Origin of the sequence: Streptomyces sp. SID11385 (genome assembly GCF_010548245.1) — a bacterium.
Lineage (GTDB): Bacteria > Actinomycetota > Actinomycetes > Streptomycetales > Streptomycetaceae > Streptomyces.
In genome coordinates, this window is the sequence record NZ_JAAGLR010000845.1 from 1 (window position 1) to 52,023 (window position 52,023).

At 67.8% G+C, this 52,023-nt stretch carries 36 protein-coding genes, 1 tRNA gene and 2 pseudogenes; 28 read left to right on the forward strand and 11 right to left on the reverse strand.

Features of this window, described 5'->3' with window-relative positions; genetic code table 11:
- The 4 genes and pseudogenes from tmk to G3I42_RS25415 form a co-directional block, all read left to right on the forward strand.
- The coding region (gene tmk / locus G3I42_RS25400; RefSeq protein WP_164289650.1) for a dTMP kinase at positions 1 to 2,508 on the forward strand (2,508 nt) is incomplete at its 5' end.
- 174 nt (positions 2,509 to 2,682) lie between these two features.
- On the forward strand, positions 2,683 to 3,888 hold the full coding sequence (locus G3I42_RS25405; protein ID WP_164289652.1) for a DNA polymerase III subunit delta': 1,206 nt from the start codon (positions 2,683 to 2,685) through the stop codon (positions 3,886 to 3,888).
- Between the two features lie 107 nt (positions 3,889 to 3,995).
- A pseudogene (locus G3I42_RS25410) lies at positions 3,996 to 5,610 on the forward strand (alpha/beta hydrolase).
- 85 nt (positions 5,611 to 5,695) lie between these two features.
- A tRNA-Thr gene (locus G3I42_RS25415) sits at positions 5,696 to 5,769 on the forward strand.
- A 122-nt stretch (positions 5,770 to 5,891) separates the two neighbouring features.
- On the opposite strand, the gene G3I42_RS25420 is transcribed toward G3I42_RS25415, so the two are convergent.
- Together G3I42_RS25420 and G3I42_RS25425 are read right to left on the reverse strand one after the other, a co-directional pair.
- Positions 5,892 to 7,502 carry a site-specific integrase gene (locus G3I42_RS25420; RefSeq protein ID WP_164289654.1) on the reverse strand — a complete coding sequence of 537 codons (1,611 nt, stop codon included), beginning with the start codon at positions 7,500 to 7,502 and terminating at the stop codon, positions 5,892 to 5,894.
- A 5-nt stretch (positions 7,503 to 7,507) separates the two neighbouring features.
- A complete protein-coding gene (locus tag G3I42_RS25425; protein ID WP_164289656.1) occupies positions 7,508 to 8,200 on the reverse strand; it encodes a helix-turn-helix transcriptional regulator in 693 nt (230 codons plus the stop codon).
- Positions 8,201 to 8,329: 129 nt separating this feature from the next.
- Here G3I42_RS25425 and G3I42_RS25430 point away from each other — a divergent pair, with 129 nt between their 5' ends.
- The 5 genes from G3I42_RS25430 (at position 8,330) to G3I42_RS25450 (ending at position 13,948) form a co-directional block, all read left to right on the forward strand.
- On the forward strand, positions 8,330 to 8,524 hold the full coding sequence (locus G3I42_RS25430) for a hypothetical protein (RefSeq protein ID WP_164289712.1): 195 nt from the start codon (positions 8,330 to 8,332) through the stop codon (positions 8,522 to 8,524).
- A gap of 233 nt (positions 8,525 to 8,757) precedes the next feature.
- Positions 8,758 to 10,062 carry a DUF3631 domain-containing protein gene (locus G3I42_RS25435; RefSeq protein WP_164289658.1) on the forward strand — a complete coding sequence of 435 codons (1,305 nt, stop codon included), beginning with the start codon at positions 8,758 to 8,760 and terminating at the stop codon, positions 10,060 to 10,062.
- A 409-nt stretch (positions 10,063 to 10,471) separates the two neighbouring features.
- The gene (locus tag G3I42_RS25440) at positions 10,472 to 11,323 is read left to right on the forward strand and encodes a DUF2637 domain-containing protein (RefSeq protein ID WP_164289660.1); all 852 of its coding nucleotides are present in this window, start codon (positions 10,472 to 10,474) and stop codon (positions 11,321 to 11,323) included.
- Positions 11,324 to 11,651: 328 nt separating this feature from the next.
- Positions 11,652 to 12,212 carry a plasmid mobilization relaxosome protein MobC gene (locus tag G3I42_RS38480; protein ID WP_164289662.1) on the forward strand — a complete coding sequence of 187 codons (561 nt, stop codon included), beginning with the start codon at positions 11,652 to 11,654 and terminating at the stop codon, positions 12,210 to 12,212.
- On the forward strand, positions 12,209 to 13,948 hold the full coding sequence (locus tag G3I42_RS25450; RefSeq protein ID WP_164289664.1) for a relaxase/mobilization nuclease domain-containing protein: 1,740 nt from the start codon (positions 12,209 to 12,211) through the stop codon (positions 13,946 to 13,948). The genes G3I42_RS38480 and G3I42_RS25450 overlap by 4 nt, the downstream gene beginning before the upstream one ends.
- On the opposite strand, the pseudogene G3I42_RS25455 reads toward G3I42_RS25450, so the two are convergent.
- The 3 genes and pseudogenes from G3I42_RS25455 to G3I42_RS25465 all read right to left on the reverse strand — a co-directional run bounded on the left by G3I42_RS25455 (position 13,911) and on the right by G3I42_RS25465 (position 16,460).
- Positions 13,911 to 14,735: pseudogene (locus G3I42_RS25455) on the reverse strand (WbqC family protein). The gene G3I42_RS25450 and the pseudogene G3I42_RS25455 overlap by 38 nt on opposite strands.
- On the reverse strand, positions 14,677 to 15,345 hold the full coding sequence (locus G3I42_RS25460) for a YdcF family protein (protein ID WP_164289666.1): 669 nt from the start codon (positions 15,343 to 15,345) through the stop codon (positions 14,677 to 14,679). Before G3I42_RS25460 ends, G3I42_RS25455 begins: the two are co-directional and overlap by 59 nt.
- 14 nt (positions 15,346 to 15,359) lie before the next feature.
- Positions 15,360 to 16,460, reverse strand: a complete 1,101-nt coding sequence (locus G3I42_RS25465) for a helix-turn-helix domain-containing protein (RefSeq protein ID WP_164289668.1) — start codon at positions 16,458 to 16,460, stop codon at positions 15,360 to 15,362.
- 153 nt (positions 16,461 to 16,613) lie between these two features.
- Between G3I42_RS25465 and G3I42_RS25470 the strand changes: the two genes are divergently transcribed.
- From G3I42_RS25470 to G3I42_RS25525, 13 genes are all read left to right on the forward strand, one after another.
- Positions 16,614 to 17,045 (forward strand): hypothetical protein, encoded by a 432-nt coding sequence (locus G3I42_RS25470; RefSeq protein ID WP_164289670.1) that lies wholly within the window; start codon positions 16,614 to 16,616, stop codon positions 17,043 to 17,045.
- Positions 17,046 to 17,056: 11 nt separating this feature from the next.
- Positions 17,057 to 17,458 carry an ATP-binding protein gene (locus tag G3I42_RS25475; RefSeq protein WP_164289672.1) on the forward strand — a complete coding sequence of 134 codons (402 nt, stop codon included), beginning with the start codon at positions 17,057 to 17,059 and terminating at the stop codon, positions 17,456 to 17,458.
- Positions 17,455 to 18,021 (forward strand): hypothetical protein, encoded by a 567-nt coding sequence (locus G3I42_RS25480; protein ID WP_164289674.1) that lies wholly within the window; start codon positions 17,455 to 17,457, stop codon positions 18,019 to 18,021. The genes G3I42_RS25475 and G3I42_RS25480 overlap by 4 nt, the downstream gene beginning before the upstream one ends.
- A 22-nt stretch (positions 18,022 to 18,043) precedes the next feature.
- The gene (locus tag G3I42_RS25485) at positions 18,044 to 19,174 is read left to right on the forward strand and encodes a radical SAM protein (RefSeq protein WP_164289676.1); all 1,131 of its coding nucleotides are present in this window, start codon (positions 18,044 to 18,046) and stop codon (positions 19,172 to 19,174) included.
- On the forward strand, positions 19,171 to 19,338 hold the full coding sequence (locus tag G3I42_RS37120) for a hypothetical protein (RefSeq protein ID WP_009067805.1): 168 nt from the start codon (positions 19,171 to 19,173) through the stop codon (positions 19,336 to 19,338). The genes G3I42_RS25485 and G3I42_RS37120 overlap by 4 nt, the downstream gene beginning before the upstream one ends.
- Positions 19,339 to 19,415: 77 nt before the next feature.
- A complete protein-coding gene (locus G3I42_RS25490) occupies positions 19,416 to 20,282 on the forward strand; it encodes a GNAT family N-acetyltransferase (RefSeq protein ID WP_164289678.1) in 867 nt (288 codons plus the stop codon).
- Between the two features lie 71 nt (positions 20,283 to 20,353).
- Complete coding sequence (locus G3I42_RS25495; RefSeq protein ID WP_164289680.1) at positions 20,354 to 21,874, forward strand: class I SAM-dependent DNA methyltransferase; 1,521 nt, start codon at positions 20,354 to 20,356, stop codon at positions 21,872 to 21,874.
- Complete coding sequence (locus G3I42_RS25500; RefSeq protein WP_164289682.1) at positions 21,871 to 23,019, forward strand: restriction endonuclease subunit S; 1,149 nt, start codon at positions 21,871 to 21,873, stop codon at positions 23,017 to 23,019. The genes G3I42_RS25495 and G3I42_RS25500 overlap by 4 nt, the downstream gene beginning before the upstream one ends.
- 62 nt (positions 23,020 to 23,081) lie before the next feature.
- Entirely contained in the window at positions 23,082 to 26,543 is a 3,462-nt protein-coding gene (locus G3I42_RS25505; protein ID WP_164289684.1) for a DEAD/DEAH box helicase family protein, read from the forward strand.
- A 1,326-nt stretch (positions 26,544 to 27,869) separates the two neighbouring features.
- The gene (locus tag G3I42_RS25510) at positions 27,870 to 29,348 is read left to right on the forward strand and encodes an ATP-binding protein (RefSeq protein ID WP_164289686.1); all 1,479 of its coding nucleotides are present in this window, start codon (positions 27,870 to 27,872) and stop codon (positions 29,346 to 29,348) included.
- Positions 29,349 to 29,395: 47 nt separating this feature from the next.
- Positions 29,396 to 32,185, forward strand: coding sequence for a Z1 domain-containing protein (locus G3I42_RS25515; RefSeq protein ID WP_164289688.1), 2,790 nt, complete (start codon positions 29,396 to 29,398; stop codon positions 32,183 to 32,185).
- Entirely contained in the window at positions 32,182 to 33,189 is a 1,008-nt protein-coding gene (locus tag G3I42_RS25520; RefSeq protein ID WP_164289690.1) for a PD-(D/E)XK motif protein, read from the forward strand. The genes G3I42_RS25515 and G3I42_RS25520 overlap by 4 nt, the downstream gene beginning before the upstream one ends.
- On the forward strand, positions 33,182 to 35,200 hold the full coding sequence (locus G3I42_RS25525; RefSeq protein ID WP_164289692.1) for an AIPR family protein: 2,019 nt from the start codon (positions 33,182 to 33,184) through the stop codon (positions 35,198 to 35,200). Before G3I42_RS25520 ends, G3I42_RS25525 begins: the two co-directional genes overlap by 8 nt.
- 31 nt (positions 35,201 to 35,231) lie before the next feature.
- On the opposite strand, the gene G3I42_RS37845 is transcribed toward G3I42_RS25525, so the two are convergent.
- Positions 35,232 to 35,420 (reverse strand): AbrB/MazE/SpoVT family DNA-binding domain-containing protein, encoded by a 189-nt coding sequence (locus tag G3I42_RS37845; protein WP_164289694.1) that lies wholly within the window; start codon positions 35,418 to 35,420, stop codon positions 35,232 to 35,234.
- Between the two features lie 82 nt (positions 35,421 to 35,502).
- On the opposite strand from G3I42_RS37845, the gene G3I42_RS25535 reads away from it, so the two are divergent.
- Positions 35,503 to 36,003, forward strand: a complete 501-nt coding sequence (locus G3I42_RS25535) for a very short patch repair endonuclease (RefSeq protein WP_343244664.1) — start codon at positions 35,503 to 35,505, stop codon at positions 36,001 to 36,003.
- Here G3I42_RS25535 and G3I42_RS25540 read toward each other — a convergent pair.
- Positions 35,931 to 37,907 carry a DNA cytosine methyltransferase gene (locus G3I42_RS25540; RefSeq protein WP_343244662.1) on the reverse strand — a complete coding sequence of 659 codons (1,977 nt, stop codon included), beginning with the start codon at positions 37,905 to 37,907 and terminating at the stop codon, positions 35,931 to 35,933. The genes G3I42_RS25535 and G3I42_RS25540 overlap by 73 nt on opposite strands.
- A 481-nt stretch (positions 37,908 to 38,388) precedes the next feature.
- On the opposite strand from G3I42_RS25540, the gene G3I42_RS25545 reads away from it, so the two are divergent.
- Together G3I42_RS25545 and G3I42_RS25550 are read left to right on the forward strand one after the other, a co-directional pair.
- A complete protein-coding gene (locus G3I42_RS25545) occupies positions 38,389 to 40,638 on the forward strand; it encodes a sensor histidine kinase (protein ID WP_164289698.1) in 2,250 nt (749 codons plus the stop codon).
- On the forward strand, positions 40,635 to 41,852 hold the full coding sequence (locus G3I42_RS25550; RefSeq protein ID WP_164289700.1) for a response regulator: 1,218 nt from the start codon (positions 40,635 to 40,637) through the stop codon (positions 41,850 to 41,852). Before G3I42_RS25545 ends, G3I42_RS25550 begins: the two co-directional genes overlap by 4 nt.
- A gap of 659 nt (positions 41,853 to 42,511) precedes the next feature.
- Here the strand turns inward: G3I42_RS25550 and G3I42_RS25555 are convergent.
- The 3 genes from G3I42_RS25555 to G3I42_RS25565 form a co-directional block, all read right to left on the reverse strand.
- A complete protein-coding gene (locus G3I42_RS25555) occupies positions 42,512 to 43,978 on the reverse strand; it encodes a hypothetical protein (protein WP_164289702.1) in 1,467 nt (488 codons plus the stop codon).
- A gap of 1,361 nt (positions 43,979 to 45,339) precedes the next feature.
- The gene (locus G3I42_RS25560; RefSeq protein WP_164289704.1) at positions 45,340 to 45,705 is read right to left on the reverse strand and encodes an NIPSNAP family protein; all 366 of its coding nucleotides are present in this window, start codon (positions 45,703 to 45,705) and stop codon (positions 45,340 to 45,342) included.
- Between the two features lie 30 nt (positions 45,706 to 45,735).
- The gene (locus G3I42_RS25565; protein WP_164289715.1) at positions 45,736 to 46,701 is read right to left on the reverse strand and encodes an NADP-dependent oxidoreductase; all 966 of its coding nucleotides are present in this window, start codon (positions 46,699 to 46,701) and stop codon (positions 45,736 to 45,738) included.
- A gap of 129 nt (positions 46,702 to 46,830) precedes the next feature.
- Between G3I42_RS25565 and G3I42_RS25570 the strand changes: the two genes are divergently transcribed.
- Complete coding sequence (locus G3I42_RS25570) at positions 46,831 to 47,811, forward strand: helix-turn-helix domain-containing protein (RefSeq protein WP_164289706.1); 981 nt, start codon at positions 46,831 to 46,833, stop codon at positions 47,809 to 47,811.
- A 150-nt stretch (positions 47,812 to 47,961) separates the two neighbouring features.
- Here G3I42_RS25570 and G3I42_RS37125 read toward each other — a convergent pair whose 3' ends face one another.
- On the reverse strand, positions 47,962 to 48,951 hold the full coding sequence (locus G3I42_RS37125; protein ID WP_343244663.1) for a helix-turn-helix domain-containing protein: 990 nt from the start codon (positions 48,949 to 48,951) through the stop codon (positions 47,962 to 47,964).
- 320 nt (positions 48,952 to 49,271) lie between these two features.
- Here G3I42_RS37125 and G3I42_RS25580 point away from each other — a divergent pair, with 320 nt between their 5' ends.
- Positions 49,272 to 50,159, forward strand: a complete 888-nt coding sequence (locus tag G3I42_RS25580) for an aldo/keto reductase (RefSeq protein WP_164289708.1) — start codon at positions 49,272 to 49,274, stop codon at positions 50,157 to 50,159.
- Between the two features lie 286 nt (positions 50,160 to 50,445).
- Positions 50,446 to 51,267, forward strand: coding sequence for an SDR family NAD(P)-dependent oxidoreductase (locus G3I42_RS25585; protein WP_164289710.1), 822 nt, complete (start codon positions 50,446 to 50,448; stop codon positions 51,265 to 51,267).
- Positions 51,268 to 52,023 lie beyond the last annotated feature (756 nt).

The window sequence follows — 52,023 nt, forward strand, 5'->3', positions numbered from 1 at the left end:
GTGCTGCACGCGAGCGACCTCGGGGGCGGCCCCGTCGCGTACGGCCTCTTCGTGCTCGCGCTCGTCGGCGGCACCGCGCTCGGCATCCGCGGCGCGCGCTCCGTGCTGCCCGCGCTCTCGCGGCGCCGCCTGCTCGCGCTCGCCCTCGCGCTCACCGGGCTCTCGCTGCTGGTCGCCGGGCTCGTCCCCGACATCACCACCGTCCTGCTGCTCCTGCTGCTCGCCGGTCTCGCGGCGGGTGTCTCCGCCAATACGGCGCACGCGCTGCTCGACCAGGAGACCGAGGAGCCACGCAGGGCCCGTACGGCCGAGCACCTCCAGACCGTGGCGCGCCTGACCGCCGCGCTCGCCGCCGTCGCCGCGCCGGTCGTCGCCGCCTTCATCGGCCCGCACCGCGTGGAGAACGGCAAGTTCACCTTCGACCACGCCGGTGCCTCGTACACCCTGATGCTCGTCGGCGCGCTGCTCCTCCCGGTCGCCGCGCTCGTCCTCGCCAAGACCGACGACCGCGCCGGCGTGCCGCTGCGCCGCGATCTGCGGGAGGCCCTGCGTGGCGGGGAACCCGCGCAGGCGGCCTCGACGACCGGTTTCTTCATCGCCCTGGAAGGCGGCGACGGCGCGGGCAAGTCGACGCAGGCCGAGGCGCTCGCCGAGTGGATCAGGGCCAAGGGCCACGAGGTCGTCCTCACCCGCGAGCCGGGCGCCACGCCGGTCGGCAAGCGCCTGCGCTCGATCCTCCTCGACGTCTCCAGCGCCGGTCTCTCGCACCGGGCCGAGGCGCTGCTGTACGCGGCCGACCGGGCCGAGCACGTCGACACCGTCGTACGGCCCGCGCTCGAACGCGGCGCGATCGTCATCAGCGACCGGTACATCGACTCCTCCGTCGCGTACCAGGGCGCGGGCCGCGACCTCTCGCCCGTCGAGATCGCGCGGATCTCCCGCTGGGCGACCGGCGGCCTCGTACCGAATCTGACGGTGCTCCTCGACGTGGCCCCCGAGGCCGCGCGCGAACGCTTCACCGAGGCGCCCGACCGCCTGGAGTCCGAGCCCGCCGAGTTCCACGCGCGGGTGCGGGCCGGGTTCCTCACCCTCGCGGCCGCCGCGCCCGAGCGGTACCTCGTGGTGGACGGGGCGCAGGAGCCCGAGTCCGTCACGCGGACCGTGCGACACCGCCTCGACCAGCTCCTTCCCCTCTCCGAGGCCGAGATCAAGGCCCAGGAGGAGGCGCGCAAGGCGGCCGAGGAGGAGGCCAGGCGCAAGGCCGAGGAAGAGGCCGCGCGCAAGGCGGAGGCGGAGCGCCAGGAGCGGGAGCGGCAGGAACAGCTCGCGAAGCTCCGCGCCGAGCAGGAGGAACGCAAGCGTCGCGAACTGGAGGAGGCCCGGCGGCAGGAGGAACTGCGCCGCGAGGAGGAGGCCCGCCAGCGCGAGGAGGAGGAACGCCGCCGCGCCGAGGAGGAGCAGCGCAAGCGCGAGGCGGAAGCCGCGGCCCGCGAGGCCGAGCAGGAACGGCTCCGCAAGCAGGCCGCCGAGGAGAAGCGGCTGCGCGAGGAGGCCGAGCAGCGCCGTATCGAGAAGCAGCGCAAGGCCGAGGAGGCCCTGCTGCGGGCCGAGCGGGCGCGGAAGCTCGCGGAGGAGCAGGAAGCGGCGGCCCGCGAGGCGGAGGAACGGGAGGCGGCCCGGCAGGCCGAGGAACGGGAGGCCGCGGAACGGGAGGCCGCAGAGCGGGCGGAGCAGGCGGAACGGGAGGCCGGTGGGTCGGCCGGGTCCGCTGGGTCCGTCCCCGACAACGAGACGACCGTGCCGACGCCGGTCGTCAGCTTCCACAAGTCCGAGGCGGTACGGGACGAGCCCGACGCCGTACGGGACGAGGCGCCGCGGTCCGGCGGCGGCTTCGCGGCGGGCGACCAGGACACCACGGTGTCCACCCCGGTCGTACGTCCCGGCGCCGAGGACGAGACGACGGTGCTGCCGCAGTACCGCGAGCCGGCGGATGCGGGGCGCGACGGTGCCGAGGACGAGACGACCGTCCTGCCGCAGTACCGCGAGACGACGGATACCGGGCGCGAGGGCGCCGAGGACGAGACCTCGGTGCTGCCGCGGTACCGGGAGCCCGGAACCGCGGCCCCCGGCGCTGCCTCGCGGGCACCGGCGGACAATCCCGCGGACAGGGTCCCGCCCGGGTTCTTCCGCGACGAGCGCCCCGGCCCGCCCCCCGGCGCACTCGGCCCCGACGACCGTACGCGCGAGCTGCCCCAGGTCGACGAGACCGGTGCCCCGCGCCGCCGCCCCCGCCCCGCCTGGGCCGAGGAGACGCCGCTCGACGACCTGCCGACCCTCGCGGACGAACTCCTCGGAGCGCACTACGAACCCCGCGAGCGGCCAGGGAACGGGACCGGTCCCGACGCGGCGTCCGGCTCGGGTCCGGGCTCCGGTTCCGGCGCGGGCTCCGGCTCCCAGGAGAAGGAGCGGAAGCGCCGAGGCTGGGGCGGGCGCGGGCGGAAGGACTGACGTCACCGGGCGAGCCCGTTCGCTTCCCGCCCGGAAGGGCTGACGTCACCGGGCGAGTCCGTTCGCTCCCCGCCCGGAAGGACTGACGCCGCCGGGCGAGCCCCGTCCGCTCCTCGCTTGTCAGAGCCTTCGCCCACAATGGAGGGCGGGGTACGACGAAAGGTGCGGTGACCGATGGCGGTCTGGGACGACCTGGTGGGCCAGGAGCGGGTGAGCGCTCAGCTCGCCGCGGCGGCGAAGGACGCCGACGCGCTGGTCACGACCGTCGCCGGGGGCGGGCAGGCGGCGGCGGGCTCGCGGATGACCCACGCCTGGCTGTTCACCGGGCCGCCCGGTTCCGGACGGGCCGAGGCGGCGCGGGCCTTCGCCGCCGCGCTCCAGTGCGTCAGCCCGGACCGGGCCCTCGGCGGGGAGCCCGGCTGCGGCTTCTGCGAGGGCTGCCACACGGCGCTCATCGGCACACACGCCGATGTCGAGTTCGTCCGTACCGACCTCCTGTCGATCGGTGTGAAGGAGACGCGCGACCTGGTGCGGCGCGCGCAGCTCTCGCCGGCCACCGGGCGGTGGCAGGTCATCGTCCTGGAGGACGCCGACCGCCTCACCGAAGGCGCGGGGAACGTGCTGCTCAAGGCCGTGGAGGAGCCCGCGCCCCGTACGGTCTGGCTGCTCTGCGCCCCCTCGCTGGAGGACGTGCTGCCCACCATCCGCTCCCGTTGCCGCCACCTGAGCCTGCGGACGCCCCCCGTCGACGCCGTCGCCGACCTCCTCGTCCGCAGGGACGGCGTCGATCCGGCGCTCGCCGCGTCCGTCGCGCGCGCCACCCAGGGGCACATCGACCGCGCGCGCCGGCTCGCGACCGACGAGCGGGCCCGCGCCCGCCGGGCGGCGGTGCTGAAGCTCCCGGTGCGGCTCGGGGACGTCGGTGCCGGGCTGCGCGCGGCGCAGGAGTTGATCGACGCGGCCGGGGACGACGCCAAGGAGGTCGCGGAGGTGACGGACGAGAAGGAGACGGAGGAACTGCGGGCCGCGCTCGGCGCCCAGGCCGGCGGCCGGCTCCCACGCGGCACCGCCGGGGCGATGAAGGAACTCCAGGACCGGCAGAAACGCCGCTCGACCCGTACCCAGCGCGACAGCCTCGACCTCGCGCTCCTCGATCTCACCGGCTTCTACCGCGACGTGCTCGCGCTCCAGTTCGGCGCGGGCGCGGAGATCGCCAACGAGGACGTACGGGACTCCGTCGAGCGCATCGCGCGGGAGAGCCGCCCGGAATCGACCCTGCGCCGCATGGAGGCGATCGGTGCGTGCCGCGAGGCACTCGCGAGGAACGTGGCGCCCCTGCTGGCGGTGGAGTCGATGGCGATGGCGCTCAGGGCGGGGTGAGTCCGTCGTGGGCCAGACCATGGTGTGTCCGCTTGTGGTGACGGGGGAACAGGAGCACGACACGCGCGGATAGTAATCACTGCTTCGCACACCGTTAAGCTCGCCGCATGAGCCGACCGCCCCGCCGCCCGTCCCTCCCTTCCCGCGCGCGGTGGAGCGCCGGGCTCGCCACCGTCCTCGCGCTCGCCCTCGCCGGCGCCGCTCCGGCCGCAGGCGCGCCGGCCACGGACGGGAAGGCGCGGGCGGCGGAGCCCTCGTACGAAGCCCGCCTCGTCCCGTACTACGGCCAGCACCCCGACTGGCACCCATGCGGCAAGCCCGCCCCGCACCCCACCACCGCGCACCCCGCCCCCCGCTCGCGAGCGCGGCTTCGCCTGTGCCACCGTCCGCGTCCCGCTCGACTACGCGGACTCCGGCGGCGCCGAGGTGCGGCTCTCCGTCGCGCGCAAGCCCGCGAGCGGGCCCGGCGAGCGCCTCGGCTCCCTCCTGCTCAACCCGGGCGGCCCCGGTGGCTCGGCGGTGGACTTCCTGACGGGGTACGCGGGCGAGCACTACCCCGAAGCGGTACGGGCGCGGTACGACCTGGTGGGCGTGGACCCGCGCGGCGTCGGCCACAGCGCCCCCGTGCACTGCCTCGACGGACCGGCCATGGACCGCTGGGCCGCCACCGACCTCACCCCCGACGACGCGGCCGAAACGGCGGCGCTGCGCCGCTCGTTCCACGGCTTCGCCGACGCCTGCCGCAGCGGTACGGGCAAGCTCCTCGGCCACGTCTCGACGGCCGAGGCGGCACGTGACCTGGACATCGTGCGCGCGGTGCTCGGCGAACGGAAGCTCGACTACGTCGGCGCCTCGTACGGCACGTTCCTCGGCGCCACGTACGCGGAACTCTTCCCGCACCACGTCGGCCGCATGGTCCTCGACGGCGCCATGGACCCCTCGATCGACTCCCGCCGCCTGAACCTCGATCAGACGGCCGGCTTCGAGACGGCCTTCCGCGCCTTCCTGCGCGACTGCGCGCGGCGCGAGGACTGTCCTCTTCCCACCACCGAACCCGCCGCGAACCGCGCGCTCGCCACCTTCCTCGCCGCGCTCGACCGCGCCCCGCTCCGTACGGACGACGGCACCCGCAGGCTCACCGAGGCGCAGGCCACCACCGGCATCATCGCCGCCCTCTACACCGAGGCCGCCTGGCCCGCGCTGCGCCGGGCCCTCGCCGAGGCGAGCGGAGCGGACAAGGACGGCACGACGCTGCTGAGCATGTCCGACGCCTACTACGAGCGCGACGCGAACGGCCGCTACTCGCCCCTGATGGCCGCGAACGCCGCCGTGAACTGCCTCGACGCACCCCCGGCCTTCACGGGCCCCGCAGCGGTACGTGCCGCACTGCCCGACTTCGAGAAGGCATCCCCGGTCTTCGGCCGCGCGCTGGCCTGGACCGCCCTGACCTGCGCCGACTGGCCCCACCGGGCCACCGGCACCCCGCACCGCATCACGGCCCCCGGCGCACCCCCGATCGTCGTCGTCGGCACGACCCGGGACCCCGCGACCCCCTACCGCTGGGCCCGCTCCCTGGCCGCCCAGCTCACCTCCGGCCACCTCCTCACCTACGACGGCGACGGCCACACGGCATACAACAGGGGCAGCACCTGCATCGACACCACCCTCACCACCTACCTCCTCACCGGCACCCCACCCACCCCCCACACCACCTGCCACTGACCCCGGCCCCCCACCTGGTCGGAACCACCCCCGAGAACTGTGTAGACTTGCCGAGGCTGCTGCACCACCATGGAACAGCACACCAGCCGCCTTAGCTCAGTTGGCCAGAGCAACGCACTCGTAATGCGTAGGTCTCGGGTTCGAATCCCGAAGGCGGCTCCGAGAAACCCCAGGTCACATGCGCCGTGACCTGGGGTTTTCTGGTGCTCGGGACATGGCGGCTCACACGGCCGGGTTGCCGTGGCGTTGCTTGCGTGAGCGATGCGTGAGCGGAGCGGGGGTCAACCCTTCTTCGCGGTCTTCTTGGCCTTGGCCTTCTTCTTCCGCTTGGTCTTCGCCTTCGCGGCCTTCTTCGCTTCCTCGGCGGCCTGCCGGACCTGCGCTTCCCGCTCGGCCTTGCGCTGGAGAGGGACGAGCTTCGCGGTCGCCTCGGCGGCGCTCTTGCCTACGTGGGGGAGCACGCTCTGATAGATGTCGCGCGTGATCCGGGTATCGCTGTGCCCGAGGGTGTCCGACACGATCTTGATGTCGATGTCGGCGGCGAGCATGAGGGTGGCCGCGCCGTGCCGCAGGTCGTGCAGGCGGATCGGCGGGAGCCCGGAGGCGGCGACCAAGCGCTCGAAGAGGTCGGTCACCTTGCCTGGGTGGAGCCAGGAGCCGTCCTCCTGGGTGAAGACGTGGCCGGTCTCGACCCAGGCCGTGCCCCACTCCGTGCGGTCCGCGTCCTGGCGCTCGCGGTGCCGCTTCAGGACGCCCACGGTGTCGTCGTCGAGTGCGATCACTCGGTAGCCGCTGTACGTCTTCGGATCGGATGCCTCGACATCCCAGCCGTCCTGCACGAGCTGCGAGGAGACGGTGAGGGAGTGGGTGTCGAGGTTCGTCTCCGACCACGGCTGCCCGCACGCCTCGCCACGGCGCAAGCCCCGGAACGCGATCAGGTGCCACATGGCGTACAGCCGGTCCTCGGCGACGAAGTCAAGGAAGGCACCTGTCTGTTCCGGCGTCCACACCATCACGGGCGAGGGCTTCTCGCCGGTCTGCTCCCACTTGGCGACCCGCTCGTCGGTCCACACGAGCGCCTTGGGCTTGCGTACGGGGTCGATCTCGACGTGGGCGGCAGGGTTGAACGTGATGATCTGCTGGCCGATCGCGTCGTTCAGGGCGGACCGGAGCGTGGCCTTCACGCGCAGGCGCGTAGCGGGTCCGGTGACCCGCCGGAACGGCGGCATCGTGTCGATCGCGGCCTTCATGGCCTTGCGGCGGGCCCGGTTCTCAGCGCCCTTCCACGGCACCACTGCCAGCGCGTCGAGCGCTGCCCGTCGCTGGGCGTTGTGCTCCAGGATCTCGGTGTTGGCGTCGCGGATGTCCGCGAACATCTCGCTGAGGTGACTGACGCGCAACCGGTCCAGACGCCGCTGGCCGATGCGCGGCTTCAGGTGGACGCGGATGTCGGTCTCGTAGCGGTTGAGGCCGGACTTGCGTATGCGCTTGGCGGCCAGCCATCGGTCGAGCCACTCGCCGACGGTCAGGCTGCCGATGAGGTCCTGGCCGGAGCTGAGGCGGCGCCTCGTCTCCTCGACCTCGGGCAGGGAGGAGCGCTCGCGGCTGACCTCGGACAGCATCTCGGAGACGGATTCGGTGCCCTCGGGGTCGTCCGAGTCGGCCAGCCCGAGCAGGGCGCGCACGTGGTCGAGATCGGCCTGGGCGGCCTTGAGGCTCGCGTACCCGCCCCGGGCGAAGGAGCGCCGGCTGCCGTCCTCGAGGGGCGAGAGCTCCTGGCGCACGGAGTAGGTGCAGTGATTCCTGCTGTTGCGCTTGGGGCAGGAGGTGCCGAGTTCCTTCCCGGTCTTCGGGTCTCGGCAGGAGCAGCGGCGGTAGGTGGAACCCTTCAAAGGTCTTACTCCTCGGTTGTGTTGGGATCGCTCTCGGGTGGATCGACTACGGCGGCCAGGTCAGGCCACAAGTACGGGGGAGTGGCTCCTTCCTCCTCGATGAAGGCGCGGGCCGCGCGCAGGCGGTCGAGTGCGTCATCGGCTGCCTCGGCGGCATGTGCCTGATGCCGGAGGGCTTCTGCCTTCCGGTCGGCGTTCGGCGCGGTCTTGGCGTGGTAGCGGGCGTAGTCCTCGTCGCGGAGCGCCGTCCGTAGTTGCTCTTCGGCAGCATGGTGGGCGCGGAAGTAGCGGAGCATGTCGTCGTTCATGCCGAGATCGGTCTCTTCTCCGGTGAACCACTGCAGCGCGCTCATCGGGGAGGTGGAGTGCCTGAGTGGAAGCTGCTGGACCGAATCGACGTATCCGACGGGATAGATGAGGCAGACGGGCGGGGTCTCCAGTGCCTCGGCCAGGACCATGACGTCGACCAATGGCAGCGTGGAGCGCCGACCGGACTCCATGTTGGCGATCACGTTGCGCGGGATCGGGTGGCCGATCTCCGCGCACTTGTCAGCCAAGTCCTGTGCGCTCAAACCCAGTTCCTTTCGTCGTCGGCGAACCTCGGCAGCCACGGTGTGCATGACCTGATCCACCCACTCGGGGACGTCGTCCTCGTCTGCGGGCGTATTCGGTCCATTGTGACGGCGGCGTTGTGTCATGTAGACACATTAGCTTGCCTATCGTTGATTTCGGACCTGGAGACGGGCGCGGAGGTCGCGTTCGCTGTGGGCCCAGTCGTGGATGGAGTGCGCGTGAACGAGAACGAGGGTGTCAGTCGCTTGAAGGGGATGAGCCGCGACGAGCTTCTGGGGCTCCCGGCGGCTGTTGACCTGGAGACGGGTAACCGGGCACTTGGGCTGGGGCGGAGCAAGGGCTACGAGTTGGCCAAGCGCGGCGAGTACCCGTGCAAGGTGCTCCGGCTCGGGAACGCCTACCGGGTGGTGACCGCCGACCTGTTGGCTCTACTGGGCCTCGCAGCTTGAAGCGTCAGGCGGCCAATGGGTATTTCTGCGCTGAGCTGACACAGAATCGCTGGACTGTGCCACGGCGTGGACGTACTGTCCGTGGTCGCTCGCGGCACCGAAGTCCCCGCGAGAAGGGAAAGAGCCCCCGGCGGTGCAACGCCGGAGGCTCCAGGACTCCCCTGCAATCCCATGAGAACCGACCCGGCGGAAAGGGCGTGCAAGCCCGACACCGCCAGACGAGGAGCCGCCCAGTGCAACCCGAGAACCCTGACGCCTATTCCGCGCCCGCCCCGGCGGCGTGGCCCGCCACGGCCGTCCCCGGCCGACCCGGTGTCCACCCGCGCACCGAACCGGCCGATGAGACCGCAACGGGTCTGACCGTCGGTACGGCCGCCAGCGGCTCCGACGAGGAAGACCCGGCGAGGGAGCTGGAGTCCCGACCCGATACGGAGCCCACACCGGGCTCAAAGCTGCTGGACGAACTGCGTCTTCAGATAGCCCAGTTCGTCATCGCACCCTCGCCCGAGGCGCTCGACGCGATCACCCTGTGGGTGGCAGCCACACAACTCCAGCCCTCGTGGCAGCACGCCCCCCGCCTGGCGGTGGTGGGGCCTGCGAAGAGGTGCGGGAAGTCGCGACTCCTGGACGTGCTGACCGAGACGGTCCACGAGCCGATGCTCACCATCAACACCACCCCGGCGGCGATCTTCCGCTCGATCGACGAGGAGGAGCCGCCGACCCTGCTGGTGGACGAGGCCGACACCATCTTCGGACCGAAGTTCGCGGAGAAGAACGAGGAGATGCGCGGCCTGCTCAACGCCGGTCACCAGCGCGGGCGGTACGTCACGCGGGTCGTCGGCAACGACCACACCCCGCACCGGTTCGCCACCTTCGCCATGGCGGCCATCGCGGGCATCGGAGACCTGCCCGACACGATCATGGACCGGTCGGTGGTCATCCGTATGCGCCGCAGGGCCGAGGGCGAGAAGGTCAAACCCTTCCGCTCGCGACGCGACGTCCCCGCCCTGCACGAGATGCGCGACCGCATCCGTGGCTGGGCTCTCCCTCAGCTGGAGTGCGCCGCGCTCCTGGAACCGGACATGCCGGTCGAGGACCGAGCGGCGGACACCTGGGAGCCCATGGTGATCGTCGCCGATCTGGCGGGCGGTCACTGGCCGCGGCTGGCCCGCATCGCGTGCGCACGTATGGTCGCCGCCGAAGTGGCGGCCGAGGAGGACCACCCCAGCGGGGCGCGCATCCTCGCCGACATCCGGCGGGTCTTCTTCGCCCAGCGGGAAGCGGACAGTCTGTCCACCGAAGACCTTCTGCACCACCTGAACGCGGATGCCGAAGCACCGTGGGGCGAGCGAGGACGGTACGGCCTGACGGCCCGGGAGCTCAGCGCGATGCTGCGGGACTACGACATTCGCCCCGGCAACGTGCGTATGGCCGACAGGTCGCAGCGCAAGGGCTACATGCGCAACAAGTTCCTCGACGCGTGGCGGCGTTACTGCCCGACCGTGCACCCGCTGGAAACCAGCCGTAGCGGCGGCTGACCCCCTCCCCTGGCTGCCGTACTTGCCGTCCCTGCCGTGATCGCCCAGGTCAGGAGCCCCGGCGGCAAGACGGCAGCCGAGCCCAAGACGGCAACCGACGAGTCCCGGTCGGTCCCGACGACTACGGGATGACGCCCCGACACGTCTTGCCCCGTCCCAGGCGTCCTCACCGTATCGCCGCAGGCCACGGTCCTGCCTGCTGGGACGGCTGTCCCTACGCGGCCGTCCCGGCGCGGGAGAGCACGGACGCCCGGAACTCGGAGCGGCACCTCTCCCGAAGGCGGGATAAGACGCTGACAGCGCTCGCCCGGGGCGGCACATCGAAAGCGCTGCCGTCCCGCGCTGACCTGCGCCTGCAACGGCCGAGACGGCAAAGACGCCCCACACACCAAGCCCAGGAGCTTCCCCTTTGACCAGCCCGCACCTCACCACACCCTCACCGCAGCTCGGGGATGGCGCCCGCATCGAAGAACAGAGCCGGAAGCGCGCTGCCGCCGAACAGCTCGCGCTTGGCGCGGCGGGCGTCGTCATCATCGCCCTGACAGCCGGAGCCTTCTGGCTCTCCTACGCGCACCTCGCCGACGTGGCCGGCCAGCACGGGCTCGGCGCGTCCCGTATCCGTAGGTGGGCTTGGCCCGCCACCTTGGATGCCTTCATCGTCGCGGGCGAACTGCTCCTGCTGCGCGCCGCGCTGCGGCGTACCACCGACCCCTGGGCGATCGCTGTCACCGCATCCGGCGCGGTGGGCTCCATCGCGCTGAACGTCGCCGGAGTCAGCGGTACGGGCAATGCGCGTGTCCCGCTTCTCGACTACGTGGTCGCTGCAGTGCCTCCTGCGGCCGCGATGATCGCCTTCGGCGTCCTGATGCGACAGATCCACCATCTCATCGCACCGGCGGACGACTTCTCGCACGCCGGTTCCGCACAGGCATGGAACCGGCCGGTCGGCGATCCCGACGACAGCCGACGGCAGCCCGCCACCGCCGACGATCCGCACGCCCATGCCGCCGAGCGGACGGAACCCACTTCCGGGCTGCCGGAGGCCAAACCGGTCGGTGGTCGCCCGCCGAAGGCGACCATCGCGGAGCTGGCGGACATCGGCCGGTCCACCGGCCACCAGCACGGCAAACTCACGCGCGGCCTGCTCCGAGCGGCCGTGAAGGAACGCGACCTGACGATCGGGAGCGAGCGGCAGACCGAGGTCATGGAACTGCTTCGGCCGGAACTCGAAGCCGAGGGCATAGCCGTCTCCAAGCGATGACGCCGAACCCGATCGGGTGGTGACCGGAACCCGTCTGGTCACCACCCGAGCAGCGCCACCGACTCACGGGCGTCCACACCTGTGGACAACGCGATGGCCGTATCACCCAGGCCCCCCAACTCTGTTCGCCGAGCCGCCCTCCGGAGGGGATCCCTTGAAGCGCGACCAGCCCACGCCCCACAACTCCTCCGCTGAATCCACCGCCTCGCCGCAGTCCCTCACGCTGCGCTCGCGTCTGCGGCAGGCGTTCGGACGGGCGGCCCCGGGCGGAGCCAGTAGTACCCCGAGTCCGACTCAAGGCCGGTCTTCGGGGAGCTCCGCCCCAGGGGTGGCGGAGACGGCCCGGCGCCAGGGGGCGCCGGGCCGGGAGGCCGGGACCGAGGGCGGCCCCGTCCCGGACGAGCTCCATGTCGCCCAGCAGCAGATCCTCAACCCCGCACCTGCCGTCGAACCGACAGCCGATGAGCGAGCGGTGCAGCGTGTCCAGCCGGCAATCCGCCGTTTCACCGGCACCAAGCGAACCGTCCGTGTCGGCCCACTGCGTTTCACCGGCGACGAACACGCAGCCCTCCAAGAGGCCGCTGCGGAGCACGGCTACAAGGGGGATTCCGGTTTCGCCGCGGACATCGTCCTCGCCTTCCTCACCGGCCGGTTCACCGCCAACCTGCCCCTGTCCGAAGACCGCCGCCGCACCCACATGTTCCGCGCACAGGTGCTCCGCGAGCTGAATCGCATAGGAGTCAACATCAACCAGATCGCCCGGGCGCTCAACAGCGACCTCACCCTGCCCGACTTGCGTCACCGTCTCGACGGCCTGCACCGTCTTCTGGAACTGCTTGCCGAGGCCCTGTGTGAATCTGACGAGACCGGGAAGGAACAGGCCGCGTGATCGCCGCCATCAAGCCGGCCGGGTCCAAGACCCGCGGACTGCTCGCCTATCTCTACGGCCCGGGCCGACACGATGAGCACTTCGACCCGCATCTCGTGGCCGCCTTCGCGATGCTCGGCCTGCCTGACCCCGGCCGCGAGGAGAACGCGACTCTCACCGAACTCGCCCGCCATCTCGATGCGCCGGTCCGGCTGCGCAACAGCGAGTTCGGCAAGCCGGTCACCGACCATGTGTGGCACTGCGCCGTCCGTGCGGCGCCCGAGGACCGTCAGCTCTCGGATGTTGAGTGGGGCGAGATCGCTGGTCGCATCGTGGACGCGGCCGGTATCGCGCCTGCGGGTGACGACCTGGCCTGTCGCTGGATCGCCGTCCGACACGCGGACGACCACATCCACATCCTCGCCACCACCGTCCGCGAAGACGGTCGCCGTCCCAAACGCCACAACAGCGGGGTCCGCGTCGGACACGAATGCCGCGAGATCGAAAAGGACTATGGGCTAAGACAGTTGAAGAGGGGGGACGGAACGGGCAGCCGTCGCCCCGCACAGGCCGAGATGCACAAGGCCGACCGTCTCGGATGGGAGCAGACCACCCAACAGTGGCTGGAAGACCGCATCCGTGCCGCCATCCCACACGTCACCGACGCCGAGGAGCTGCTCACGTACCTCGAAGCGGACGGAGTTGCGGTCAAGCCCCGCCGGGGCCCTTCCGGCGACCTCCTCGGCTATGCCGTCGGCCGCCCCGGCGACGAGAACGCGAAAGGCGAGCAGATCTATCAAGCGGGCGGGAAGATCGCCCCCGACCTCAGCGTCCCCAAACTGCGGGTTCGCCTGGAGACCGCGACGTCCGAGGAGCACCCCACCGCGCGGCGCACCCAGCACACCACCCCCTGGCACCAGGCTACCGACGCCCTCGACAGCTTCCACGCCGAACTTACCGGCAGCACCGGGGATGGGCCCGGCGCGGACGCGCGGGCTCAGGCTCACCTTGCCTCGCTCGGTGAACTGATCGAAGCTACCGCGCAGCGCGCCCCCGCAGACCTGCGCGGCGAAATCCGTTCAGCATCGAGGGAGTTCGCCCGCGCCCAACGTTCACAGGTCCGTGCCGAAGACCGGGTCGCCGACACCGTGCGCCTCGCAGCCCGCGACATTGTCCACACCGCCACCGGACCGGAGGGCAGCGCGCTCGCGGCCCTGCTCGCCGCCATGATCTGGTCGGCCGTCCTCGCCCAGCGCTGGCACGAAGCGAAGGGCCACGCCCAGCAGTCTGCCGCCGCCCGTCGGGCCCTCGACCACCTTCAGACCGCCGTCGACCAGGTCCTCGCCCCCACGCTCGCCGAGCTGGAACTCCGGCTGCCGCGCGAAGAGACCCGCCGCACTCTGGCCCACGACGTGCGCACCGCAGTCCCCGGCCATGCCGAACGCATCCTCGCCGACGAGGACTGGCCAGCACTCGCGACAGTCCTCGCCGACGCGGAGGCGCGTGGCCACAAACCGCATCAGCTCCTCAAGGAAGCCGCCGAACAGCGCGAACTCGATACAGCCCGCCGCCCGGTCCGGGCCTTGATCACGCGCATCCAACACGTCGGCCGCGACCCCGTACGCAACCTTCGAGCCGAAGCCGCCCGGCTCCGCTCGACGCAATCGATACCAGCCGCCAGCGGTACGGGCTCGGCCCAGCCGCGTCCATCGGCGCCTGCTACCGCTCCCGAGCGAGGGGGCCACCCCCGGCGGTAGCGGCCCCGAGCGCGGCATGGTCGTCGGCAACCGCGCGGAGGCGGGCGGCTAGGGTGTCCGGGCCGAGAGCCGCCAGGGCGCACAGAGAGCTGAGCCGGCGTGCGGTCGACCAGATACCGGTGGTCGGGGGCCGGAAGGCGGCCACGGGAATGTTCCTGGCGGCGAACGGGGCGGGGTCGAGGTAGGTCATGCCGCCGGTCCCGCACAGGTACACGCGAGCGCCCGTCGCGGCGGCCAGGTCGGCGAGTCGCAGGGAGCGGCCCGGCCCGGCGGCCAGGAGGCTGCTCCTGAGTATCCGGCCCCGCCAGCCGAGCAGGTCGAGCAGCACGCGGGTGGAGGTCTCCGCGACCACTGCGGTCCGTCCGGTGGCGAAGGCGTCCAGCACCGGGTCCAGAGCTTGGGCGAGGGAGGACCAGTACGGGCCGGCTCCGAAGTTCTGCCGCAGCATTCCGGCGGTCCTTCGGCGGGCGAGTTCGGTGTCGTCGATCAGCGCTTCCCGGATGAGGGTGGATCGCCCGCTCGGGAGATGGGTGGGGATGGAGAGCCACTGCTGGCGGTCCGGCGTTTCGACGGCGGCGAGGCGCGCTCAGTGCTGGTAGTCGCGGCGGGTGAACTGCACGTCGTCCAGGACGATCCAGTAGTCCGCCGCGAACAGCTTGGCCAGCGTCGTCAGCCTCGGGAACAGGTTGGGTTGGTGGATCGCGCACTGGCCGCTGGAAGCAGGCCGCTCACGAGGCGATGAGGCGGCTGGTGAAGCCGGAACGAATGAGAGATTCGTACGCTGCATGTACGTCCTCAGGAACTTCCTGCTCGATGGCGAATCCGAGCTTCGGATACTCGATGACCCGCTGGAGGTCGCCGGCCAGCATGTCGAGAACGAGCTTCTCGTCCCCGATGCTCTTCAGATAGTCGTCGAACTCCAACCGCTCTGACGCGCACAGGAACTCGACATCGGGCCATAGTTTGCGGGCGGTCGCGAACGATCGCCGTTCCATGTACGGCTTGGAGACCAGCAGCACCGTGGCCGGACGGATACCGGAGGCGGCGAGGACTTCGCGGGAGAGCGTGATGTTCTCTCCAGTGTTGGCAGCGTGCGGTTCCAACAGGATGGCATCGGCGGGGACGCCCAGGTCGATGGCGTGCTCACGAAAGTGGATCGCCTCGCCCCGAGGAAAGACCTTGGCAGTGGTGGGGCTGTTGCCACCGGTGAATACCAGCGTCTCGAAGAGCCCGGCACGGTACAGCTCGGCGGAGCGGGTCGCGACGCCGAGATCATGGCTTCCCAGCCCGATTGCCACGTCGACAGGTCGCAGCTCGTGCTGCATCTGGTGGTAGTCCCAGATCAGCCTGGCCTGGTGCCACTGGTCCTCGGTGATGCCCTGCTGGTCGTTTCGCACGCGTTTCTCCCTGGTCACCGTTGCTGGGGGCCGGTCAGCCCCTCACCCATGGCCCTGATGCCCTCGATGCTGCGCAGTTGGTGCACGAGCCCGTACTGCGTGGCTATCCTGGCGGCCCGATCGAGGACGAGGACTCCATCATCCCGGGTCGCCGCATCGGAAAGCAGGATGTGGCCATGAGCGGTGTCCAGACGTACGCGTTGCATCGGTGAGTCGGTCGTCCCGCTGCTTCTGGCGATATCGATGAAGTGCAGGGCCTGCGAGAGATCGCCGACGCCACGGCGGGCCAGAGCGAGCTTCTGGTGGGCGACCGACCAGTCCTCCGGTTCGGTGAGGTCCTCGAACTCGCGGGTCGCCGCCTGCATGACGCGGGTCGCGTAGTCGTGCTCACCATCTTTGCTCAACGCCGTTCCCACCCACAGGCGTGCGCGAGCCCGGTCGCGGCGCGAGAGGCGGTCGTCGACGGCGAGGGACTCGTAGCTATGGGCAGCGACTTCCAGCTTGCCGGACATCTCGGTGACGACCGCGAGTGACAGATCGAGCTGGGCGACGCGGCGGGGGATGTCGAGCTGAGTGAAGACCGTCCGGGCACCGTTGTAGGAATGCTGCGCCGAGAGCGGGCCCAGAACGACGCCTTGATCGCGCTTGAGGTCGCCGAGCAAGGTGGAGGAGCGGCCGAAGAGGTACAGGCCCTTCTCATCCAGCTCGTGGGCCGTGAACCTGCCCAGCCACCGCGTGAGAAGGCTGTCGGCGAAGGCGAAGTCCTGCCGGGACAAGGCGATCACGACGCGGTCGAGGTCATCGGCCCATGACTCGTACTCCCACGCCCGGGGCCCGGAGGGGGTGACACGTCTGCCGGCGGTCGCGACGGAGCTGGCCATCTCCGACAGGAGCGTCTCGAAGCGCAGGTGGACCGCCGCGTCCGCCCGCCCGAGGGCCGTGTCGAGGATGGCCTGGGTATCGGGCCTCGGCTCGGTGGCGGCGAGCTTGCTCTCCCACTTGGACACGGTCGCGACCGCCAGGCCAAGACGCTCCGCGAAGGACCGCACGCTCAGCCTCAGGGCGAGCCGCAACGCCTTCGCCTCAAGCCCGGTCCAGTGATGCACGGTCGCCACGCTTCGCTCCCTTCCACCAGCCATCGAAGCAGACCCGAGGACGCGGCGGGACGGAAGTGGAACGGAAGTAGAACAAGCGTCGATTCCGTGCGAGTTGGGTCGCCGACATGCTCAATGCGTCACCACGAGTCGAGCCATTGGACGGTCCTGAACATGGAACCCCTCACCGAACACCGCCTGGTCAGCGGCCCGGTCGTCTACGGATTCCTACGGTTGATACGCGTACCTCGCGCACGGCAGAACGCGCTGGCCGCCTCGCTGGCCGAGTACTGCCGCGCCCACGAGCTGCGGCTGTCCGGTCTCTTCACCGATCGCGAGGCCACCGGGGCCGCTTCGGCGGCGTTCAACGGTCTCCTCGACGCGCTCGCACTGCCGGACGTCTACGGCGTCGTCGTCCCCGCCATGTCCCACCTGGGCCCGAAGTCCGTGGCGGTCGAACGGGGACACCAAATCGAATGCGCCGGGGCCCGGTTGTTGCTGGTCCGACGGGCGCGTCCCACGCCCTCGACCGTTCCCCGAAGCGGTCCCGTTCACCGCCCGCCCTCGGGCACCACCCGCGTCGTAGACGCCACGTCACTGTCATGAGGACCATCGCGATGACCAAGACGACCCAGCGGTTCTTCGAGTCCCGGCCCGAGTCGGTCGCCGAGGCACGGACGTTCACCGCCGAGGCCCTGACCAGCTGGGGCCTGCTGGACCGAGGCGACGACGTCCGCCTCTGCGTCTCCGAACTCGCCACCAACGCCGTGCTCCACGGGACGGCCCCCGGCCGAGGCTTCCTCGTGAAAATCGACGCCGACGACGAGGCCGTGCGCCTGGAAGTACACGACAGCCGCAGCCGACGCCCCCACCCTCGTCGCCCTGACGACACGGACACCGTCGGCCGCGGGCTGCTCCTTGTGACCGCGCTCGCCGACGGCTGGGGCGTGGAGGACCGCACCCCGCTCGGGAAGATCGTCTGGTCGTGCTTCAAAGCCTCGGGAAGGACGGCAGCATGAGCCTCGCTCTCATCCCACCGAGCCCCGAACTGCGCCTGCACGTGTCTCTCGCCGCCTGGACCTGGCAGGGTGCCGGACCGGACAACCGCGAGATTGCACGCATCCTGATCACGCACACTCCGGCCCCGACCAACGGCGGCACCGCTGCGACGACCGAGGACCACATGCGGCGCTTGTCCGGATGCCTCGGTGGACTGACCGGAGCCCGTGAAGTCATCCCGCGTCTCGGACGTCGTCTGCGGCTCGTCGGCGACCGCGCGCTGCTGCACGTGCCCGGGGCTTCCCGTCGACTGCCCCTCCCCACTCGCCGCTCCTGGAACGAACTGGTCGCCCGCACCGGCGAGGCGATCCTCGTGCTCGGTCTCGACGCGCTGCCACAGTCTGCGGACGCCGCTCGCCTCGACACCTACCTGGACGCCGCTCTCGCGGCCAACCGACTGCTGTTCGGGCGCATCCAGCTCTCGCCGTCGGTGCCGCGCGGTGGCGTCTGCCCGACCTGTGGCGGCAGCGGTACGGACCCGATCTCGGGCCGCGCGTGCCCGGACTGCTCCCTGCACTGCTGACCCCACCCGCGAAAGGAACGCCATGCACCAGCTCATCGCCGCCCCTTTCCTCGACGGCCACCTCCTGCTCCGCCCCGGAGCCCGATCCGGGGCCCGCATCCCGGCCACCCACTACGAGCAGCTCCGAGCCGCCGCCGTAAACGCCCAGCCCCTGCCGTCCTGGGCGGTCGACCTGGCGGCCGACGCCTGGGGCCTCGATGTCGACGGCGCCCCGACGAAGCACACGGTCCTGATCCGGGAGCCGTCCGCGTACGGATACTGCCGGGCCTCCTGGGAGATCAACCTCGGGTGCAACTTCGGCTGCAAGCACTGCTACCTCGGCGAACGGCCCTTCTCCAGCCTCACCTGGGAGAACAAGGTCGAGCTCCTCGACATCATGCGCGAGGCCGGCGTCATCTGGCTCCAGATCACCGGCGGCGAACCGACCATGGACCCGGACTTCCAGAACGCCTACCGGTACGCGTGGCTCAGCGGCATGATGCTCACGGTCTCCACCAACGGCTCCCTGCTGTTCCGTCCCGACCTGCTTCAGCTGTTCCGGGAGTGCCCGCCGTACCGCCTCGTCGTCAGCATGTACGGCGCGAGCGAGGAGTCCTTCGACGCGCTCACCCAGCGGCGCGGAGCCTGGAAGGCGTTCCGGCGGGGGATGGGCGCCGCCCGCGCCGCCGGGCTTCCGCTGCGTATCAATGTCGTCGTCACGGAGGACAACGCCCGCGAGGCCGACGCGATGGCCGCGCTTGCCCAGGAGTGGGGCGTGGAGCACCACGCGTACACCAACATGACCCCGACGATCTACGGCGGCGGCGAACCCCTCCTTGCCCAGTCCGCCGACCACCTCCGCCAGCGCGAACCGTTCGCGGGATGCAACGCCGGCCACACGTTCTTCCACGCCGACCCGCACGCCAAGGTCTCGATCTGCAAGGTCGGCCGCGAGGAGCAAATCGACCTTATGGCCGAAGGCGTCGAAGGACTGCGACGGCTCGGCACGATCGCCGACCGCCTGATGCTTCGCACCGGAGGGTGCGAGGGCTGCGCCCTGTCCGGCACCTGCCGGGTCTGCCGCCCCCTGGCCAAGCACTACCAGGAGGCGAAGGCGCCGCTGCACAGCTACTGCCAGCACGGAGACACACAGAAAGAGAAGGTGACCCCATGACGCCCGGACCCGTACCGGTACAGATCCTGACCGCGCCGCCCAGCAGCGCCCGCCGCGCGGCGCCCCCGGTGGCCTCGGCCGCCGTGACGCTCGTCGCGGACCTCGACGACGTCGTCGAGAGCGCCGAGTGCTCCTGCGACGCCGGCGACGACAACCCCTTCTGACCCGCAGCCGGCCCACGCGCTCCGGCCCGTCCACCGACGGGCCGGAGCGCCCTCACGTACAGCGCTAAGGTGACCGCATGGTCTTCCGCTGGGACTGGCTCCGCCCCGTGCTCACCGCACCGGTCGTGCCCACCCTCGGGCCTGTACACCCGCAGGCCCTGTCGGTGGACCTCTTCGAAGCCACCCTCCTTGTGGCCGCCGACCGGAGCTTCCTGCCGTACGACAAGGACCGCCGCTGGGGCGCGGAGAAGCAGGAGGCTGTCCTCGTCGACGATGTGGTCCATCACCCCGACCACACGCTCATCCCCACCCTGCTGACCCGCGGCGGGCGAACAGTGAAAGTCTTCGCCTACGGTCAACGAGGAGACGTGCTCGACCAGGCCGCCGAGCTCGCGGGAAAGCTCGCGGCAGTTCACGGAGCAGCCACTGCGCGCGTTGTCCGGCCGTTGGGCCCGGAGACGCCGCATCCTCGTGGGGTCCGCATCCAGCTCCAGGACTTCACGGCGCGGCACTACTCCCCCTCCGTTGGCCCCGTCCGGCGGCTCGAAGACTGGCCCCTCCCCGTCCGCCGCACCTTCACCACCTTCGCCCAAACCATGGCGGCCGACGGCTTCGCCTTCCTCGACCGGCAGATGAGGGCCAAGGGATGCGGCCCGGTCCTCGTGGCCGTGCTGGAGGACCGTGTTGTCGGTGCCATCGGCCCCATGGAGATCTGCCCCGACCCCACAGGCATGGCCCAGCTCATGCCGCAGTACTTCGCCGTAGACCCTGACGCGCGCGGGCACGGTCTCGGCCGGCACTTGTGGCGTGCTGCCATGCACTGGGGCCAGACACACGGCGCGACCTACCAACTCCTCCAGACCGAAGTCGGCGGTGCGTCCGACCACCTTTGCCGCAACGAAGGGCTCACCATGCTGGGCTTTCTGCACGCCAGGACGGTCTGACACGAGCCTGGCGCACTGCACCGACTACCGATCGGCCGCCATGTGTCAGAGGGACACGCTAGCCTGCTTGCGTGATTACAGGTGAGCTGAAGAGCAAGATCGACCGACTCTGGGGCGCCTTCTGGTCTGGCGGGATCTCCAACCCATTGGAGGTCATCGAGCAGATCACCTACCTGATGTTCATCCGGCGCCTGGACATCCTGGAGCAGGCCAAGGAGAACAAGGCCAATCGCACCGGACGGCCGGTCGAGAACCCGATCTACACGGACGACACCAAGGTCCTGCGCTGGTCGGTGTTCATCAACGAGTCCCCCGAGAACATGCTCACGCGTGTACGAGACGGCGTCTTCCCTTGGCTGCGCACGCTGGGCGGTGAGGACTCCACCTACGCGCACCACATGAAGGACGCCCGCTTCACCATCACCACCTCGAACTTGCTCGCCAAGGCCGTCGACATGATCAACGGCATCGACATGGGCGACAAGGACACCAAGGGCGATCTGTACGAGTACATGCTCGGCAAGATCGCCACGGCAGGGCAGAACGGCCAGTTTCGTACGCCCCGGCACATCATCCAGCTGATGGTGGAGATGATGGCCCCGCAGCCGGGCGACGAGATCTGCGACCCGGCGTGCGGTACGGCCGGCTTCCTGGTCTCCTCCGCCGAGTATGTGGAGCGCACCCATCGCGAGGCGCTGCTCGTGCCGGCCCAGCGGCAGCACTTCAACGAGAGCATGTTCCACGGCTTCGACTTTGACAGCACCATGCTTCGCATCGGCAGCATGAATATGCTGCTGCACTCAGTCGAGAACCCCGACATCCGATACCGCGACTCGCTTGCGCAGAGCGCGGCGGGCGAGGTCGACCGGTACTCCCTCATCCTCGCTAACCCGCCCTTCGCTGGCAGCCTTGACTATGACTCGACGGCGGCCGACTTGCAGAAGGTGGTCAAGACCAAGAAGACCGAGCTGCTGTTCCTTGCGCTGTTCCTGCGCCTCCTCAAGCCTGGTGGTCGGGCTGCGGTCATCGTGCCCGAGGGGGTGCTGTTTGGCTCTAGCAAGGCACATAAGGAGCTGCGGAAACTGCTTGTTGAAGGCCACAAGCTGGACGCGGTGGTAAAGCTGCCAAGCGGCGTCTTCAAGCCGTACTCGGGGGTGTCAACAGCGATCCTGTTCTTCACTAAGACCAACAGTGGAGGCACGGATAACGTGTGGTTTTACGAAGTCATGGCAGACGGTCTTAGCCTTGACGACAAGCGTACCCCGCAACTGCCGGAGGACAAAGTTGGGGCGCTGGTCGATAGCGATGCGTTGAGCGAGTCCGAACACGCCAGGAATAACCTGCCCGACGTGCTTTCACGTTGGAGACGTCGCAACGGCAGCGAGCAGAACCGGGCACGGACCGATCAGAGCTTCTGCGTACCTAAAGCTGATATTGCCGACCAAGGATACGATCTGAGTCTCAGTCGGTACAAGGAGATCGTCCACGAAGAGGTTGATCATCAGACACCGAACGAGATCATGGAAGAGCTCGCTCAGATTGAGGCAGAGATCCAGCAGGGTATGAGTGAACTGAAGGGGATGCTGGGATGAGTCTACCTTCGGCTTGGTCAAGGGTTACGCTTGGCGAAATCTGTGAATTTAAATACGGAAAGAGTTTGCCTGCGAAATCGCGTATCCCCGGAGACTTTCACGTATACGGATCAAACGGAGTGGTCGGAACCCATGTGAAACCTTTCACTTCGGGTCCCGTGGTCGTGATTGGCCGAAAGGGGTCGTTTGGTGAGATTCACTATTCAAAGAACCCTTGTTGGCCGATCGACACTACCTATTACATCGATGTGAATTCGACGCAGTGTGATCTGAAATGGTTGTCCTATGTGCTGCCGTCTCTTGGCTTGACTACCCTGAATCGCGCAGCCGCGATTCCTGGGCTCAATCGTGAAGACGCTTACCGGCAGCCCCTGTCTTTGCCCCCGCTTGCCGAGCAGCGCCGCATCGTGCAGGTGCTGGAGCGCGTAGACGCACTCCGCTCCAAGCGGCAACAAGCTGTTGCTCTCCTCGACCGCCTCACTCAGTCCATCTTCCTCGAAATGTTCGGCAACCCGCGCGAAAACCCTAATGGTTGGCCTGTGGATAGCCTGGCCAATCTGGCTGACTCGGATGACCGAATCAATTACGGTGTCGTCCAGCCGGGTGATGATTTCTCGGAGGGTGTCCCTCTTGTGCGCGTAGGCGACCTCTCCGGCGGGCGAGTGGACCGCTCCGCAATCAAGAGGATCGCCCCTCAGATCGAGGCGAAATATTCGCGGTCTCGTCTCCGGGGGAACGAAATTCTGGTTGGCTGCGTCGGTTCTATTGGATCGGTCGCTCTTGTGGGTAAGTCTGATGTCGGGTCTAATATTGCGCGTGCTGTCGCGCGGATCCCGATCTCGGACGTTCCGCTGCGAGAGTATTTGGCCGAGCATCTTCGCTCAGCGAGCGTTCAGCAGTACTTCAGGGATGAACTGCGCACGGTTGCGCAGCCCACTCTTAACATCAAGCAACTTTCAGAGACAGTTGTCATGGTTCCCCCTGTGAAGGTGCAGGTGGATTTCGGGACCCGAATTGCGGAAGTCCGTAGGCAGAAGCATAGGCAGTCGGTGCATCGCTCCTTGCTTGATTCCCTGTTCATCTCGCTTCAGCATCGCGCATTGCGTGATGAGCTATGGGTGAATGCCGATCCGATTACCGCCTGAACTTTGGTACTCACGTACCGCTTCGTCCTGCTCTCTGCCCCCAGTGTCGAAAGGTTACTTCCGTGAGCAACTTCGGGTTCCTTCAGGCCGAGTGGCCTGAGCTTCACCGCGAGGCCGTGCACGCCGAGCGACTGTCCTACGCGGACCCCAGGGCATCCGCGTTTTACGCGCGGCGGGTGCTGGAGCTTGCGGTGACGTGGATGTTCGAGGCGGACGACACGCTCAAGCTGCCGTACCAGGATGACCTGGCGGCGCTGATTGCCGAGCCGACGCTGGTGAAGGTAGCTGGCCCTGCGATCCGGGCGAAGATGGACGTGATTCGGCGGCAGGGCAATGCCGCCGTACATCGCAAGACGCCCATCGCTCCGAAAGACGCGGTGCGCACGGTCGCCGAGCTGTTCCACGTCCTGTACTGGATGGCCCGCACTTACACCCGCGACCAGGCCCAACTTCCCGCGTCCACTCTCGCGTTCGACACTGCGCTGATACCGCGGCCCGTCCCGGCCGAGGTGCGGATCGCCAAGCAGGCCGAGCTGAAGGCGCAGGCCGAGAAGTACGCCGAGCAGGATGCCGCGCTGGCCGCCGAGCGGAAGAAGAATCAGGACCTCGACGCAGAGATCGCCCAGCTGCGTGCACAGGTCAAGGCGGCCAAGGCAGCGAACGAGGCGCAGCCGGACACTCACGACTACAACGAGGCCGAGACTCGCTCGCTCATCATCGACCTCCTGCTCAAGGAGGCCGGCTGGGCGCTGGACCAGCCGAGGGACCGCGAGTACCCGGTCACGGGACTGCCGACCTCGGCCGCGCCTTCCGGCAAGGGCAAGGTCGACTACGTTCTGTGGGACGACGACGGCAAGCCCCTGGCCGTCGTCGAGGCGAAGCGGACCACGCGCGACCCGAAGCAGGGCAAGTACCAGGCGACGCTCTACGCCGATGCTCTGGAAGCGCAGTTCAAGCAGCGGCCGGTGATCTTCTACACCAACGGCTATCGCACGTACCTGTTCGATGACCTTAACTACCCGCCCCGCGAGGTCCAGGGCTTCTACACCAAGGACGAGCTGCGCCTCCTGATCCAGCGCAGGGCCAGCCGCCGCAACCTCGCCAAGCTGCCGATCAACGAGCAGATCGCTGGCCGTCACTACCAGTCCCGTGCAATACGACGGATCGCCGATTCCTTCGAGAAGGATTCGCTGCGCCACGCTCTGCTCGTGATGGCGACCGGCTCCGGCAAGACCCGCACCGTGATCGCGCTCAGCGACCTGATGATGCGCGCCAATTGGGCCAAGCGCATCCTCTTCCTTGCCGACCGCAAGGCCCTGGTCAAGCAGGCCACCAACGAGTTCAAGAAGCATCTCCCCGGTGCCAACCCGGTGAACCTGCTGGAGGAGAAGGACCCGCATTCGCGGGTGTTCGTCTCCACCTACCCGACCATGATGAACCTGATCGACCAGACCGACGCCGATGGGCGGCGCATCTTCGGCCCCGGCTTCTTCGACCTGATCGTTATCGACGAGGCGCATCGCTCGATCTACCAGCGATACGGCGCGATCTTCGACTACTTCGACTCGCTCCTCGTCGGCCTGACCGCGACGCCCAAGGACGAGGTCGACCGCAACACCTACCGTCGCTTCGAACTTGAAGACGGCGTGCCCACCGACGTCTACAGCCTGGACGAGGCCGTGGCCGAGGGGTACCTCGTGGCGCCGCGGGCCGTCGATGTCCCGCTGAAGTTCCAGCGGGGCGGCATCAAGTACGACGACCTATCCGACGAGGACAAGGAGAAGTGGGACGAGACGGAGTGGAATGAGGACGGTGACGTCCCTGACGAGATCACCACGGAGGAACTGAACAAGTACCTCTTCAACGCGGACACCGTCGACAAGGTCCTGCAGACCCTCATGACGCACGGCCTGAAGGTCGACGGCGGCGACAAGCTCGGCAAGACCATAGTCTTCGCCGCCAACAACCACCACGCCGAGTTCATCGCCGAGCGGTTCGACAAGAACTACCCGCATCTCAAGGGTGCCTTCGCGCAGGTCATCACCTACCGCAAGGAGTATGCCCAGAGCCTGATCGACAAGTTCTCCGACGCTGCGGAGCTTCCCCAGATCGCCATCTCCGTGGACATGCTGGACACCGGCATCGACGTCCCCGAAGTCGTCAACCTCGTCTTCTTCAAGCTGGTGCGCTCCAAGACCAAGTTCTGGCAGATGATCGGCCGTGGTACCCGCCTCGCGCCCGACCTCTTTGGCCCGAACCGCAGCAAGGACGGCTTCCTGGTCTTCGACCTGTGCCAGAACATCGAGTTCTTCAACCAGAACCTGATGCGCGCCGAAGGCAAGGTCGCCCCCTCGCTGAGCCAGCGGATCTTTGAGCGCCGAGCGGACCTGCTTCTCGCCCTCGATGACAGCTCCGTCCGCGATCGCCAAGCAGCTGCAGTGATCGCTACGCGGCCTGAGTCCGACGGCACCGTCAGCGACTCCGGTCTGCGCTGGGATCTCGCCACTCGACTGCATGACGAGGTCACGGCGATGAACCCGGAGAACTTCCTGGTCCGCCCGCACCGCGAACAGGTCGAGAACTTCGCCGACTTCGACGCCTGGCTGGAGTTCACGCCCGACGCGCACGGCGAGGTCATCGACCACCTCGCCGGACTCCCGACCGCCTTCCGCGACAAGGGCGACGCCGGCGAGGAGGCCAAGCGGTTCGACCTGCTCGCGCTCCGCCTCCAGCTGGCCGTCGCAAACGGGGACCCGGGCTTCACGCGGTTGCGGGATCAGGTCAGGGAGATCGCGTCCGCCCTGCTCGATCAGTTGACCATTCCCGCGATCAAGGCCCAGCAGGTCCTGCTCGACGAGGTCGCGGGCGACGAGTGGTGGCAGGACGTGACGCTGCCCCTGCTGGAGACCATGCGCCGTCGTCTGCGCGGCCTGGTACGGCTGATCGAGAAGACCAAGCGCGGCATCGTGTACACCGACTTCGAGGACGAGCTGGGCGAGTTGACCGCTGCCACGCTCACCGGCATGGAGATCGGTACCGACCTCACCCGCTTCGAGCAGAAGATCCGTATCTACCTGAACACGCACCAGGATCAGCTTGCCGTCCAGAAGATCCGCCGCAACAAGCAGATCACGGCTCTGGACCTGTCGGAGCTGGAGAAGATCTTCGTTGAGGCCGGCCTCGGCACCACCGCGGACATCGACTACATCAAGGACGCCAAGGGCGGCCTCGGCCTCTTCCTCCGGTCGCTGACTGGCCTGGAGCGAGAGGCGGCGGCTCTGGCCTTCGACACCTTCCAGCAGGGCAAGGCGTTCACGGCCAACCAACTCCGATTCGTCAACGAGCTGATCGACTACCTGGCGCGCAACGGCACGATAGACGTTGACGCGCTGTACGAGTCGCCGTTCACCGCGCTCGCCCCGACCGGCCCCGAGGCGATCTTCCCGGAGGCCGAGGTGGACGTCATGGTGTCCGTCATTCACTCGATCCGCTCGACCGCCGTCGCCGACGAGGGCGTGGCGTAGCCAGCTCGGTAGGGAGGAGAAGCAATGCGCGCAGAAGTCACTGAGGACTGCCCCGGAACTGGGCAGCGGGGGCGTATGGACGAGAGTGCCTCAGGTGACGAGTGGTACGTAGTCTGCCCTGTCTGCGGGATGAAGTGGGCAGGAGGCAGCGCCCTCATCGACCCGCACAAGGACTGGCGGAAGCGCTGAGAATCCGCTCCGGGTTGCGTGAGCGGTGCGTGAGCGGACGGGTAAGCATCCAGCAGGCTCGCGTGTCATGCCTGCGAGGTCGGGAAGTCTCTGACCAGGCAAAACCGGATTGAAAATGATCACGGGTCATCCCTTGTCACGATCATGCAGGCCCTCGTAATGCGTAGGTCTCGGGTTCGAATCCCGAAGGCGGCTCAGCGAAACCCCAGGTCACATACGCCGTGACCTGGGGTTTCTTGATGTTATTGACCTTGGAATCTGGGCAAATCGGGCACTTACTGTCTGTGCATCGTAATGCGTAGGTTGAAGGTTCGTTTCTGTGATGAGATCGACGAACCAAGGCTCTGAACTGGTCTTTTGCCTGCCCGTAGGGGGAGGTCAGGCTGGCGCAACGGGACCCGGTGGACAACCGGTGGACAGCCGTGCGTGAAAGCCCGTCAGATGCTTTCGTCATTCCTTGACCAACGGGTGAAATTCACCGGTCTCCGAGGAGGCAGCAGGCGGCGTCGGGACTGTTTGGTTCTGACATGCATCGATAGCGAGGAAGTCAGATCGGATCACGGGCGCGCGTGTGCGCGGAGGTCGTAGAGGATGCGCACCGGCGAGCCGAGTGCATGGCCAGCCGGCTTCGAGCGCTGTCTCCCACTGCTAAGTCAGCCCGATCATGAGGCGCTTTTCCATGCCAAGGGTGACAGGGGCGTAGCCGGTCCTGCCCGTTCCCGTCTGCTCGGTCGACCAGTTGCGCAGTGACGCAGTCGCAGTGCTGGGACCCGCCCGGAATACCGGCCCCGGCGAGGCGATACCGCTGCCGGTCAGCAACTCGTACGCGCCGTGAATCCGCACGGAACGGTCGGACGGATCCGGACGGGTGATCTTCGCGTCCTCTGCCCAGGCAACCAAGCGGCGTACATGTTGTTCCTCGCGAAGCTGGCGGACAGCCCTCCACAGAGATCACCTACGTTAAACGAGACCCGTTCGGTAGGATGCTCCGAACGGGGGATTTCGGCTGGCGTGGGACGAGTTGCAGCACGCTCACCACGCGAAGCCCGAGAAGTCCTGCCGCATGCCGCTCCCTGGAGCACACAGGCGAACCGACCGCACAGGACTGACCGGATACACCGGGTACGGAGCGTGAAGATGGACTTCGACGTTGCCGCTCCCGACCCTGCTGGCATGGTGGCGTCGCTCAGTTCGCTCGGTTACTCGCTTCCCGCTGCCGTCGCAGACCTTGTGGACAACAGTGTCTCGGCTGAGGCCCGGAACATCGACGTCGACTTCACATGGGACGGACAGAGCTCCTGGATCGCTGTGACGGACGACGGCAGGGGGATGACGGAGCCCGAGCTTGTGACCGCCATGACGGTGGCGGCCCGCGGTCCGTCAGCCGAGCGGAGTGCCACGGATCTCGGCCGTTTCGGTGTGGGGCTGAAGTCCGCCTCGTTCTCCCAGTGCCGCAAGCTCACCGTCGCCACGGTCAGGGACGGAAGTTGGCACGTCCGGACGTGGGACCTTGGCGTCGTGGAGCACTACAAGGAGTGGCGGCTCCTCCGTGACCCCGGCGATACGACGACCACCACCCTGCTGCGTCGGATCGCGGGAAGCATGCAACACGGGACCGTCGTCCTGTGGGAGCAGCTCTCCGGCTACCACAACACCGCCGTGACCAATGACGACGAAAAGACGCAGGCCCAGTTCTACGCGGAGGCGGAGCGTACCGAAGCCCACCTTGCGATGGTCTTCGCCCGTTTCCTGCAGCGTCCGGCCCGGTGCCGGATTCGGGTACGTGGCTCCGACCTCTCCCCGTGGGACCCGTTTCTGTCCAAGCACCCGTCGGTCCAGCGGATCCCCTGGGAGCCTCTACCGCTGGGATCGGAGTCGGTGCGCGTGGAGCCCTTCGTCCTCCCGACGGCACAGCGGCTCTCGGAAGCCGAATACGAGTCGGCTGCCGGGCAGAAGGGATGGCTGGGACAGCAGGGGTTCTATGTCTACCGCCGTGACCGCCTGATCCTGGCCGGTGACTGGCTCGGGATCCGCGGCCTCCGGCGCGAGGAGAAGTACAACCTCGCGCGGATCGCTGTGGACATCCCTGCGGAGGCCGACACCGACTGGGGCGTGGACGTGCGCAAAGCGAGCGTCGTTCCACCCGTCTCCTTGCGGCGTCACCTGGAGAGGATCGCCAGGTACACGCGCGAGGCGGCCTCCCGCTCCGCACGACAGCGTGGTCAAGTCGTGTCGCGGGCGCACGGTGACCCCCTCAAGTTCGCCTGGAACGTGAAACGCGACGACGGCCGGATCGTTCTGCGCATCAACAGAAAACACCCCTTGGTAAAAGCAGCGATGGACGACCAGGGCGGCAACCCGGACGTCGTCCGCTCGATGATCCGCCTCCTTGAGGAGTCGGTCCCGGTCACGGCGCTCCGCATGCTCCACGAGACAGACACGGTCGACGACCCCGAACCCTTCGGCGGTCCGGGGCCGGCCGCTCCGGAGACCGTCGACATCGCCCGCCAGGTGTACGAAGCACTCCTTGAGCAGGGCCGCTCGCCTGAGGACGCCCGGGCAGTACTCAGCTCCATGTCCCCCTTCGACGAGCAACAAGGTTTCTGGAACTCCTGACACCTGGTAGTCCCCACGCCCAACCGACCCGGCCGCAGGAGGTCGCTGTGAGCACCACCCCCGAAGACAGTCTCGAGAAGGCCGAGCAGACCGCGGTGCTGCTCCTGCCCGGTGACCGCCCGGCAACGCCGGCCGAGGTGGACTTCGCCGTGAACACCGCGGTCAGCATCCTCGCTGCCCAAGGGATCACAGTGGAGCGGGACCAAGTGCGGAAAGTGCTCGAGGCCCGGGCCTCCGTGTTCCAGGCCGATTCCTCCGCAATGAAGGACGACGACGGGCACGTACCTTGGCTCGCCGATGCGAAGGCCGACCGGAAGTGGGACTTCTGGGACCGCTACCGGCGCTACCTCCTGACCGTCTCCAAGCTCCCGACGCAGGTCGTACGCCGACTCGACCAGAGCACCGACGACGTCCTCGGTGAGCTGGAAGACCCTCAGCGGGAAGGCGTCTGGCGCCGGACCGGGCTCGTGATCGGACAGGTCCAGTCTGGCAAGACGGGGCAGTTCATCGGGCTCGCCGCGAAGGCAGCTGACGCCGGCTACCGGCTCATCGTGGTGTTCGCCGGGATCCACAACGACCTGCGGAGCCAGACGCAGCTCCGTATCGACGAGGGGCTCCTCGGGTTCGACACCCAGTACCAGTTCCGCTCGGACGACGACGCGCATCGTCATATCGGTGTTGGCGCGATGTCGCACGGCAAGCGTCTGAAGGCCGCATCGCTCACCACCAGTCACGAAAAGGGGGACTTCGCCCGCAAGACGGCGGTCTCCGCGAACGTGCCGGTGGGCAGCGTTCCGGTGGTCCTCGTGGTCAAGAAGAACCGGCGGATCATCGACAACCTGCGGGACTGGGTGATCGACAACCACGGCGTGGAGGACCCGGAGACCGGCCGGATGGTCGTTCCCGACCTCCCCTTGTTCGTGATCGACGACGAAGCCGACAACGCCGGGGTGAACACCTCCAAGGACCCCGACACCAACCCGTCGGCGATCAACAAGGCCATCAGGCGGTTGGTCAACAGCTTCACAAAAGCGTCCTACGTCGGCTACACCGCGACCCCCTTCGCGAACATCTACATCAACCCTGACACGGAACATGACGAGCTCGGCCCCGACCTCTTCCCGGAGAGTTTCATCCGCACCCTGCGGGCTCCGTCCAACTACCTCGGCCCCGAGCGGGTGTTCGGCCTGCAGACCGACGGAGACGAGGAGGACATCGAACCGCTGCAGCTCATAAGGCACGTCAAGGACACGGACCTCTGGGTGCCGGACAAACACAAGTCGCACCACCAGGTACCCGACTTCCTGCCCGAGTCGCTGCAGCGAGCTATTCGGTCCTTCGTCCTCACCTGTGCGGCACGTCGAGCACGGGGGCAGGTTGCTGTGCACAACTCCATGCTTGTGCACGTGACCCGCTTCACAGCCGTACAGCAGCAGGTCCGCGACCAGATCGACGCCCATAGGCGCCTACTCTTCGACGTTCTACAGGACCGGTTCAGCAGTGCCCGGCAAGAACTCGAGGAAGAGCTGCGGGAGCTCTGGGATGAGGACTTCGTCCCCTGCACCGAGGACATGACCGGGGGCAGGCTCGACTGGGAGGACGTCGAACCGCATCTCCACGCAGCCCTTGCGAAGATCACCGTCATGGCTGTCAACGGTGCCGCGAAGGACACTCTCCAGTATTACGAGCGCCGGGAGACCGGCCTGTCGGTCATCGCCGTGGGCGGTGAGAAACTCTCCCGCGGTCTGACCCTCGAAGGGTTGTCGGTCAGCTACTACCTGCGTGCCTCCAAGACGTACGACACCCTGCTGCAGATGGGTCGCTGGTTCGGCTACCGTCCCCACTACGAGGACCTGTGTCGGCTGTACACGACGCGTACGCTGCAGCGCCAGTACGCGGAGATCACCGCAGCCACCGACGAACTCCGGCGCGACGTCGAGGAGATGGCCGCAGTGGGACTCACCCCACGCGAGTACGGTCTCAAGGTCAGGACCTCGTCGCTCGGCCTCGGCATCACGGCCTCCAACAAGATGAGGCAGGGCACACGTGTCCGCCTCAGTTACTCCGGTGAGCTTCCCGAGACGACCATCTTTGACCTTTCCGAGAAGGTGGTCCGCCACAACCACGATCTGCTCGAAACGTTCGTCGCGCGGCTCGATGCGCTCTCTGCCGGGAAGGTAGACGAGCGGAGCGGGAGCATTACCTGGAGTGGCGTCGCAGCCTCGGACGTCACCGAGGGTTTCCTCGACTCCTACCTCACCGACCGGCAGGCCCAACGGGTGCGGCCGGCCTTCATCGCGGAGTACGTACGCCAGTGTGCCAGGCAGGATGAGCTGGGCAACTGGACGATCCGCCTGGCCAGCCGACTGCCCGAGGGAGCGGCGGCCGAGATCGCAGGCCATTCCGTCGGCCTCATCACGCGCAGCCACTCCAAGTCCTCGGACGTTGTTCCCGGCCGCTACACGATCAAGCGCGTACTCAGCCCCGCCGACGAACTCTGCGACCTGACCGACGAGCAGAAGGAGCGCGCGCTGAAGGACACGAAGGAGGTCGCGAGGGGCAAGCTCAACAGGAAGGGCGAGCCCCTCGACCCCGACACTCCCCGCGGTCGGCCCCTGCGTAACCAGCGCCGCTCTGACCAGCCGTTGCTTCTGCTGTATCCCCTCAGCCCTGCCGAGGTGGCCAATTCGTCGGGAAACCCCGAGCCGGTCGCCCCTCTGGTCGGGTTCGCCATCAGCTTTCCGTTCTCCAGCCACCAGTTGAAGACCGAGTACGTGGTGAACGACATCTGGTTCAAGCAGGACATGGAGTTCGGCGACTTCGAGGACGAAGAGTGATCGACGAGAGTGTGTGGCAGGAGCTGGAGGCCCACCAGCAGACTCCGGGCAGGTCCACCCGGCGGCTCTACCCCGACTCCCTGCACGACATCCAGGTGTCGGTGACGCACCCTGCCCTCCGGCGGATGCTGCTGCTCGGCACCGACGCTAGGACCGCCGACACCGTCCGTCAGGAGATCCACGAACTGACGGCCACCCGTGGCCTGCAGCTCAACCTGTCGTCGGTGTCCGGCAACCACTACGAGCTCCAGGTGGTGCTCACCGACGACGAACTCACCGAGGTCTTCACCCCGCTCGTTACCGACATCGCAGAAGTGGTTCGGGACGCACCGACAACCGAGACGGCGGCGGAGGCCGCGGTTCGCCGCTACGTCCGGTGGCAGCAGCTGCTGCGCTCCGTATCGCGCGACGGCCTGTCCCGACAGGCCCGGTGCGGTCTCTTCGGCGAACTACACTTCCTCCTTGAGTACGTACTTCCGGCTGTGGACCAGCACACGGCCGTCAGCTCCTGGACGGGCCCTCGGCAGACGAACCAGGACTTCCAGCTGCCCGGCGCCGCGGTCGAGGTGAAGACGACCACAGCCCGCTCTCCCCGGACGGTCCAGATCGCGAGTGAGCGGCAGCTGGACACGGCCGACTCGACGCCCCTCGCACTGACTCATGTCGTCCTCGACGACCGGCAAAGTGGGCTCGGCAAGAGTCTGAACGCCTTGGTGGACGAGATACGGGCCCGTCTGACCTCACCGTCCGCCGCCCAGCGCTTCGAGAGTCTGCTGGTCCAAGCTGGCTATCTGCCGAATCAGCGGGACCTCTACGACCACGATCGTTACACCCTGCGTCGCAGCGAGTTCTGGACGGTCGGGGAGGATTTCCCTCGCATCATCGAGGCCGAACTGCCGCCTGGGGTGGGCAACTGCACCTACACCATCGACGTGTCGGCACTGACCGCCCACAGCGTGACCGCCGAGACACTCGTCGACATGATCCGAGGACCCCATGGCTGAGCACGACCTCCACGACTACTCACGCGCGCTGGTGACCGACATCCAGGCGCTGGCGGACGCCGAGGACGGCTCGATCCCGAACACGTTCACCCAGCACGTACTCGAGATCCTCGAGGAGGCCGGGGTGGTCACCGACGCTGCGCTCGCCTACCACTCCTCCCGGGGGCTGGAGATCTACGGCTACGGTCTGCCCGAGGACGGGTCCAGCCTCGATCTCTACACCACCGACTTCAACCTGACCCCGATGAGCAGCAAGCTGACCAAGGCCGAGTCCGACAGGCTCTTCCGCAGGCTGTTCGCGTTCGTGGGCAAGCACGCGGCCATCCGCCCCAACCAGGAGGACAACACCGACGTGCACGACATGTGCGTCGGTGTGGATAAGGCACTGTCGAACGTTCCGAAGATCCGGCTCTTTCTCCTGAGCAACCGGGTCAGCACGACGAGTGCCCCGGGACCCGGGGAGTTCAAGGGGATCCCTGTCACACACGAGCTCTGGGACCTTGCGCGGCTCCACAGGCACGAGACCTCCGGGAGCCTCGGCGAGCCCATCAAGGTGACCTTCGAGCGTCCTCTTCCGTGCCTGGCGGCGCACAGCGACGAGCCGAACTACTCGGTCGTCCTGGCCGTCATCCCCGGCCGGCAGCTTGCCGAACTGTACAAGGAGCACCGGACCCGGCTGCTCGAACTCAACGTCCGGTCCTTCCTCCAGACCCGTGGTGGCGTTAACAAGGGCATCCGCGAAACCCTGCTGAAGGATCCGAGCCGCTTCCTTGCCTACAACAACGGCGTGACCGCCACCGCCTCGGACGTGGACTTCGAGACCGACGAGCACGGCAGCCCCGTCGCCATCAGGAGTATGACCGGCCTTCAGATCGTCAACGGCGGCCAGACCACCGCCTCGCTGCACCACGTCCTGACTCATGACAAGCGGGACTTGGACGGGGTCCACGTGCAGATGAAACTCACGATCGTCGATCCCGCGTACCTGTCCGAGATCGTTCCGAGGATCTCCCAGTACTCCAACACCCAGAACAAGGTGACGTTGGTCGACTTCAGCTCGAACCACGAGTTCCACGTCGCCTTCGAGCGTGTCTCCCGCAGCCTGTGGGCTCCTGCGACCGACGGCAGCGGTCAGGAGACGCGATGGTTCTACGAGCGGGCGCGGGGACAGTACACCGACAAGTCCGCCGAGCACGAGACCCGCGCCGCCCAGCGCAAGTTCAAGCTGATCACGCCGAGCCGGCAGAGGTTCAGCAAGTCCGACCTGGCCACCTTCGTGCACTCCTGGGAGCAGCTCCCGTACTGGGTGAGTCGCGGTGCCCAGAAGAACTTCGCCCACTTCATGGAGCGGATCGAGAAGTCCGATCCCGTCGTGGACGCGCAGTACTGCAAGCGCGCCATAGCCACCGCCATCCTCTTCCAGGCTGCCGACCGGATCGCCCGTGCGCACTCTGCCGGCAGCCACAAACGACTGATCACGACCTACACGGTCGCCCGGCTCTCGCTCGCCGCCGAGAAGCGGATCGAGCTCGACAGGATCTGGAACGAGCAGGGCACCACGGACGCCTTGGAGCACGCCCTCGACGAGCTCTGTCCCTTGATCATGGAGACGGTGATCTCCGGCGACCGGCACGTGTCGGAGTGGGCGAAGAAGCCCGACTGCTGGGACGAGGTTTCCCGCATCCCGTGGACGCTCCCCGATGCGCTGAACGCCGAACTCACGGCTGAGCCCTTCGAGATCGCCTCCCCCGAGAGCACCGAGTCCGACGAGGCCGAAGCCGCCGTCGAGGACACCCCCAGCGAGGAGTGGCAGGCTCTCGCGGACTGGGCCCGCGAAGGCCGGCTCCTGCGCGCCGTGGACAGGCAGCTCGCCGACCGTGTCGCGCAGCGGCTCGCCCAAGGGCGACGGGTGACCGGGGCCCAGGCCAGGCAGGCGATGGAGGTCTATGAAGAGGCCCTGCGGCATGGATTCCACCCCGTGTCCGTCGGCCTCGACGACGAGACCGCGTGAGGGCGGCAGCCCCGGGCGGTCGGGGCTGCCGCTACAGGGTTCCCTCCCGCAACAGGTCGTTGATCGCGTCGTCTACACGCCTCAGCACGATGCGCCCCTCCCCGTCGCTGAACACAAGCAGCCTGGTACCCGGGCTGATGCCTGCTTCGGCGAGGATCTCGAGCGGGATCTCCACACGGCCAGCCTCGTCGATGTCGAGTTCTGCGGGATCTCGGATCACCTAGGTCAGTCTGCCACCCGGAGCACGCCCACGGCATGACCGCCCAAGGTGGAATGGCCTCGTGAGCACACACGAAGGATGGGTGAGCACCCCTTGGAGCGCGCAGCTCCGAGGCCGCCGGGTCCGGGACACCGAACCGGAAAAGACCCTCAGGAGCGCCGTCCACGCCCTCGGGCTGCGCTTTCGGCTGCACCGTAAGGTCGCTCCCCGCTGCACCGCGGACTTCGTTCTGCCCCGGTACTCCCTCGCGGTCTTCGTCGACGGTTGCTTCTGGCACGGCTGCCCAGCCCACGGCACGCGGCATATCCAAGGGCCGAACGCCTCGCGCTGGGAAGCCAAGATCACGACCAACATGGAAAGGGACGCCAGGAACACCGAAGCGGCGAGGGACGCCGGATGGACCGTAGTGCGCATCTGGGAGTGTGAGGTCAGGGCCGACGCCGAGCAGGCCGCCGAGCGCATCGTCCACGCGGCACACCGCAGCGTCCCGGTTCTCCCGGCAGGGCCCTGTCAGCCTGTGGTTACCGCGACATCCAAGGTGGCTTCGGTTCCCTCGTCCTCCTGCGGACGGGTCGGGCAGTAGTTGCTCAGCGGGCAGCTTCCACAGACGGGCTGCTTGTCACGGCAAAGGTTCTCGCCGATGAATCTGATGGCGGCCATGCGCACCGGTGCGTACCGGCCGGCGCCGAGAAGCTTGATGAGGTTGAGCCGACCCTCGGTCAGTCGGTTGGTCAGGTGCGATTCGTTCTGCTGTACCCTCGCAGCCACCCGCAACGCACTCTGGCCGACCAGCATTATGTCGCCGCCGGCCAGCAGCCTGAACAACGCGAGCTCAGCCGGCTTGAGCCCCATCACCTTGCTGTGATCAAGAACCGAATCCGCGTTCACCCAGGCCTCGGGCTTGTCGACGACCGGACTGAGCCTGCCCTCCAGACGCTTGCGGAGTGCTGTTGTCGGCGCTGCGTTCACGAGGGCGAGATAGACGTCCTGCGTCAGCTCCCTGTGCCCAGCGACCTCGGCCATCACGTCGGAAAGCTGCTTCGGGTGCAGCTTGCTTCCTGAGAGCACCGCCATGACGAGAGCCCCCAGCGGCTTCATCTTCCGGCCACCGGGGAACTGGTGCCACTGCTTGCCCGCCCGCTGCTCCTTGGCCCAGCGGGTCAATTCCTCGCGTAGCTTCGGCCACTTGTCCGCGGCCGCGTCCCCAGCGGGAACATCTTGCGGTAGGAGAACCCGGGCCGCGGCTTCGCCCAACAGCGGGGGAACCGCGTTGCCGATCTGGCGGAAGGCGTCGCTCCGCGTACCCGAGAACCGAAAGCGGTCGGGGAAGGTCTGGATCCTTGCGGCTTCACGCACGGTCAGCGTTCGCGCCTCTTCAGGATGGATGTACCAGTAGCCGTCCTTGGCGATGTGCGCTGTGATGGTGCGGCTCAGTTCCTTCCAGTCGAGCTTCTTGTACTTGTCGGTGAATTGCTCCGCGTCGTACCTCTGGAAATCCTTCTCGTTCTCTTCCAGTTTCTCTTCAAGCTCGGAGTAGAGGGTCTTGGAATCCATGACCGTGAAGATCCTGAAGTCGTCCTTACGAACCCGCCGCGTCATGTGGTCGTGAATTACGCCCTTGTCCGCCCTTCTGCGCATCTCTTTGGCGAAGGAAGAGGGCTTCGGCTCCTGCTCCTCGTCGTAGTCGCCGACTCGGGCACCTACCGCTTTCAAAGCCTCCGGATTGAGTGCAGGAAGGTCACCGATGGCATCCCGAAGGGTGGTCTGTTTCTTCGGCTTGCCCCACACGAAGCCGCCACCGTCTCTCCGTGCGAGGAGGATCAGACGCTTCCTGTGCTGCGGCACGCGATAGTTCCACGCATCGACAAGCCGCACCTGGGTCACGTACCCAAGACTCTCCAGCTGCGCCTCGATGATGCGGATCACGCTGAAGTCATCGCCGAGACCCATATCAGGGACGTTCTCCATGAGGACGGCACGTGGAAGGAGCCGCTCCACCACATCGACATAGGCGCGCCAGAGTTCCTTACGCAGATCGTGCGGGTCGCGGTTGTGGTACTCGACCAAGTGTCGGATCTTGCTGCGTCCGGCACGACTGAACGGCTGGCAGGGGGGTCCCCCCGCCACAATGTCGATATCGGCTCCGGAGTCCAGGATTCGCTGGACGAATTCGCCTCGCTGGTCGTCATCGCCGAGGTCGACACAAAGACTCATTCCCGGAAAGTTCGCTGCATGCGTCTCGCGAGCCCGCTCGTCGAAGTCCACGGCCGCAGCGGTGGTCCATCCGGCTCGTTCAAGGCCCAGGCTCAGCCCGCCGGCGCCCGAGAAGAGGTCGACAGCCAGGCGTTTACCCTTTCCGTATCCGGACTGGACCCATTTCCTGAAGTCGTCCGGCTCGCAGTGGTGCCTGTGCTTGTCCAGTTTGAGGTAGTCGCTCCGCTTCAGGGGCACGCCATACGTGTTTTTTGCCCCCTTCTCCTTCGCCACGACCCACTCCTCTGTACCTGACGACCTGAACGACCTCCAGGAGATCACGCACGACGCTGCGAAGACAAGGTTTCCGGTCGGTCTACGCCGCCGTAGAGCCTTGTCTGTCACGCGGGTGACCTGCCTGGTGAACACCGCTGTCCACTCACCGTACCCATTGGTAACTTGATGCGGTGTTCTACTCTGAGCCACCCCATGTTAGAGGACACCGCCTGGGCTGCTTCTCGTGACCACCCTGTTCCGGTTGTGATACGTCCACGAACGTCATCTGTCTCAACAAACCCCCGGACCAGAAGACATGTTCGATCACGGGCTCTGCCCCCTTCGTCAGGCGTCGGGTGCTGTAGCCACCTTGAACCCCCGTCCCCGCGCACGTGCTGCCCAATCTCCTGAGCATCGCCTCCAGAGCCCTCCCCGCCGTTAAGATCGTAGTTGGCACTCCTCGGGCGGGGTGCGGGTGCGAGCGGTCAGAGGGGTGAGCGTGGACTCCGAGAACACACAGACGTTCCTACGTCCCCGTGCGCGCCTGATGAGCACACTCGGTGAGGAACTGATCAGCAACGAGCGGGTGGCGCTCACGGAGCTGGTCAAGAACGCCTACGACGCCGATGCGAGCCTGGTTGTGATCAGGTTCAACGGGCCGCTGGAGGAGGGCTACGGTTCCATCGAGGTGTGGGACGACGGGCACGGCATGTCCCCCGAAACCGTCCGGGACACCTGGATGGAGATTGCCACACCGTTCCGGCACCGTGCCCCACGCAGTGAGGAGTTCGGGCGAAGGGTTCTTGGTGCAAAGGGGATCGGGCGCTTCTCCGCAGCCCGCCTCGGTGCCGTGACCGCGATCAGGAGTCGCAAGGCCGGCGGTCCCGAGGTGAACATCCGGCTCGACTGGAACGACTTCGCCGCCGAGAACGCCTATCTCGACCAGGTGCCGGTCCACTGGAACGTGGGTGCTCCCGACGTGTTCGCCGACAACGGCCAAGCGCGACGCCTCTTCGACGAGGTGACAAGCGCCTTCCGTGCAAGCGAGAAACGGCCAGCCTGGACGGGCTCTCACGGCACCCTCGTCCGGCTCGAAGGGCTTCGGCAGGACTGGGGGTCCGAGTCGGTGGAGAGCCTGAAGCGGTCCCTTTCCCGACTCCTCCCCCCTCCCCCTCCTGTAGAGCTGGGCGTACCCGACCAGCCGGAGTTCGCGATCTATCTCTCCCTTCCGGCCGGGCCGTTGGACCACCACACCGGTTTCGTTGCGGCCAGCGAAGCTCTGGCGCATCCGCACTACCGCCTCATAGGGGCCATCGACGAAAACGGTCTCGCCAACCTGGCCATGACAAACCTGACGTCCGGGCAGTCGGAGACCGTGAATCAGTACCTGTTCCCGTCGCACGGGAAGGCACCCAAGTGCGGTCCCCTGAAGCTTGACCTCCGTACCTGGGACCTTGACCCGGCCTCCCTCAAGGAGATGCTCAACATCGACCTCGGGGCTCGCAACATCACCGAGGTCCGTAAGCTGATCAAGGACAACAGCGGTGTCGCCCTCTACAGGGACGGCTTCCGGGTGCAGCCTTTCGGCGAGGTCGACTTCGACTGGCTGCGCTTCGACCTCCGCCGCGTGAACAACCCCACCATGCGGTTCTCCAACAACCAGGTCGCGGGTTTTGTGTACATATCGGCAGACGGTAATCCCGGGCTTCGGGACCGGTCGCACCGGGAAGGACTCATCGACTCTCCCGAGTACGAGGACCTGAAGGGTGTCCTGACCCAGGCTGTGAGCCGACTCGAGACCTGGCGCTACGGGCTGCGTCGTCCGAACGGAGAGGGCCGCGAGTCGGGTCCGGTCACGGTGGACACCCACTCCGGTGCCGGAAGCGACCGTCACGGCCTGTTCCAGAACTTCACCCTTTCGCCCGTCCGGGACGTTCTCAACGCGAAGTATCCGGACGACACCGAGTTGAGCCGCGCACTGGAGGAGGCTCAGGAAACGATCGACGAAAGCGTCGAGAAGGTCCAGGAGGTCCTCTCGCAGTTCTCCCGCCTCGCGACTCTCGGAGCGCTGGTCGACGTCGTACTGCACGACGGTCGGACGGCACTGACGCGGATCGCCTACGTCCTCCGCCGACTGAACAAGCTGGCGGGCCGTAAGCGCGACGAGGACGAACAACTCGCCTCCGCTCTCACGAAGATGCACGTCGACCTCACGGCGCAAGAACAGGCTCTGGACCGGCTCTTCACCCGCGTCGAGCCGCTCAGCGGCCGGCGGCGAGGCCGCCCCCGCGCCCTGTCCCTCCAAGCCGCGATCGACGAGGCCGTCGCGGTCCACGAAGGCACGCTCAAGAAGCACGGCATTACCGTCACCGTCAGCGGCGAGGACGTGACAGTGACGGCTGACCCCGGCGACATCTCCCAGGTGGTCCACAACCTCGTAGGGAACTCGATCTATTGGCTTTCCACCCTGCCCGAGGGGAAGGAGCGCGCCATCCTCATCGAGACGAGGCGGACGCCCGACGACGAGGTAGACATAGATGTGAGCGACAGCGGCCCCGGAGTACGTGAGGAGATCCGAGAGATGATCTTCGATACGTACTTCAGCGACAAGGAGGACGGCATCGGGCTGGGCCTCAGCATCGCCGGCAGCGTCGTGAAGGACTTCTACGACGGTGATCTGTCCCTGGTGAGGCCAGGGCCCCTCGCCGGAGCCACATTCAGGGCAAGACTGCGAAGGAGAGTTGGGTGACGGACGGGGGCGCGGTGTACCGGATCTTGATCGTCGAAGACGAGGTGGACATCGCGGAGGAACTGTCCGAGATGCTCGCGGAGGAGCTCTCAGACCTCGGAACGCTCGACATCCACGTCGAGAACGATTTCGACGAAGCCGAACGCCTGCTGGAGACCCAGGCGATCGACCTGGTTGTTCTAGATGTCAGGGACGCGACACGGCGCGGCTCCGCCGCGCACCCCAACCTGCAGGGCCGTGAACTGCACGACCGGATAGCCAAGACCCGCTGGGTGCCGGTCGTCTTCTGCACCGGCCTCGCGGAGCAGGTAAGCGACTTGGCGCAGCCACCGCTCATCCAAGTGGTCCCGAAGAACCGACTGGACGACGCTGTCACCGCGATTCGGGAGGGCCTCGAGTCCGGTGTCCCGGTCCTCACCCGGCACATTACTGCCCTCGTGGACGAGCACGTGCGCGGATTCCTGCGGGACGAGATCGCCCCGAACTGGGACCGGCTCGGCGCTGTTGACCGTAGCCAGATCGCCCCCGTCCTCGTGCACCGCTTGGCGGCCTGGCTGAAGGAGAACGCGGTCGAGGCCCTCGGAGCCGTGCTCGGTTCCTCCGGGGACCGTGTGATGGGACACGCGTCGACCGCCCGGATGTACCTGATGCCGCCGGTCACGAAGCACGTGACCGCGGCAGACCTTCTGCGGGACCCCCAAGACGGCTGGTGGGTCGTCCTCACTCCTGCGTGCGACCTCTACGAGGACCTGCCCAGCGGCGGCAACCGCGCGGCCAAGGCCGAGTACGTACGTCTCGCCAAGGCGGTTCCGTTGAGCGAAGCACCCTTGATCGCACGTTGGATCGAGGCCGGATCCCCCGTCAAGGGGAGCCGGGAGCGGAACGCGGCTCTGGAGATGTTCCGCGAAAACAACGCCCGTTACCGGATTCTGCCCAAGTACCTCGTCATCCCGGACCTCCTGGTCGACTTCGAGGTCGTGCAGTCTGTTCCGTTGGCAGAGGTCCGTTTGTGGACCCGCGTCGCCACGCTGGACAGCCCGTTCGCCGAAGCCATGCTGACCTCGCACGGGCACACGGTGGCCAGGATCGGCACCCCCGTCGTCGACTACGAGAACATCAAGCAGTCCCTGGGACTGGACGGAAAGGGGAAGGCCGCGGACCAGAACTCGGTTCCGAACCCTCGTACCACGACGACGGACGGCAAGCAGTCCTGATCCTCGGCCAGGATGATCAGCCTGTCGGCCATCTCGCCCGCGCGCTGAATTCTGAAGCGTGATCTGAGTCCGACCGTGTCGGGGATCTCAGACGGCAGCGTCGTTGAGTCCTGTGATCCATGGGAGCTGAGCTGGCCCGTGCCTCCGCAGGGCCCGATACGCCGGCGCGAACTCGCGCACAAGTGCGAAGGGGGGAGCGCTCTTCAACCGGTGCCACTCTCCGGCAAGAACTTCAGCGAAGGCCCGCAACTTGCGGTGGGTTGCTCCCTCCATCAGGTGCGCTGCCGCCTTGGCGCCGTCGCTGATCAGCTTCGTGGTGCTGATCAACTCGTCCTTGGCGGCTGAATCCCCGTGTGCAAGGGCAGGCGACAAGCGGTCTCGTTCACCGAGGACGTGGGCAGCTGCCAGGCAGAGAACCGTTGACGCTGTTGTCTCGGCGGGTTCTCCCGCGTTGGTCATGGCGTTTGCCAGCAGGGGGAGAGCGGCGAAAGGCAGGGGGTCGGCAGTGTCCCATAGGGGCTCCGCGATCTGGAGCCCGGCACGTGTTCCCGCACGGTCCACGTGCAGCAGAGGTCGGTCAGGAGAGGCCTGACGTAGTTCCCAGCACTCGACGCTGGGGTCCGCGATGGCGGCTCTGAGGATCGCACGAAACGCCTCTCTCAGGCTCTCAACGGAGACGTCGGGCACGTCCAGCCGCACGAGACTGCCATGGCGCCGGATGTCCAGCACCGGGAATCTGGCTTCTTCAGCTGCCTGGAGTATGGAGAGGTCCTGCCCGACGTAGTTCGAGTCCTCCGCACCCCGAACGATGCGTTCTGTGCGTAGGCCACTGCGACCCCGTGCTCGAACCCGCGGCAAATGGCGCGAGCGCGGAGCGGCGCGTCCAGTACCTCGTCGAGATCGGCTGGCTGTCCGCCCAAGAGGAGTGTGCCGTTGACAGGGTCCCAGCGGAAGTCCTCGTGGGCGTTCGCGTTGCGCCACTCAGAGCGGATCGTCGAGGCAAGCAACTTGCACAGCGGCTGCCCGTCTTGAGTGGCCAGCAGATCCCGGACGGTGGCGAGCGGGGCCCCCTGCGGAACTGTCCTTCCCAGCAGTTCCAGTACCACAACAGCCGTGCGCCTGACGTCTGCTTCCAGCACGGCCCGGTGCAGGTCCATGACCGCCCGCGCCTTTTCTTCCTGGTATTCCTCCTCGTAGTAAGCGTCGAGGTAGGCGATCTGTCCTCGATGGGCGGACACGATCTCCGGTTCTCGAGCGACGTGCCGTGCCATCACTGAACATGCCAGTTCCGGATCGGACGTCAGATGGGACGTCACCATGTCACGTCCCAGGAGGGCAGCACGGTGCGTTATCAAGGGGCGATCGGAGATCGCTAGGACGGCAAGGTGATGGAGAAGTATCACCGTTAGGGGCAGCGAGTCTTCGATCAGATGTCTCACGCTCCGGCGCAGCCGATGATCGAGCATCTGCGGGGCTTTCGACCAAGCGGCCAAGAGGCGGGCCCGCGACGCCACACCCGACCCGGGACCCACTTGCTTGGCCGACACCCCGAGCGTTCGCTGGTAGACGTCCTCGTAAGGAAGGCCGACGTGATCAGTCCTGGCGGCAGCTTCCAGAGTTCGCCCGGCCGCCTGGGCCGCGAGAGCATACCTCCGTACTGCAGACCAAGCGGACTCCGCCCATCCCTGTTCCAGGCAGGCGAACAGCGCTTGAGCCTCGCTCCGATTCGCTCGCGCCAGGTCAGTCGCCAACCGTCGCTCTGCTGCGCTCGTACGGGACGGACTGAACCGGGACACCTCTTCTGCGACAGCACCCAAGGCAACAACCGACGCGTGGAGACTCCGCAACAACTCCGGAAGCTGCTTCCCGACGCTTCGGCCAGAAGCGGTCCGCAGGCGCAGGATCTCCGTAACCTTCTCGTCGGTCTGCCGCTGAAGCCGGGACAGGTCGGCGTCCCTCAATACTGTCTTCCATTGCGTGCGGGTCACCGATACGAAGGTGACTGCCTGCTGTCCCGTAATCTGCTCAGGGGGCGCGGAAAGATTGAGCTTTCGGATCACTTCTCGCGCAGCCGCGCAGGACTCTCGGTCAACTGTGCCCAGTCGGTCGGGAAGAGCTACGTTCACCAGCACAGGATGACACCGGCACCCCGCTTTAAGCGTGATGTTTTCCTGCCGCCTATGGGTGCCCTCTTACGACGGTGATGCTGAGGGCCGGCCGTCTTTGTTGGCAGGGCTTCGTGCGCGCGATGCGCGAGCGGATGGTGAGGGACAGGCTTCAACAGTGCACCGGTCTCCGGTGCCCCGAGTGGTTCGAATCCCCTGCCGGAGCCTCGCGCACACCTCTTGTCGACGCAGCCCGGGCTGAAGAGCATCGGGGCGATACCGGGGGGCGCGCTCTTTGGGTCATCCGCCGTTGTCCCTCAGCGTCCTCCTTGTTGGCCTCGGGCGCCGGGGCCGGGGGCTCAGAGCTGCCCTTCGTCCAGTCCAGCAGCCGGAATGCCCGGTCGCTGCATTCGCGGGGTGCGTACAGCGCGGTGCAGGCCACTACTCCGAAGAAGACCAGCAAGGCGGCGACCACGACGGTGTCTGTGCCGGTGCCTCCCGCGCGTCGGTCTGCGGTCACGATCAACGTCCTCCCTATCGCTGAGGCAGCGCCGAAATCGCTGAGGCGCGGACTCGGGTTGTCGGCCACCAGCGTGGGAGATTGAAGGGGGGAGCCACCGTAGTTCCAACGGAACCTGCCGTTCACCTCCGCACCAGCGACAAGCTAGTCACCAGAGTCTGACTGGGAGGAAAGGATGCCCGAATCCCGGCGAAGGGGTGCTTGTGGAGGTCCTACAGTGGCTTTCGTTCGACTTTCTGATCGGTCGAACACGTGGTCGCGAGCTCAATTCTGGTCTCGCTGCTGGGCCGGTGACAACTCCCGTCGGTGGACAGCCGGTGGACAGACGCCTTTGGGTAACGCATCACGGGGTGGCACGGGCCAACCTTGCGCACGTGCTCTGGTCAGGAAAAACGTCACCACGCAGCACGACGAGGTACCAAGCAGCACGAACGCTCTCGGTCTCGTAATGCGTAGGTCTCGGGTTCGAATCCCGAAGGCGGCTCCGTTGAACCCCAGGTCATATACACCGTGACCTGGGGTTTTCTCGTTGAGGCCAACGATAAGGCGCGGGCGGTCTTCCCTTCTTCGCGCGCTGCGTGAGCACCCGTGGCGTACCCGTGGCGTGGCGTGCAGCGGGTGTGCGAGCCGGTACTTCGTGCCGTTGGCGCAGTTGGCTCGCCTTTTTGGAGGGGAGTTACAACGGCCGGATGTGGGTGACGCTGCGGAATCGACGCGGGCCCTGGGGCTGCGCTGCCGCTTGCTTGGGGACGCGTGCTTGACGAGGCGTGTCGCCCTTGCGCCGGTCCGGGGCCTGTGCTCGCGCACCATCCCCCCCCGGGGGGCATGCGCTGCCGGCGGTCTGCGCCGCTTCGGTGGTCGGTCAGTGACCGGACGGGGCGAACCCCAGGGCGGTCAGGAAGGGCGCGTCGTCGGCCCGGTCGAACGCCTTCAGATGTCCGCCCTGGTCCGTGACGGCGACGGCCGCCGTGAAGCCGATCCGCAGGCTCTGGACGGCCGGGCCGATCTCGTTCTTCCAGCGGTCGTGCTCGTACAGGGCCTCGCTCCGGGCCTCGTCCTCGAACCGGCGTATCCCCACGTAGCCGTCCTCGTCCTCGGCATCGACGAAAGAGGCGGTCGCGTCCGTGCCCAGCGAGGTCTGGAACGGGATGACCTCGTCCTCCATGTAGCGCACCCACTCCGCGCGGCGTTCGGGCCGCGCCTGGTAGCGGCGGATCTCGTAGTACACGGTGTTGCTCCTCAGTGCTTGCGGGGATGGTCAGTCGGTCAGGGTGAGGACGACCTTGCCGCGGGTGCGGCCGGCCTCGACGTGGGCGTGGGCCGTGCCGACCTGTTCCAGGGGGAAGGTCTCCTCCACCTCGACGGCCACCTCACCGGCGTCGAGCAGGCCGGCGATCGTGGTCAGCGCGGGACCGTCCGGCTCGACCAGGTACGCGGTGACGCGCACGCCGGCTGCCTCGGCGGCCCGGGCCAGTTCCGGGGCGGCACCGGACGGTACGGCGACCAGCAGGCCGCCCGGGCGCAGGACCTTCAGCGCGCGCGTGCTGGTCCGGTCATGGGCGTCGCCCACCAGGTCGATGACGACGTCGACGTCCTCGATGACGTCCTCGAAGCGGGTGGTGGTGTAGTCGATGGTCTCGTCGGCGCCGAGTGCCTTGAGCCAGGGGTGGCGTGCGGCGCGGGCGGTGGCGATCACGTGGGCGCCCAAGTGCCGGGCGAACTGGACCGCGAAGTGGCCCACCCCGCCGGCGGCGGCCGTGATCAGGACGCGCCGGCCCGCCTGGACGTGGGCGGTGTCGACCACGGTCTGCCAGGCGGTCAGCGCCGCCAGCGGCACGGCGGCGGCGTGCGCGTGGTCGAGGGTGGCGGGCTTGCGGGCCCACTGGCGGGCCGGGGCGGTGACGTACTCGGCGTAGCCGCCGGCGGCACGCGGGAACCACGGCATGCCGTAGACCTCGTCGCCGGCCTTCAGGGTGGTGACGCCGAAGCCGACCTCCTCGACGACACCGGACACGTCCCAGCCCAGGATCAGCGGGAACGTTTGCAGCTCCGCCATGCCCTGGCCCTCGCGCGTCTTCCAGTCCACCGGGTTGATCCCGGCGGCGTGCACCCGTACCCGCACCTCGGTCGGCAGCGGCTCGGGGCGCGCGACCTCCTCGACGGTCAGCACCTCCGCTCCGCCGAACCCCGTGAGGGTGACTGCCCGCATCGTGTGCTCACTCATGTTGTCCTCGCTCATGTCCGTCGCGCTGTCTCTTGTGCCGGGACCGCGTCCCGGCACAAGAGAGAGCGTGGCGTGTGCGCGCAGAGGCGGGTGAGTGGCCGGAGGGACACCTGTCGTAACATTCCAGCCATGACGCATCGCGTGGTCGTTCTCGCCCTCGACGGGGTCCAGCCGCTGGACCTGGGCATCCCGGCGCGGGTGTTCAACGAGGCCTGTGAACCGGACGGGACCCGTCTGTACTCCGTCAGCACCTGCTCCCTCGGCGGCCGCCCGGTGCGCACGCACGAGGACTACCGGATCGTCGTCGACCACGACGAGTCGGCGCTGGAGGCCGCGGACACCGTCGTTCTCGCCACGCAGGAACCCAGCGAGCACCTGCTCGCGACCGGCGCGCTCCCCGGGGAACTCGCCGCGGCGCTGGACCGGATAGGGCCGAATACCCGCATCGTCAGCCTGTGCACCTCCGCCTTCCTGCTCGCGGCGACCGGTCTGCTGGACGGCCGGCGGGCGACCACCCACTGGGCGCTGTGCGACGCGCTGGCGCGGCTGTTCCCCGATGTCGAGGTCGATCCGGACGTCCTGTTCGTCGACAACGGACGCATCCTCACGTCCGCCGGCGGAGCGGCCGGCATCGACCTGTGCCTGCACCTGGTGCGGCTGGATCACGGAGCGGCGGTGGCCTCGGCCGCCGCGCGGCGCTGCGTCGTGGCGCCGTGGCGCGAGGGCGGGCAGGCCCAGTTCATCGAGCACCCGGTTCCGCGGGACACCGACCGTTCCACTTCCGCGACCCGGCAGTGGGCGCTGGACCGGCTGGCCGAGCCGGTCACACTGGAGGACATGGCCCGGCACGCGCACATGAGCGAGCGCACCTTCACCCGGCGGTTCCGCGGCGAGGTGGGCAGCAGCCCGCTGAAGTGGCTGGCGCAGCAGCGACTGGTGCATGCGCGCCTGCTGCTGGAGTCCACCGACCTGACCGTCGCACGGATCGCCACCGTCTGCGGCTTCGGCGACCCCGTCGTCCTGCGCAAGCACTTCCACACGCACCTGGGCCTCTCGCCACTGGCCTACCGTCGCGCTCACAGCGCACCGGAGCCGATGACGGCACGGTGATCACCCGGCCGGATCGGGGTCCTCCACCTGGTGACGCTCGGCGCCGAACCGCGTGAGCGCGGGATCGGCCCGCACGTGATCGGGCAGGGCATCGGCACCGCCACGAGGGAGGGGCGGGCGATGTCCGGCGTGCTGCCGGTGCTCGCCGAGTCAGCTCGTCTCCGAGCGGGCGCTGCGGATGTACTCGGTGGGCGTCTGGCCGTAGCGCCTCTTGAAGGCGCGGATGAAGTGGCTGCTGTCGGCGAACTGCCAGTGAGCGGCGAGTTCCGAGACGCTCGGCCGGCCGGACGAGAGGCCGAGGGCGCGTCGCGCCTCTTCCAGGCGCCGACGGCGGATGTAGGCCGTCACCGACTCCTCCCCGGCGGCGAACGCCCGTTGCATGGTACGGACGGAGACGTTGAACTCGCGCGCCAGGGTCGTCGCGGACAGGTCCGGATCGGTAAGGCGCCGCTCCGCCAGGTCCTTGGCGGCCTGGGCGAGGGCGGGTGCCAGGCGGGGTTCCTCGTCGTCGAACCCGTGACTCGCCACCGCCTTGGCCAGCTCGACGAGGGCGCCGCGGGCCGCCTGGGCACCGTCCTGGCCGAGGTCTGCCAGGACGGTGTGGATCATGGTGGTGTGGGCCACCAGGAGGCGTACTTCGGGAGAGTCCGCCGACCCGGTGACGGTCCGGTTCCCGAGCAGCGGTCCGAGCACGGTGGCGGGCAGGACGACAACCCTCGCCGTCGTGGACGGTGCCGTCTCGAAGTGTGACGGCCGGCCGACGTGCCGCAGGAGGAACTGCCCGGCCGACACGGTGCCCTCATGACGTTCGGGTCCGCCGCCCAAGGCCCACGCGCCGCGGCGTACGACCCACATCCGCACCTGGTCCTCGACCTCTCCGAGGCGGCCGTCGGTCCGGATGGCCGACACACCGTGCACGTCCGTGATCGCCACGTCGTGCACTTTGGCGGCGCGGGTCCTGACCCGGAAGTCACCGATGGTGGCGCGGCTGATGTTCGGCAGCGGGAAGCCGTCTCCGACGTGCTCCTCCCAGCCGCGACGGAAGTTGTCGAAGCCTTCCGACGACGCGTCCGGAACCGTGGTGTCCAGGGAGAACGCCCCGCGCGACGCATCGGTGCCCGAGCGGGCGTCCCTCGTCACTGGTCCATCAACCTCGCATGTGCCGCGTCCACGCCTCGGTGGCACCGATGTTCCACATGGACGTCCGAGTTGTCCAAGCGCGGCGTGGGCTGCTGTCCATACAGTCGGACGAGTGGGCTGAACGGCAGCCCCGGGTGCCCGACCTGGTCCGATGTGGCACCGACGGCATCCTCGCCCGCCCCGTCAGCAGTGTAACGGCGCAGCCCTCGCCGCCGACGGGACGGGAGACGCCGGGTCCCGTCCCACGACGGCACCCTCCCGCCCCGTTTGCCCTGAACCCCACCGCGGCCGTCACCGGCTGCCCGTTCGAAGGAATATCCATGACCGAGGAGCACCACCTCAAGGATCGCCCCAACCACGCGTCCGGGACGATCGAGATCGCCGGCAAAAGCGTCCACCGCCTCGGATTCGGAGCCATGCGCCTGGTCGGTCCGGGCGTCTGGGGCGAGCCTGCCGACCGAGGTCCGCTCATCCAACTCGTACGGCGAGTCGTTGAGTTGGGCGTCGACTTCATCGACACGGCCAGCGTTTACGGGCCTCATGTCAGCGAGGAGATCATCCGTGACGCGCTGTACCCCTATCCGGAGCATGTGCTGATCACGACCAAGGGCGGACAGACACAGTCCGGGCCGGGCGCGTACGCCACACTGGGACGACCGGAGTACCTCCGGCAGGAGTGCGTGCTGAGCCTGCGCCGTCTCGGGGTCGATCACATCGATCTGTACCAGCTCCACCAGGTGGACCCGGCTGTGCCGTTCGAGGACCAGATCGGCGAGCTGAAGAAACTGAAGGACGAGGGCAAGATCGGTGCGATCGGGCTCAACGAGGTGACGGTGGAGCAGGTCGCGGCCGCGCGCCGGATCGTGGAGATCGCCTCCGTGCAGAACCAGTACAGCGTCACGCAGCGCCACCACGAGGACGTGTTGGAGTACTGCACACGTGAGGGTCTGCCGTTCATCTCCTGGTTCCCGCTGGACATCGGCGCGCTGGCCGGGCCGGGCGGCCCGCTCGACGACCTCGCCGCGCGCATCGGCGCCACACCGGCCCAGGTCGCCTTGGCCTGGCTGCTGGCCAGGGCGGAGAACGTGATGCCGATCCCCGGCACCTCCTCGACGGCCCACGCCGAGGAGAATATTGCCGCCGCGACCGTGCGGCTCAGCCCGGAGCAGATCGCTCAGCTGGACGCCTTGGCCGTCACGAGGCCCTGAGGTCCACCGCCCCTCGCTCCCCGCCCCTCGTTCCCCGCCGCCTCGGCTCGGCATCCGACTTCGCTGCGGCCGCCGGAAGGGCCGCGGTCGCCCAAACGTTGCGAACCCGCCTGAGCCGACCGGGGACGCGAAGCGGGTGATCGCCGACGCCCATCCCGGATGGAACCGAAGTGCGGTGCCCGGTTTTCCAGGGGGGGCCGGGAGCGCGCCGGAAGGCTCGCCGGGGCCGTCGGCCTCATCTCGCGGGGAGCATCCCGTACAGCATCTGATGCGAAGGAGACCTGCCTTGCCGAAGACCGTTGTCCTCACCGGTGCGAGCGATGGAATCGGCGCCGCCGCAGCGCGCCGACTTGTGGACGACGGGCACCATGTGGTCGTCGTGGGAAGGTCCGCGGTCAAGACCAAGGCGGTCGCGGATGAACTCGGCGTGCGCCATTTCGTCGCGGACTTCGCCGACTTGCACCAGGTGCGCACCCTCGCGGCACAGCTCGCCGCTCACTGCCCGCGCCTGGACGTACTGGTCAACAACGCCGGGGCGATCTTCGGGGACCGCCACGTCACGGCGGACGGATTCGAGGAGACGTTCCAGGTCAACTATCTCGCGCCGTTCCTTCTCACCAACCTGCTGTTGGACACCTTGCTGGCTTCCCGGGCCCTCGTCGTGCAGACATCGAGCAACGCCGCGCGACTGTCGGCACGTGTCGACCTGACCGACCTCGACAACGCGCGCGACTACTCTCCCGTGCGCGCCTACGGCAACGCCAAGCTCGAACTCGTCCTCTTCACCAAGGAATTGCACGACCGATACCACGAGCAGGGCCTGTCCTCGGTGGCCTTCCATCCCGGCGGTGTCGCGTCGAACTTCGCCAGGACCAGCCGGAGCCCTGTGGGCGCACTGTTCCGGACACCTGTGCCTCGCCTGTTCTTCCAGTCCCCGCAGAAGGCGGCGCGACAGTTGCTGCGCTTCGTCACCCCCACGCCCGAGGACGGCATCGTGTCCGGCGCGTACTACGAGAACGGCAGACCCCGCACGATCAAGGCGCCGCCCATCGGTCCTCAACTGTGGGAGGCCACTGCGGCGTTGCTCGATCTGAACAGAAGGGAGTGAATCGCCCCTCGGAGGGTGGATGATCATCTTGGAGAGCGCGGGCAGGAAGAAGCCGCCTCCCAGGCGCTCGTTCACGCCGCAGATCACACCGGAGTGCGAGGCGGAGATCGTGGAGCTGTGTCGGCGCGGTGGTCGACGCGGCGGGTCGCGAAGGAATCCGACCTGACCGGGACCGCGGTGCGGGACTCCGGGTCCAGCCGCGCCGCCGTTCGATCCCCGTTCCTCGAACGGATCGGGGGCCGGTACGACATGCGGAGGCTCCACAGCGGTCTCGGCTACCGCAGCCCCGCCGACTACGAGAACCAGCTCGCGGTCCGACCAGCACACCAACGGTGTCCGCCGGCGCGGAGCAAGCTCAGCCGCTGCGGGCCGCGCGGACGCTTCCCGGCCGCTCCGGCCAGGGCACCGCCGACCATGGCCGGGTGTTTCCCGCGGGATGATGCCCACGGACCGGCGGCCGCGGCCAGGCGGATGCCGCGCATCCGAAAGTGGTGCCGCCGATTGCGCTCCCCTCCGGGACAGAAAGAGGCTCGCTCACCCGCAGGGGGGCACCGATGTCTCCAGCCAGGGCCCCGTCGTGACCCTCGATGCCGTACCGCACCACGGGATCGGGCCACGTCGACGTAGAACGTCGCGCTGACGCTCGGCCCAGTTCGACGGCCGGCCAAGCGAACTCGTCCTCGAACCGGGGGTCACCGTCGTCGCGGGCCCCGGCTTCCGCGCGGCGCGTCCGGCGCGGCTACGCCAACAGGGCCC

Bases quoted from the DNA above. Each gene is read 5' to 3' on its own strand.
- G3I42_RS25570 (WP_164289706.1), top strand. From the start codon at position 46,831: ATGACGCATCGCGTGGTCGTTCTCGCCCTCGACGGGGTCCAGCCGCTG.
- G3I42_RS25580 (WP_164289708.1), top strand. From the start codon at position 49,272: ATGACCGAGGAGCACCACCTCAAGGATCGCCCCAACCACGCGTCCGGG.
- G3I42_RS25500 (WP_164289682.1), top strand. From the start codon at position 21,871: ATGAGTCTACCTTCGGCTTGGTCAAGGGTTACGCTTGGCGAAATCTGT.
- G3I42_RS25485 (WP_164289676.1), top strand. From the start codon at position 18,044: ATGCACCAGCTCATCGCCGCCCCTTTCCTCGACGGCCACCTCCTGCTC.
- G3I42_RS25565 (WP_164289715.1), bottom strand. From the start codon at position 46,701: ATGAGTGAGCACACGATGCGGGCAGTCACCCTCACGGGGTTCGGCGGA.
- G3I42_RS25470 (WP_164289670.1), top strand. From the start codon at position 16,614: ATGGAACCCCTCACCGAACACCGCCTGGTCAGCGGCCCGGTCGTCTAC.
- G3I42_RS37120 (WP_009067805.1), top strand. From the start codon at position 19,171: ATGACGCCCGGACCCGTACCGGTACAGATCCTGACCGCGCCGCCCAGC.
- G3I42_RS25405 (WP_164289652.1), top strand. From the start codon at position 2,683: ATGGCGGTCTGGGACGACCTGGTGGGCCAGGAGCGGGTGAGCGCTCAG.
- G3I42_RS25490 (WP_164289678.1), top strand. From the start codon at position 19,416: ATGGTCTTCCGCTGGGACTGGCTCCGCCCCGTGCTCACCGCACCGGTC.
- G3I42_RS25475 (WP_164289672.1), top strand. From the start codon at position 17,057: ATGACCAAGACGACCCAGCGGTTCTTCGAGTCCCGGCCCGAGTCGGTC.
- G3I42_RS25430 (WP_164289712.1), top strand. From the start codon at position 8,330: ATGAGCCGCGACGAGCTTCTGGGGCTCCCGGCGGCTGTTGACCTGGAG.
- G3I42_RS25525 (WP_164289692.1), top strand. From the start codon at position 33,182: ATGGCTGAGCACGACCTCCACGACTACTCACGCGCGCTGGTGACCGAC.
- G3I42_RS25425 (WP_164289656.1), bottom strand. From the start codon at position 8,200: ATGACACAACGCCGCCGTCACAATGGACCGAATACGCCCGCAGACGAG.
- G3I42_RS25510 (WP_164289686.1), top strand. From the start codon at position 27,870: ATGGACTTCGACGTTGCCGCTCCCGACCCTGCTGGCATGGTGGCGTCG.
- G3I42_RS25480 (WP_164289674.1), top strand. From the start codon at position 17,455: ATGAGCCTCGCTCTCATCCCACCGAGCCCCGAACTGCGCCTGCACGTG.